Genomic DNA, 54,836 nt, shown 5'->3' with positions numbered 1-54,836 from the left:
GGCCCGCCCCCGGCCCCGGGGGGGGGCCGCTCCTCCGCTTTTCCGGATGTCGGCTGATCGGAAGCCCCAACAGCCCAATTCGTTGCTCCCTTCCGGCGAATATTCATCCTGGATCGGGTGAGGTCCAATTCCGCCCGAATTGATTCCTGTCTTGCCCGCGCGGTTTCGCGGAAGTTTGCAGTTCGGATGTGTACGGTGTGCTTCGAGTTCCGGACAGTGAGGGACGACGGGAGGGCATGGGCGTGGTGGTGGTGACCGAGGTGCTGGCCGACGAACTGCCTGCCGAGGCGGTCGAGGAGGCCAAGGCGCGCGCGGCGACCCTGCTGCTCGCGTTCCGGCACGGCAACCAGCTCGCGTTCGACCACGCGCTGGACCGGCTGCTGGACGAGCACGTCGAGCGCGAGGTGGCCACGCTGCTCACCTGGATCGCCGCCGAGGCGGTCCGCAAGGCCTACGCGCCCGAGGTGGGCGACCGGGTGCTGCGGACGATGGCCCGGCGGGCCCCGCGCGACACCGGCGCGGTACTCGTCGACGAGGACGGCGCGGACGCGGCCCGGCTGATCGAGGCGGTCGCGGCCGGCGAGGTGGCGCAGGTCCGGGACCTGGTCGCCGCCACCCCCGACACCACCTTCCTGCTCGGCGGGCTGCTCCAGGGCGTGGCGATGATGCTGCCGCTGCTGCCGGAGGGGGAGCTGGCCGAGATCACCGCCGAGCTGCGCCGCCGGCACGGCGGGGCGCCCGCGGGCGTGCCGGAGGCCCGGGCCGGGGTCTGACCAGCTCCGGGCCTCCGGGCCTTCGGGCCCGCTGGGGGGCGGGTCCGCGCGCCGGTTAGGGCATCGCGTGCAGGTGCGAGCCGACGGTGGAGGCGATGCCGCCGCCGGCCTTGGCGTCCCAGTTGGTCGACCAGGTCATGGCCCCGCCGATCCCGGGCCACTTGGTGTCGGGCTTGAAGCTGCCGCAGTTGGTGCCGGCGGCCAGGCAGTCCAGCGCGTTGTTGACCACGGCCGGGCTGACGTAGCCGCCGCCGGCCGCGCTGGTGGAGGCCGGCACGCCGAGTCCGACCTGGTCGGGCCGCAGCCCGCCCTTGAGCTGGATGCAGGCCAGGCCGGTCAGGAAGTTGACGGTGCCCTGGGAGTAGACCTGCCCGTCGCAGCCCAGCATCGCGCCGGAGTTGTAGTACTGCATATTGACGATGGTGAGGATGTCCTTCACGTTCAGCGCCAGCTTGAAGTACTCCGCGCCGGTCGACTGCATGTCGATGGTCTGCGGCGCCATGGTGAGCGTGAAGCCCGAGCCGGCCCTGGCCGCCAGGGTGTGCAGTGCCTGGCCCATCCAGGTGGAGCTGACGCCGTTCTCCAGGTCGATGTCGACGCCGTCGAAGCCGTAGGTCTGCATCAGCGACCAGGCGCTGTTGGCGAAGTTGGTGGCGGAGGCCGAGCTGTTGACGGACACCGTGCCCTTCTCGCCGCCGACCGACAGGATCACCTTCTTGCCGGCCGCCTTCTTGGCCGCGATGTCGGCCTTGAACTGCGCCTCGGTGTAGCCGCCGAGCCGCGAGGAGAGCGTCGGGTCCAGGGCGAAGCCCAGGCCCCCGGGCGTGCCGGTGGCCTCGGCGAAGGAGACCGCGACGATGTCGTAGGCGGCCGGCACGTCACTGATCCGCTGCACGGTGGCGCCGTTGTCGAAGTTCTGCCAGTAGCCGGTGAGCAGGTGCCTGGCCGGCGGCCGGGGCGTGGTGGCGGTGGGGGAGGGCGTGGTGGTGTCGGTGGGCGACGGGCCGACGGTGCCGGTCGGGGTGGGGCTGGTCGCGGTGGGGGAGGGCTTGGGGTCGCCCGGGCCGAGCAGGGACACGTCGTCGGCGAGGAAGGCCGGTTGCCCGTACCAGCCGTGCAGGTAGACGGTGACGCTGGTGGTGGCGGCCCCGGTGGTGAAGGTGGCGCCGAGTTTGGACCAGCCGGTGCCGCCGGGGGTCCAGGTGCTCGGATCGGTGCCGCCGGTGCCGCGGGCGCCGAGGTAGACGTACGAGCCCTGGACCCAGCTGCTCAGCGTGTACGTCGAGGAGGGTCTGACCGTGACGGTCTGGGTGCACTCGCCGGTGGCGCTGCCGCTCGGGGTGGAGCGCAGTGCGCCGGAGCCGGAGTGGACGGTGGTGGTCTCCGGTGTGCCGGCCGCGCAGGTCCAGCCGTTGAGGCGGTCGGCGTCCTCGAAGCCGCCGTTGGTGACGAGTTCGACGTCGGTGGGGGCGGCGTGGGCGCCGGCGCCGCCGGCGAGGACCAGGCCGCCGAGGCCGAGGGCGAGGGCGGTGGCGCCGGCGAGCAGCGGGTGGACGGCGCGCGGGCGCCGGTGTGAGGCAGGTGGCATGGCTCCATCTCCGGTGGGGGAGGCCGGCGGTCCTCGTGGGGGAGGGCCGTCCGGGTGTCGACGGATCTGTGTGCGGGAGCTACCGACAACACAAGTCCCTGTCGGGGGAGGAGACTTGCCTTCACAAGGTGGAGTAGACCAATTCCGCTGTCAAGAGGGCCGTCGGCCGGGCGGCCCCGGCGGGTCAGGCGGCCTGCGCCGCCGTGGCGGCCCCGTGGGCGAGCCGGGCGGTCAGGTCGGCGATCCGGGCGGAGGCCAGGCCGTCCCCGTACGGGCTGGGGGTGTCCGCGAGCCGGGCGAGCCGTTCCGGGGTGTCGGCGAGCCAGGTGCGGGCGAGTCCGCCGAGTTCGGCACCGGGCGCCACCAGCGCGGCGAAGCCGGTCTCGACGGCCTCGGGCCGTTCGGTGGAGCGGCGCACGACCAGCAGCGGGCGGCCGAGTACGGTGCACTCCTCCTGCACCCCGCCGGAGTCGGAGACCAGCAGTGCGGCGTGCCGGGCGAGGCCCAGGAAGTCGGCGTAGCCGACCGGTCCGGTCACCGTGAGCCGGGCGAGCAGGCCGTCCAGGGCGAAGCGCTCGACGGCGGCCCGGGTGCGCGGGTGCATCGGGAACAGCACCGGCGTGCCGGCCCGGGCGATCCGGTCGAGTTCGGCGAGGACGTCGCCGAGCGCCTCGGCGGTGTCGGTGTTCTCCGGCCGGTGCACGGTGGCGAGGACGTAGCCGTCCGCGGCGAGGCCGTGCCGGGCGAGCAGGCCGGCCCGCACTCCGGCGCCGGGCAGCGAGCGGCGGACCACCTCGACGACGGTGTTGCCGGTGAGCGCGATCCGCTGCTCGTCGAGGGACTCGGCGCGCAGGTTGGCGGCGTTGTCGGGGGTGGCGGCGCACAGCAGGTCGGAGACGTGGTCGACCATCACCCGGTTGTGCTCCTCGGGCATCGCCCGGTCGAAGCTGCGCAGTCCGGCCTCGACGTGGACGAGCGGGATCTCCCGGGCGTTGGCGGCGAGGGCGCCGGCCAGGGTGGCGTTGGTGTCGCCCTGGACGACGACGGCGGCCGGGCGGTCCTCGGCGAACGCGGCGTCGAGCTGGCCGAGGGACTGGGCGATCTGGCCGGCCCGGGGGCGCCCGCCGACGCCGGTGAGCAGTTCGGGGCGGGGCAGGCCGAGGTCGCGCAGGAACCGGCCGGACATCGCCTCGTCCCAGTGCTGGCCGGTGTGGACCAGCCGGGTGGCGGGGCCGAGTTCGTGGATCAGCGGGGCGAGCTTGACCAGCTCGGGGCGGGTGCCGAGGACGACGGCGACGCTGCCGGGGGCGAGCGTGCGGGCGGCGGACCGGGCGCCGGACCGGGGGGCGGGGCACAGGCTCATGGCGGGACGGCTCCGGGGTCTGGGGGCTGGGCGGCTGGGCAGCCGGGCGGCGGCGGAGGAGGGGAGGGGAGGACGGTGGCGACGCGGCCGGGTCAGGACTCCAGGGCGGTGGGGGCGCCGACGGCGACCTTCTCGGCGTTGCGCCGGGTCTTGGCCCAGCCGTTGCGGCCGAGCAGTATCCGGACGGCGGCCCGGGTGGCGACCACGAACAGGTGGTAGGCGTAGAGCCAGACCAGGACACCCCAGAGCAGGCCGGTGAGCCGGCTCCGGTCGGGGTGGACGAGCCGGCGGTAGGTCGGGCCCCAGAGGACCATCGGCAGGGTGGCGAGCACGAAGGCGACCGCCATCCAGGGGCCGTAGGTCAGCTGGAAGTCGGCGGTCTCCTCGGGGAAGAGCGCCAGCCCGGCGCCGGTGATGGCGAGCGACAGCGGGGTGAGGACGACCAGCAGGACGCAGACCACCGGCTGGAGGAAGGTGTACAGCACCTCGGCCTTGCCGGCGGGCCGGTAGTGCGGCGAGCGCAGCACCCGGCCGGTGTAGCGCAGGCACTGCATGTTGCCCTGGGCCCAGCGGGTGCGCTGGGTGAGGAAGCGGCGCCAGGAGACCAGGGCCTCCTGGGAGACGCTGGTCTCGGTGACATGGGTGAGCCGCCAGCCGGCCAGCCGCAGGTCGAGGCCGGACTCGTAGTCCTCCAGCAGGGCGCGCTCGGGCCAGGGGCGGCCGTCGCGGCCCTCCTCGGCGGTGAGCGAGTCGAGGGCGGTGAGCCGGACGAACTGGCCGTTGCCGCCGAGGCCGACGCTGCCGGTGCGGCGGCGCAGCAGCTGCATGCCGGCGTTGTTGGCCCGGAACTCGACGTCCTGCATCCGGATCAGGGCGCGGGCGAGGGCGTTGGCGAGCCGGCCCCGGCCGGCCAGCGGGCGCGGGTCCTCGGCGTTGCGCATCCGGACGCCGATCTGCACGGCGCCGGTGTCGGGGCGGCCCATCGCGTGCTCGTTGCCGACCTGTTCGAGGGTGCCGGGGTCGAGCTGCCCGTCGGCGTCGACGACGCCGAGGACGACCCTGGAGCGGTCGGTGCCGGGCGGCAGCGAGGCGGAGATCTCCCGGTACGCGGCGTTGAGGGCGGCGCCCTTGCCGATCCGGGCGTGCGGGCGGCGGCGCTGGACGAGGTGGACCAGGGCGTCGTGCCCGGCGGCGGCCAGCACCAGGTCGCGGGTGGCGTCCTCGCTGTCGTCGTCGATCACCCAGAGGTGGGCGGCGGGGGCGACGGCGCGCAGTCCGGCCAGGGTCTGGGCGATCACCGCCTCCTCGTCCCGGCAGGGGACCATCAGGTGCCACTGGAAGGCGGCGGGGTCTCCGGGGAGGGCCGGGCGGTTGCGCCGGAAGGCGTTCCGGGAGCCGGCCCAGTAGGCCAGGAAGCGGCCGAAGACCAGGACCATGTAGACCACGAGGGCCAGCGAGATCAGCCCGGCGAGCTGGACGAAACCGTCCCGCCGCAGCTCGAAGAACTGGCGCAGGGCGTCGGGCATGGCGCGATGCTCCTCATGATCAAAGGTGTTTTGTCTCCCTGGGCTGCGAATCAATGCTTCATTGCGGTCTGATGTCGCCAAAGCGATAGTAAACGCGGATATCGGTCAACTCGGGCAAAGTGGTGGTTCTCACCCCGTGGGGGAAGCCGCCCCGCGCTCCGTAGACTGTGGACGTGAGCGACAAGGCCGACCCGAACCCGTACACCCTCCGCCCCGCCGACGGCAGCCCCGCCGACGCCCTGCGCGCCGTCGAGGTGGAACTCTCCGAGCGCTGGCCGGAGAACAAGCTGGAGCCCTCGCTCGACCGGATCGAGGCGCTGATGGACATCCTGGGCCAGCCCCAGCGGTCCTTCCCCTCCATCCACATCACCGGCACCAACGGCAAGACCTCCACCGCCCGGATGATCGAGCAGCTGTTCAACGCCTTCGAGCTCCGCACCGGCCGCTACACCAGCCCGCACGTGGAGAGCGTCACCGAGCGGATCAGCCTGGACGGCGCCCCGATCAGCCCCGAGCGGTTCGTCGAGGTCTACCGCGACATCGAGCCCTACGTGCGGATGGTCGACGAGCGCGAGCCGGTCGCGATGTCCTTCTTCGAGGTGCTCACCGGCATGGCCTACGCGGCCTTCGCCGACGCGCCGGTGGACGTCGCCGTGGTCGAGGTCGGCATGGGCGGCTCCTGGGACGCCACCAACGTCATCGACGCCGGGGTCGCCGTGATCACCCCGATCGGCCTCGACCACACCGACAAGCTTGGGGAGACCACCGGCGAGATCGCCGTCGAGAAGTCCGGGATCATCAAGGCCGACGCCATCGCGGTCGTCGCCCAGCAGCAGCTCGACGCCGCCCAGACCATCCTGCGGCGCGCGGTCGAGGTGGACGCCACGGTCGCCCGCGAGGGCATGGAGTTCGGCGTCGTCCGCCGCGAACTCGCGATCGGCGGCCAGCTGGTGACGCTGCGCGGGATCGGCGGCGAGGAGTACGAGGACGTCTTCCTGCCGCTGCACGGCGAGCACCAGGCCCAGAACGCGGCCCTCGCGCTGGCCGCCGTCGAGGCGTTCTTCGGCGTCGGCGGCGCCCGCGGCGGGAAGCTCGACACCGACAAGGTCCGCCAGGCGTTCTCCGGCATCAGCTCCCCGGGCCGGCTGGAGGTCGTCCGGCGCAGCCCCACCATCCTGCTCGACGCCGCCCACAACCCGCACGGCGCCCACGCCGCCGCCGCCGCCATCGGCGAGTCCTTCGGCTTCACCCGGCTGGTCGGCGTGATCGGCACCAGCGGCGACAAGGACGTGGCCGGCCTGCTGGAGGCCTTCGAGCCGCTCCTCGCCGAGGTCGTGATCACCCAGAACTCCACCCACCGCGCGATGGACGTGGACGCCCTGGCCGCCCTCGCGGTCGAGATCTTCGGCGAGGACCGGGTCCAGGTCGAGCCCCGGCTGGACGACGCCATCACCGCCGCCGTCACCCTGGCCGAGGAGGAGGGCGACCTCGGCGGCGCCGGAGTGCTGGTCACCGGATCGGTCATCACGGTGGGCGAGGCCCGCCTGCTGCTCAGGAGGAAGTGACGATGAGGACGCTCTGCTCCTCGACGCTGATCGGCGAGGCCCTCGTGGTGCTCTTCGCGGCCCTGGTCGCGATGCAGCTCACGGACGTCTCGCACGGCGCCCTGTGGACGGTCAGCGGTATCGCCATGGTGCTGTGCGTCCTGCTCTGCGGCATGATCACCCGCCCCGGCGCGGTGGCCGTCGGGTGGGCGCTGCAGCTCGGGCTGATCGCCAGCGGCTTCGTGGTGCCGACCATGTTCGTGCTCGGCGCGATCTTCGCCGGCCTCTGGTGGTGCTCGGTGCGCTACGGCCGGAGGATCGACGAGATCAAGGCCGCCCGGACCGCCGCCGCAGCGGCCTGAGACGGCTCCGGACCGGCTCCGGACCGGCTCCGGACCGGGGCCGAACCGGGTCCGAACCCGGGCCCGGACCCGGTCCGAACCCGGGCCCGGACCGGGTCCGGGGCGTTCGCTCACGCAAGGTAACCTCTGCGGTAGTCGCACGGCGCACGCGGAATCGCGCGTGCGTGCCGATCCGTGTGCGCGCCGATTCCCGCGTGCGCGCCGAACCCGATTTCCCAGGAGACGCCCCGTGTCCCAGCGCACTCTCGTCCTGCTCAAGCCCGACGCCGTCAAGCGCGGCCTGGTCGGCGAGATCATCAGCCGGATCGAGCGCAAGGCCGGCTGGCGGCTCGCCGCCGCCGAGCTGCGCACCTTCGACCGGGCGACGCTGGAGCACCACTACGCGGAGCACGTCGGCCGCCCGTTCTACGAGCCGCTGCTGGAGTTCATGACCTCCGGCCCGTCGATCGCCCTGATCGTCGAGGGCGAGGAGGTCGTCGCCGGCATCCGCATGCTGGCCGGCGCCACCAACCCGCTGGAGGCCGGGGCCGGCACCATCCGCGGCGACTACGCGACCATCACCCGCGAGAACCTGATCCACGCCTCCGACTCGGTCGAGTCCGCCGAGCGCGAGATCAAGATCTTCTTCCCCGCCCACGCCTGACCGCGCGGGCACCGGGACCTTCGGGACGCCCCGGCCGGGACCATTGGCCCGGCCGGGGCATTCTTATCGGGAAATAGGGAACCAGGCCCTCCGACACGGCGTCCCAATGCCCTGAGAAGCGATCAGGCCCCGGACAATGGACGGCGTGCCCCAGGTCGACGCCCGTGCCGAACGGCGTGACTACGATGGACGCGACTCAAGGGCCCGGTAAGGCAGCTCAGCTGGTCGCCGCCCGTCTGCGGGCGCCCACACCCTCCACCCCACATGACTCCGAGCCCGGGAAGGCACCCACACCCCATGGCGAGCAACCTGTCGTTCATCGGCCGCGACCTGGCGATCGACCTCGGAACTGCCAACACGCTGGTGTACGTCAGGGGCAAGGGGATCGTTCTCAACGAGCCGTCCGTGGTCGCGGTCAACACCAACACCGGGGGCATCCTCGCCGTCGGCTCCGAGGCCAAGAAGATGATCGGGCGCACCCCCGGCAACATCGTGGCCATCCGCCCCCTCAAGGACGGCGTGATCGCCGACTTCGAGATCACCGAGCGGATGCTGCGCTACTTCATCCTCAAGGTGCACCGCCGCCGCTTCCTCGCCCGCCCCCGGGTCGTCGTCTGCGTCCCCTCCGGCATCACCGGCGTCGAGCGCCGCGCGGTCATCGAAGCCTCCCTCCAGGCCGGCTGCCGCCAGGTGCACATCATCGAGGAGCCGATGGCCGCCGCGATCGGCGCCGGCCTCCCGGTCCACGAGCCCACCGGCAACATGGTCGTCGACATCGGCGGCGGCACCACCGAGGTCGCCGTCATCTCGCTCGGCGGCATCGTCACCGCGCAGTCCATCCGGGTCGCCGGCGACGAGCTGGACAACGCCATCGTCCAGCACATCAAGAAGGAGTACTCGCTGCTCCTCGGCGAGCGCAGCGCCGAGCAGATCAAGATGAGCATCGGCTCCGCCTTCGGCCTCGAGGGCGAGAAGGACGAGCACGCCGAGATCCGCGGCCGAGACCTCGTCAGCGGCCTGCCCAAGACCGTCGTCATCTCCGCCGCCGAGGTCCGCGAGGCCATCGACGAGCCGGTCAACTCGATCATCGACGCCGTCAAGACCACCCTCGACCAGTGCCCGCCCGAGCTGGCCGGCGACGTCATGGACCGGGGCATCGTGCTCACCGGCGGCGGCGCCCTGCTCCGCGGCCTGGACGAGCGGCTGCGCCGGGAGACCGGCATGCCGATCCACATCGCCGAGAACCCGCTGGACTCCGTCGCGCTCGGCTCCGGCAAGTGCGTCGAGGAGTTCGAGGCGCTCCAGCAGGTACTCGACGCCGCGCCGCGCCGTTAGCAGAACAGACGGCGGAACAGACAGCGGAACAGACGGCAGGACAGAAACACCAGCCGAACCGACGGGTCCCCGCCCGGGTCCACAGCCCGGGCCGGCGGACCAGGGGCACGAAGGGGCAGTACCAGCACCGTGAGGGACACACGAGAGAGCCGGCTGCTGCTCATCCTGCTGGTGGCCATCGCGTTCGCACTGATCACCGTCGACATCAAGGGCGGTGAGAGCTCCCCGCTCGGCGGCGCCCGGCGCGCCGCCGCCACCGTCCTCGGCCCGGTCGAACGCGGTGCCGCCAGCGCGGTCGACCCGGTCGCCGACACCGTCCGCGCCTTCCGCGACGCGGCCTCCAACAGCGGCCGCACCGACCAGCTCGCCCGCGAGAACACCGAACTGCGGCAGAAACTGGCCTCCTCCGACATGGCGGGCGGGCGCACCAAGCAGCTCGACGACCTGCTGCGCACCGCCGGCGCCGGCGGCTACACCGTCAAGGCCGCCCAGACCATCGCGATCGGCCCGGCCCAGGGCTTCTCCTGGACCATCACCATCGACGCGGGCAGCGACGACGGCCTCACCCGCGACATGACCGTCGTCAACGGCCAGGGCCTGGTCGGCCGGATCACCACCGTCGCCCCCACCACCGCCACCGTGCTGCTCGCCTCCGACCCCGGCTTCACCGCCGGCACCCGGCTGGAGGGCACCGGCGAGATCGGCTTCGCCGCCGGCGGCGGCACCAGCGCCATGAAGGTCTCCCTGCTCAACGGCAAGGCCCAGGTCAAGGAGGGCGACCGGCTGGTCACCTTCGGCTCGCAGAGCGGCCGCCCGTTCGTCCCCGGCGTCCCGGTCGGCCGCGTCGTCGAGGTCGAGGCCACCCCCGGACAGCTCACCAAGACCGTCCTGGTCGAGCCCTTCGTCCAGTTCACCCGGCTGGACCTGATCGGCGTCGTCGTCGTCCCGCCCCGCACCGACCCGCGCGACGCCGTCCTGCCGCCCGCGCCGCCCGCCCAGGGCCAGGCCCCGGCCGGCCCGGCCGCGCCGGCCGCCGCCGTCCCGCCCGCCAAGCCCACTGGGGGGAACTGAGCCATGCGCCTCGCCCGCATCCCCGTCTCCGCGATCCTCATCCTGCTCGGACTGCTGCTCCAGGTCAGCGTCTTCGGCCGGCTGCAACTGCCCGGCGCCACCCCGGACATACTGCTGCTCGTCGTCGTCGGCCTCGCCCTGGTCTACGGACCCACCGGCGGCTGCCTGGTCGGCTTCGCGGCCGGCCTGCTGGCCGACCTCGCCCCGCCCTCGGACCACGCCATCGGCCGCTACGCACTGGTGCTCTGCCTGATGGGCTACGCCGCCGGGCTGCTGCGCCCCGAGCACGGCCGCCAGCGCTCGGTCTCCAGCGCGCTGCTCGTCGTCGCCGGCGCCGCGATCGCCTCCACCCTGCTCTACGCGATGGTCGGCGCCCTCGTCGGCGACACCGTCGCCCGGCACGTCGGACTCGGCCAGCTCGTCGTCACCGCCCTGCTCTACGACCTGCTGCTCGCACCCTTCGTGGTGCCCGCCGTGATGCTGGTCGCCCGCCGCTTCGGCAAGGATCCGCTGTCGGTCGCCGAGGACGACGAGGGCGGACCCGGCCTCGGCAGCCTGACCCGCTACCGCACCACCCGCGAGCCCACGGCCGGTCCGGCCTACCGCAAGAAGCGCCTGCTCGGCGCGGGAAAGCGCCCGTAGCCCGGCCCCGACCAGCCTGCCCGCACTGTTCAGTTTTGGAGCGCACGAGACGTGAGCAACATCCCCGAGACCGGCCGTACCCGGCGGGTGACGATCCGTCTGGTGGTGCTGCAGATCCTGGTGGTCTCGCTGCTCGCCACCCTCGGCGGACGGCTCTGGTACCTGCAGATCCGCAACGCCAGCGTCTACACCGCCAAGGCGACCGGCAACCACATCCGCGAGGTCGTCGAACCGGCCGTCCGCGGCGAGATCCTGGACGCCTCCGGCCGCATCCTCGCCGGGAACGAGACCAAGCTGGTCGTCTCGGTCAGCCGCACCTCGCTGCTCCAGCAGAAGGACGCCGGCAAGGCGGTGCTGACCCGGCTCGCCGAGGTGCTCGGGATGCCCGCCAAGGACGTCCAGGAGAAGGTCCGGCTCTGCGACGCCAAGACGCCGCAGCCCTGCTGGAACGGTTCTCCCTACCAGCCGATCCCGGTCACCAAGGAGGCGACCACCCAGCAGGCGATGCAGATAATGGAACGCCGCGAGGACTTCCCCGGGATCACCGCCCAGCCCACCGCCGTGCGCCACTACACCGGCGCCGAGGGGGCCAACCTCGCCCAGGTGCTCGGCTACCTCTCGCCGGTCACCGACGACGAGGTCTCCAAGACCGCCGACAAGGCCGGCCTCGACCGCTACCTGCCGGCGGACCAGATCGGCCGGGCCGGACTGGAGTCCGTCTACGACCGCGACCTGCGCGGCACCGCCGGCGTCACCAAGCTGGAGGTGGACAACCTCGGCCGGGTCATCGGCACCGCCGACCAGGCCGCCCCGCAGACCGGCAACAACCTGGTGACCAGCATCGACGCCAGGGTGCAGAAGGTCGTCGAGGACAACCTGGCGCAGGCGATGAGCGAGGCCCGCAAGACCTTCGACAAGGTCACCAACCGCAACTACGAGGCCGACTCCGGCGCCGCCGTCGTGATGGACGTGCACACCGGGCGGATCGTCGCGATGGCCAGCGCCCCCACCTACGACCCCAACCTGTGGCAGGGCGGCATCAGCGGCAAGGACTACCAGGCGCTGACCAGCAAGGAAACCAACTTCCCGCTGCTGAACCGGGCCATACAGGGTCAGTCCGCCCCCGGCTCGACCTTCAAGGTCATCTCCACCACCGCCGCCGTCCAGGCCGGCTACTCGCTCGACGGCCGCTACGACTGCCCGAAGAGCATGACCATCGGCGGCCGCGAGTTCAAGAACTTCGAGAGCGAGAGCTTCGGGGCGATCTCCCTGGAGCGCGCCCTGGAGGTCTCCTGCGACACCGTCTTCTACGGCCTGGCGTACGACCAGTGGATGAAGGACGGCGGCATCAAGCCGAAGAAGGACCCTGGCGACTGGTTCTTCAAGACCGCCCACCAGTTCGGCCTCGGCGCCAAGACCGGCATCGACCTGCCCAGCGAGGTGCCCGGCCGGGTCCCCGACCGGCAGTGGAAGCAGTCCTTCTACGACAACAACAAGGACGCCTGGTGCAAGCAGGCGGAGAAGGGCGGCAACACCTTCTCCGACCAGATCGCCCGGGAGAACTGCGTCGACGGCTACCAGATGCGCGCCGGTGACGCCGTCAACTTCGCGATCGGCCAGGGCGACACCCTGGTCACCCCGGTCCAGATGGCCCGGATCTACTCGGCGCTCGCCAACGGCGGCACCTTCTACCGGCCCACCGTCGCCAAGGCCGTGATAAGCCCGGGCGGGGATCTCGTCCGCGAGATCGCCCCGCACGAGGACGGCCGGCTGCCCGGCGACCAGAAGCTGCTCGGCTACATCGACCAGGCCACCGCGGGCGTCGTCACCGGCGGTACCGCCGCCTGGAAGTTCACCGGCGCGGGCTGGCCCCAGGGCAAGATCGAGCTGCACGCCAAGACCGGCACCGCCGAGGTCGAGGGCAAGCAGACCACCTCGTGGCTGACCACCTACAGCCGCGACTACGCGGTCGTGATGACGATAAGCCAGGGCGGCACCGGCTCCGGTGGGTCCGGCGATGCCATCCGCCGGATCTACCAGTCCCTGTACGGCGTCGACGACAAGGGCAACATCGACCAGGGCAAGGCGCTGCTGCCGAAGCCGCAGGCCGAACTGCCGAAGTTCAACCCGGACGGCACCGCGATCATCAAGCCGGCGTCCTTCGACGCCTCGGCCGGCTCGGCTGCTCCGGCCGGTTCTGTCGTCCCTGCCGTGTCTGCGGTCTCCGCCGGGTCTGCCGTGTCTGCCGACTCTGCCGTCTCCGCCGTCCCGGTCGGCGACCCCGGGGTGACCGGTGGCTCGCCGCGGGTCTTCCTGGACCCGGACCGGTCCGGCGGCACCCCGGTGCCGGTCGCGGCCGCCGTGGCCGCCGTCGAACCCACCCGCTCCACCACCGGAAGGGGCCGGGCATGACCTCCTACGGTTCGTACCGCCAGCTTCGGCTCGCCCCGCAGCGCGGCGGGGTGCCCAAGTCGCTGGCCAAGGACTCCCCGCTGTGGCGGATCGACTGGATACTGCTGCTGGCCGCGGCCGTCCTGTCGCTGGGCAGCTCGCTGCTGGTCTGGTCGGCCACCCGGGGGCGCGACTCCCTCACCCACGGCGACCCGCAGTACTTCCTGTTCCGGCACCTGACCAACGTCATGGTCGGGGCCGTGCTGTGCGCGGTGGTGATAGCGATAGGGAGCCGTCGGTTCCGTACCGTGGTGCCCTTCCTGTACGCCGGTGTGATCCTGCTCCTGATGGCCACCCTGAGCCCGCTCGGCTCGACCATCAACGGCCAGCACTCCTGGATCCAGCTGGGCGGCGGCTTCTCCGTGCAGCCGGCCGAGTTCGCCAAGCTGGCGATCGTGCTCGCCATGGCGCTGGTGATGTCCGACCAGGTGGACGCCGGGGAGCGGGAGTTCCCGGCGAACAAGGCGGTGTTCCGGGCGCTGGTCTGGGCGACCCTGCCGATGGCGATCGTGATGCTGATGCCGGACGCCGGCTCGGTGATGGTGATGGCCGTCATCGTGCTGGGCATCCTGCTCGCCTCCGGCGCGGCCAACCGCTGGGTGTTCGGGCTGATCCTGGCGGGCGTCGGCGGCTGCGTCGCGATCTGGAAGCTCGGAGTGCTGAGCAAGTACCAGATCGACCGGTTCGCGGCCTTCGCCAACCCGGCGCTCGACCCGTCCGGTGTCGGCTACAACACCGCGCAGGCCCGGATCGCGATCGGCTCCGGCGGACTGACCGGCAAGGGGCTGTTCCACGGCACCCAGACCACCGGGCAGTTCGTGCCGGAGCAGCAGACCGACTTCGTCTTCACGGTCGCCGGCGAGGAGCTGGGCTTCCTCGGCGCGACGGCGATCATCGTGCTGCTGGGCGTGGTGCTCTGGCGGGGCTGCCGGATCGCCCGCCACGCCACCGACCTGTACGGCACGATCGTGGCGGCCGGGGTGGTCGCCTGGTTCGCCTTCCAGGGCTTCGAGAACATAGGGATGTGCCTGGGCATCATGCCGGTGGCCGGCATCCCGCTGCCGTTCGTCTCCTACGGAGGATCGTCGATGTTCTCCACCTGGGTGGCGATCGGACTGCTCCAGGCGGTGCAGAGCCAACGGCCGATAGCGGCCTGAGTGGGCTGAGCGTGTACGGCGAGGGCCGGTCGGGGAATCCCCCGACCGGCCCTCGCCGCAGGTCCGGGCCTCAGGGCAGCAGCAGGTCGGCGGCGCCGAGCACCGCCCGGGTCTGGTGGGCGACCTGGGTCTCGACCGGGACCCAGCGGGCGCCGAGCCGCTGCAGGCCCTCCAGGCTCGCCGCCGCCACCCCCCGGGCCCGCGCCCGGGCCGCGTCCGCCGCCGGGCCGCCGCTGTCCGCGAGCAGCCGCAGCAGCATCGCGGCGATCCGCAGCGGCAGCCGCTCGGCGACGATCCGGGCGGTGGTCACCCGGGACACCGACAGCGGCGCCGCCGACCAGTTAGCCAGCCAGTCGTCCACCACCGGCGGGCAGACCGCCAGATTGAACTCGACCGAGCGCAGCAGCGGCCCGTACGCCACCCCCGCGTGCGTCGGCACCTGCGGCAGCAGGGCGGTCAGCTCCGCCACCCGGGACCGCAGCCGGTCCGCGCAGGCCGCCACGGCGGCGGCGACGTCCGGGGCCGGACGGTGGTCGCCGACCGCGTCGACGGCCCACATCGGGACCTCCAGTACGGCCGTCGTCCCGCCGTGGCGCCCCGCGTACGCCCAGGTGGACAGCTCGGGACGGTCCGGCAGGGGCTGCCGGCTCCGGCCCGGCGGCGGCATCAGATAGGTGCCGGGGGCCGGGCTGGCCCAGCCGAGCGCGTCGTAGGAGTCCACGTCCAGCGGGATGCCGCCGCGGGCCGCCGATCGGGCGAAGCGCCCGGCCAGGGCCGGCAGCGGACGGGTGAGCTGGACGAACGCGCCGCCGAAGTCCACGCCGTGCAGCGAGCACTGGAGCACCGGGCGCAGCTCGTCGATCAGCCCGGTCAGCACCCGGCTCTCCGGCATCGGGGCGAGCGGCCCGTCCGGGTGCGGCAGCAGCTCGGGCTGCTCGTGGAAGGCGGGCCGGAAGAAGTGCTCGTAGTGCCGGGCCGCGGTGAGCGGCCCGTTCAGCCAGCCCTCGTTCAGCGCGGCGCCGTCCGGGTCCAGGCAGAGCAGGACGTGCCAGCCGACCCCGGGGCGGGGCGGCTGTGCCAGCGCGTGCTCGGCCAGCCGGACGGCGGCGGCCAGGCCGACCGGCTCGTTCGGGTGCGGGCCGCCGACCACGAGGACGGTGTGCTCGCCGTCGTCCACCGAGAGCAGCATCAGCGGGCGTCCGGCGCGGGAGCGGCCCACCTCGCTCACCCGGCAGCGGCCGGGGTGGCGGCGGGCCAGCCCGCGGGCCGCGGCGATCGCCCGGGCCACGGTCGGGTAGCTCTCGGTGTCGTTGCACGGGCTGTCGATCCGGCGCGTCCGCCGGCCCGTGTCGGTCATGGCTCTCCTGTCCTCGGGGGCGGGCGGGTCGGCGCGGTCGGGGGCCTGGGCCGGGAGTCCGGCGCGGGGTCGCGCCGGGCGGCCCGGCACGGCCGGTGCGCGCACGGCCAACTCCCTTGTCCCGGGGGCGCACAGGACCCTCCGGTGGAGCCTTGCCAGTACCGCACGCGGCCTCCGAGCGTGTCAACAGTCGCCGGGGCCCCGTGGTGGGGCCGCGTTCACGTGCCGGAACCTGTCCGTACACCCGTCGGCACGGGCGGTCGCGAGGCCCGCGGCCGGTCCCGGAGCGAGGGCGCCCGGGCCGGGGAACACGGCGGTTCGGCTACTCTTGAGGGTCACCCCTCCCAGCCGTCGCCGTGCTGAGCGCGCGGCGGTTCCGAACGTCGTAAGGGTTCCTGGTACTCATGACTGTCGAATCGGTCTTCCCACGCCTGGAGGCTCTCCTCCCGCACGTCCAGAAGCCGATCCAGTACGTCGGCGGCGAGCTCAACTCGACCGTCAAGGACTGGGACGCCTGCGACGTCCGCTGGGCGCTCATGTACCCCGACGCCTACGAGGTGGGTCTGCCCAACCAGGGCGTCATGATCCTCTACGAGGTGCTCAACGAGCAGGAGGGCGTCCTCGCCGAGCGCACCTACAGTGTGTGGCCGGACCTCGAGGCGCTGATGCGCGAGCACGGTGTGCCCCAGTTCACCGTGGACGCCCACCGGCCGGTGAAGGAGTTCGACGTGTTCGGGCTCTCCTTCTCCACCGAGCTCGGCTACACCAACATGCTGACCGCGCTCGAACTGGCCGGCATCCCGCTGGAGGCCCGGAACCGCACCGAGGACCACCCGGTCGTGCTGGCCGGCGGCCACGCCGCGTTCAACCCCGAGCCGATCGCGGACTTCATCGACTGCGCGGTGATCGGTGACGGCGAGCAGGCCGTGCTCGACATCACCAGGATCGTCCGGGAGTGGAAGGCCGAGGGCCGCCCGGGCGGCCGCGACGAGCTGCTGCTGCGGCTGGCCCGCACCGGCGGCGTGTACGTGCCGAGGTTCTACGACGTCGAGTACCTCCCGGACGGCCGGATCGGCCGGGTCGTGCCGAACGCCCCCGGCGTGCCGTGGCGGGTCTCCAAGCACACCGTGATGGACCTCGACGAGTGGCCCTACCCCAAGCAGCCGCTCGTCCCGCTCGCGGAGACCGTGCACGAGCGGATGTCCGTGGAGATCTTCCGCGGCTGCACCCGCGGCTGCCGCTTCTGCCAGGCCGGCATGATCACGCGCCCCGTGCGGGAGCGAAGCATCACCGGCATCGGCGAGATGGTCGAGCGCGGACTCAAGGCCACCGGCTTCGAGGAGGTCGGCCTGCTGTCGCTGTCCTCCGCCGACCACACCGAGATCGGTGAGATCGCCAAGGGCCTGGCCGACCGCTACGCGGAGGACAAGGTCGGCCTCTCCCTGCCGTCCACCCGTGTCGACGCCTTCAACATCGACCTCGCCAACGAGCTGAGCCGCAACGGCCGCCGCTCCGGCCTCACCTTCGCCCCCGAGGGCGGCAGCGAGCGCATGCGCAAGGTGATCAACAAGATGGTGTCGGAGGAGGACCTCATCCGCACCGTCGCCACCGCGTACGGCAACGGCTGGCGCCAGGTGAAGCTGTACTTCATGTGCGGCCTGCCCACCGAGACCGACGAGGACGTGCTCCAGATCGGCGAGATGGCGAAGAACGTCATCCAGAAGGGCCGCGAGGTCACCGGCCAGAACGACATCCGCTGCACCGTCTCCATCGGCGGCTTCGTGCCCAAGCCGCACACCCCGTTCCAGTGGGCCCCGCAGCTGTCCGCCGAGGCCACCGACGCCCGCCTGGCCAAGCTGCGCGACTCGATCCGCGGTGACCGCAAGTACGGCAAGAACATCGGCTACCGCTACCACGACGGCAAGCCCGGCATCGTCGAGGGCCTGCTCTCCCGCGGCGACCGCCGGGTCGGCGCGATCATCCGCGCGGTCTACGAGGACGGCGGCCGCTTCGACGGCTGGCGCGAGCACTTCTCCTACGACCGCTGGATGGCCTCCGCCGAGAAGGGCCTGGCCGGCACCGGCGTCGACGTCGACTGGTACACCACCCGCGAGCGCGGCTACGAGGAGGTCCTGCCCTGGGACCACCTGGACAGCGGCCTCGACAAGGACTGGCTGTGGGAGGACTGGCAGGACGCCCTGGAGGAGGTCGAGGTCGACGACTGCCGCTGGACGCCGTGCTTCGACTGCGGCGTGTGTCCCCAGATGGATACGGCCATACAAATCGGCCCCACGGGCAAGAAGATGCTCCCGCTGACGGTCGTCGGCGGCCCTGGCCAGCAGAAGTAGGCAGCGACGTGAGTGACACGGTGAGCGAGCTGTGTGACTTACTTCACAGCCTCCCGGAGGGTGAGCGGGAGCTCGTCCTGGGCGCACTTGGTCTGACGCGCGCCCCGGACGGGCCCACCCCGACCCCCGGCAAGGCCCGGCAAGGCGGCCGGAGGACCCCTCTGCCCGCCGCCCGGAGTGCCCCGGGCATCGAGACCTCGATCGAGTGGATCTGAGGCACTGGAGCGACGCACAGAGCCCTCCCCGAATCTCTCGGGGAGGGCTCATGCGCTTGCTGGGGGTGTTGCCCGCCTTCGGGTGACGGCTGACTGTCGTCAGCTAATCCCTATGAGTGACAGGTGGGCGGTGGCCGACTCGGACAGGCTGTCCAGGAGGGCCTTGCCCTTCTCGGCCGTGCCGAGCGACGGGCGGCCGATGATGCCGTTCCGGGTGTAGCCGGCCATGCCCAGGGTCAGGAGATGCGGACGCTCCGGGGCGTCGTGGTCGTCGCCCGCGACGCCGTCCCGGACGAGTTCGGGGGCGCCGTGGAGCAGCAGGGAGACCTCCAGCTCGCCGCCGTGCATGTCCTCGGCGCTGCTGCTCTCCAGGCCGGCGGCTTCGCGGGCCCGGTGCCAGTCCTCGCGGACCGGGAACAGGGCGAGGCGCGGGCCCTCGGTGTTGGCCTCCTGGACCACGTTGGAGAGCACGTAGTTCCCGCCGTGCCCGTTCACGATCAGGAGGCCGGGAACGCCGGACGCCCGGAGGGACTTCCAGATGTCGTTGATCACGGCGTAGAGCGTGGCGGCGCTGATGCTGACGGTGCCGGGCATGTGTGCGTGCTCGTGGGAGCAGGACAGCGTGATCGGCGGCAGGAGGAACAGGTCGTGGTCGGTGGCGATCCGCTGGGCGATCAGGCTGGCGACGACGGTGTCCGTGGTCAGGGGCAGGTGGTCGCCGTGCTGCTCGAAGCTGCCGACCGGCAGTACGGCGATCCTGGCGCCGCGTCGGCGTTCGTCTGCGGAGGTGGCGGCCGTGATCAGTGCGTCCATGAGCCCAGCCTCTCCCATCGGGCCGTCAGCGGTCGAGAGGGCTCCCGTTGCTCATCAGGGTCAAGCGGCCGATGAACGTGGCGACTTCAGGTACGGCGCTCCAACGCTGGAGGGCCCGGCCTGCGGCGGACAGTTCGGACATCGCGCGGGCCGACTCGGTGTCGACGGCGATCGACAGCGCGCGGTCGGCTGCGGCGGCCGCCTGCTCGGGTTCACCGGAGACCGCGTAGGCGCGCGCCAGCCGGGAGAGGTAGACACCCTGGTCGTTGCGGTAGATCGGCGGGAGGATTCGGAGCTCCGCCTCGAACATGCCCACGGCCGTGTGCGGGTCGCCGAGCTCGATCAGGCAGTTCGCCCGCTGCATCTCGATGTAGGTCGGTGTGCAGTAGGCGAGATCAAGAGCGTCGTCGGCATGCGAGTCGTCCGGTGAGGCGGCGACCTCGTGGGCCTCGTCGAACTTCTCCTGGGCGAAGCGCGGGTTGCCCAGGAGCACGTGGCCTTGGGCCTCCTGTTGCGCAGCGAGTGCCCGGATCCGGTGTGTCGCCCCGACCGACCGTTGGGCAGCACGGGCAAGGCTGACGGCCTTCTGGCCGTTGCGTTGGGCGGTGGCCTGGTTGCTCTTCCGGAAGAGCACGTAGGCGGCCATCACATCGTCGTCGGCCTCCTGCGCCCACTCCATGGCGCGGTCCGACCAGTACAGGGCCCGGTCAAAGTTCCCGAGGTCCTGGTTCAGCCAGCCCAGGAACTCCGCGGTGCGGGCGCCGATGGTGAGGAGTTCGTCCCGGGCGCGGCCCTCGGCGTCCTGCTGGAGACGGTCGAGCAGTTGGACGTGGCGCGTGACCGCGTCGAGCGCGTGGCGGGAGCCGAGCAGGTTCGCGGACTTGTAGTGACCGGGCATCGCGCAACGCAGATGGCTGACGAAGAGTTCGGGGTCGATCGGAGCGCTGAGGCCCCGCGCGCCGGGGGACGACTCCGGCGGGCGCCGCCGGGGCTGCGGGACAAGTCCCGCCCGCTCCCACGGCCGGTCGGACAGGCCGAGCAGGCGCCCCGGGATGTGGAGTCCGTCGGCGATCCGCTCGATGAGATCGATCTTCTCGATCTTGCGTTTCCCGGAAATGACCTCGCCGACCCGGCTCGGTGTCATGTCGCAGGCGCGAGCGATGAGTGACGGGTAGATCCCCGCCAGCTTGAGCAGCCGGAAGACGGAGGCGAAGTCGCGTCTTCGACAGGCGGCGATCATCTCGGGGTGGGAGAGCAGACCTGCGGGCAGCCGGTCCGGTACGCGAGCCTCGGTCACCACTGCCCCCGCTGTCGATCATCAGCCACCGCAAGCAAGTTGATTGCCTGTGAGTTTACCCACACTGGGTAATCAGCTTGGGTACGAAGTCTGCACTCCCGCTCGGCAGCCTGGGGTCAAGGGTCGGAACGTCCAGGTTCGGGCCGTCCATTGGGACATCGGGAGGCGGTGTACGTGATCAGCTCGGGAAACCCCCAAGACGGCCCCGAACCCTACAGGCCGGCCGACGGCATAACCGCGTTCGAGACGACGCTCACGCGGCACAGGCGATCCGCGCAGGTCGCCAGGAGCCACTTGCGTGAGTTCCTGCAGAGCGTTCCGGGCGGCAGGGCCCTCGCGGGGGACGGTCAGCTGGTGCTCGGCGAGCTGGTGGCCAACGCGGTGGTGCACGCGCGGGTGTCGCCTGGACGTGAGATCGCCGTCCGGTTCGAGGTGGTGTGCGACCACCTGCGGATCGAGGTCCACGACGCGAGCAGCGAGAAGCCCGCGATCCGGCGCACCGCTGACCCGGAGGACATGTCGGGGCGCGGGCTGTACCTGGTCGAGGCCCTGTCCCTCGAATGGGGTTACGGGCCCCGGCCCGAAGGCATCGGAAAGATCGTCTGGGCTCTGGTGAGCCCGAAGGGCGGTGCGGAATGAGCCGGCGTTCCGGGGTTTCGTCGCGGTGCTTCTACTGCGGCGCGGGGCTGGGGAAGGCGTTGATCCGAAGCATCGTGGTGAACGGCCGGACGGTCAGTGTCCACCGGTGGCACCCGCGTCGTGCGGGGGAGGTGGCGGGGAGATGACCACACCTGAAGAGCATGGTGGATCGGGGCTGGAAGCGGGATCCCTGTACCCGTTCCCGGTGATCGCGGAAGTCCGGGGCATCGCCGCGCCCGCGTGCTTCAGCAAGCTGACGGACGCGATGGCCGCGCTGCTGCGGACGCTCGCTGTGCTTCCACTGAGCCCGGACCAGCACGGCTACTTCGCCGAGCTGTTCGGACCGTCGGAGGCGCAGGCGGTCGGGCAGCGGCTCGCGACGCAGGGAGAGGTGCGGGCCCTGGCCTTCCTCGACCTGACCCCGACCCTGGTCCGCCTGTACCCCGCTGGCCCCGGGGCGGCTCGGTGATCCGGCACGTGCGGGCCTGGCGGGAGCGGGACACGACGTGGTGGCTGCTGGATGGCCAGTTCTCCTGGCCCATTCGGGCAGTCTCGCCCGGGCGCCGAGCCGCGCATCGCGACGTCATGGCGTGGTGCGACGAGCCCGACTTCACAGACAGCCAGCGAGCGCAGTTGATGCGGCGAATCCGGCGGGAGGAGACGGGCCGCGACGATCCGCTGATCGGCCTGACCGAGGCGGAACTCTTCCGGCGGATCTTCGCCTGCGACGAGCCGGGACGGGACCGCACATGACCTGATCAAGAACAACCGAACACGTGCCGGACCACCCCGGAACCTTGGCGGGAGAGGGGTGGTCCGGTGGGTCGGAACCCGATGCCGATGGTATCGGGCTCCTCGGCATGTCAGTGCACGGATGGCCCGGTTCGGTTCTTGACCAGGGGAGTTGAAGAACAGTTGGACGGGGACGACGACTTCGGTGCGGAGTTGGCGGCGAGCCTCGACCCTGACTCGTGGGTGTGGCTGCCGGGCGTGGACTACGCGGCCGGCTGGCGGGTGGCGAGGCAGACCGCGGACGAGCTGAACTCGCTCTTGGTTGCGTGTGGCGTGGACCGTGGGCAGCTGCGGGCCATCGCCGACACCGACGCTCAGGGCGGTGCGCTGGTCCGCTTGGAAGGCGTTCTGGACGGGTGGATGAGCCTCAAGGAACTGCTCTGCCTCGCGGCCGACGTCCGTGGCGAGGCAACGTGAAAGCGCCAGCGTGGGCATGGTGCTCGCGCTGGCGCTTCCTGCTGGCTTGTTCGCCACCCGGGGTGATCCGGTCGTCATCTGCCCTGCTACTAGCCTCGGGCTTTCACGGAGGCTGCTGTCCGATGGATGATCAGAAAAGAGAAAAGTGCTCCTGACCTGCAACGATGGGACTTGTCTAGGGTCCAGTCAGCTGCGTGGAAAGAAGCACTTCTCAGGTGAACACTACCGGGTCGTACCCGCGTGTCCGTGTCGAGGGCAACGGTCGTGGGGTCGTCTCCCAGGCCGGCGCCGTGCTGCTGGTCGAGACCGCTCGCAAGGCAGGGCTGGACGCGGCGATATCGACGGCATTGGCGCCGTGGTGCAAGGCTCGGGCGGTCCATGATCCGGGCAAGGTCGTGCTGGACGTCGCGCTCGCGGTGGCCCTCGGCGGGGACTGTCTGGCCGATGTCGCGATGCTGCGGGCCGAGCCCGCCGTGTTCGGTCCGGTGGCCTCCGACCCGACCGTCTCGCGCCTGGTCGACACCCTCGCAGGGGCAGGGTCCCGCGCACTGGGGGCGATCCGGCGGGCACGGGCCGAAGTCCGCGAGCGGGTCTGGCGGTTGGCCGGCGACGCGGCCCCGGACACAGGCGGCGAGGTGATCGTGGACATCGACGGCGTGCTGGTCCTCGCGCACTCCGAGAAGCAGGACGCGGCCAAGACCTGGAAGAGGACGTTCGGCCATCACCCGCTGTTCGCGTTCGTCGACCACGGCCCAAGCGGCTCCGGAGAGCCGGTCGCCGGTCTGCTGCGGCCGGGGAACGCGGGCAGCAACACGGCCGCCGACCACATCGAAGCGGCCCGCCTGGCACTGGCCCAGCTGCCGAAGAAGTACCGGCGCGGACGCCGAACCCTGATCCGCACCGACTCCGCCGGCGGCACCCACGACTTCCTCGACTGGCTCACCGCACGCGGCCGATGGCTGTCCTACTCGGTCGGGATGACCATCACCGATGCCATCCACCAGGCCGTGCTGAAGATACCGGCCTCGGCCTGGACCCCGGCCGTCGAACCCGGCGGCGAGGTCCGCGACGGCGCCTGGGTCGCCGAACTCGCCGGCGACGTCCTCACCGGCTGGCCGAAGGGGATGCGGCTGATCGTCCGCAAGGAACGGCCGCACCCCGGCGCGCAGTTGCGCTTCACCGACGCCGACGGCATGCGCCTGACCTGCTTCGCCACCAACACCACCCACGCCCCGATCGCGCACCTGGAGCTGCGGCACCGCCGGCGCGCCCGCGCCGAGGACCGTATCCGTGCCGCCCGCGACACCGGCCTGCGCAACCTGCCCCTCCACCAGGTCGCTCAGAACCAGGTCTGGCTGGAGATCGTCCAGCTCGCGCTCGACCTGCTTGCCTGGATGCCCATGCTCGCGCTGACCGGGACCGCTCGTCGGTGGGAGCCCAAGCGCCTGCGGCTGCGGCTGTTCTCCGCCGCCGCCCAGCTCGTCACCACCGGCCGCCGCCACTACCTCCGCCTGGCCCGCCACTGGCCCTGGACCGACACGATCACCAGCGCGTTCGCCCGCCTGCACGCCCTGCCGGACCCCGGCTGACCAGCGACAACGTCCCATCCCGACGAGCAGTGGACCACTTCCGGAGTCGTGGAACCCGGCGCCCACCCGACGCGCCAGTCGGGCCCTCACCATACCCATCGGCCGAAACACCCAGCTCAGCCAAGCAGAAACGGCCCGCCAGCAGAGCTGACGAGCCGTCATGCAAGATCGAGGCTAGCCCCAGCTGTTAGCCCACCGACAACCACCACCTGTTGCCTGATCCGGCATGTGTGTGGCGCCAATAGCTATGGGGTTACCGCGCGGAGCGGTCAGCGGGGTGGCTTGAGACCGGGCTGCTTGTTCCGGGCCGGCCGAGGCTGCATTCTGCCGAGGAGTAGTGAAACCACGACGCTTGCAGCTGACAGAGCCGCCGGAAGGAGCTCGACTGGGGCCTTGAGTACGATCACCACAACGAACCGTGCGGCTGGCCAGAACCCGGGTGCCGGAGTTGACACGCGACCCTTGGAGAAGGAAAGACTCACGTTGGTACCTCCATGGAGTACTAGGCCCACCGTGCCGCTTCGGTTAGCCGCCATGCGCGGCACGGTGGGTTGCTTCGTCTGCTCAGCGAACGTAGCAGCGGACGACTCCGAGGCAGTCTGGCTTCGAGGAGCCGCCGAAAAGTCTCGGATAGCTGGCGTGAGAAGTCATCGCACTGCGTGACCTCCTCACAGTTCCTCATGGTTTCTCAGGGTTCCTCACGGTCCCGGTCGGACTACAGGCTCGCTCAGCTTCACTACATGGCCGACTACTCTACGTAGTGACGGAAGTTGGCTGGTTCTGTTGCATGGACCACTCATGGAGGATGGGCGCGGGTAGCTGGAGCTTTCCCGCGTTGGAGACGAGCGGGTCGTTGATGCCAGTGACATCTGCTTTGTAAGCCTTGACGTGCCACAGTTGCGGCTGGCCTGGTTTGCTCCTGCCCCAGTCTCGACACAGCCGGTTGCCTCTTGATGCCCCTGATTGACCGCCACGTACCACTCGATCTGGCACGACTGCGGCATGGCGATCAGCTATCGACGACCTGCGGGTACACCGGCACAGGTCTCAAGCGGATCGGACAGGCGGTGTGACTAGTTCCGCCAGACACGCCTTGGGCGGCCTGACCGCACCCATCCGCTCGCCGGTCGTGCCCAACCCCCGCCGTCGGGAGTACGGCCGCCGAGGCCGCAGCGACGCCCACTCGCTGGCCATCAGTTCTCGGGGGTGGCGCCACCAGAGCCCAAGCGACATCCTGCATCCACACGGGTGTATCCCATCAGAGCCCCAGTTGGATAACGTTGGCAGCCACTGTCAGCCCAGAGCGAGACGCGGATGCCGGGGATTGGGGGCCGACGCATGGCATATAGGCGCCCGGTATACGCATACCTGGATTTGGCATGGCGGAGGCTCTACGGAGGCCATGGGCAGTCCGAAATACCAGACATCATCAACCTCGACGACATATTCTCGTCTTGGTATGACTTTCGCCGCCTCGTCATCTCGGGCCTTGAGAGTGGATTCGTAGGTCCGGACTATGTCGAGATCATCGATCTCCCGAAGAATTTTGTCGCCGTTCGCCCCATCGCCCGTCTTTCTGTTCAAGATCGGCTCGTCTATGATGCTCTCGTCTTCTCCATCGCTCACCTGATTGAGAATCAACTCCACCCGAGCGTCTTTAGTGCCAGGTGGGGAAATCAAGGGAAAGAATTTTGGAGCCCTGTCAATTCGTGGGTAGCCATGCAGAAGCACGGCGCGCAGATGATGGGAAAGTCACCCTTCCAGCTCGCGCGAACTGACGTCGTGTCCTTCTATGAGCACATTGACATCAGCACGCTGGAGATCGACCTGCAGTCGATCGGGGCAAGCCCGTGGATAACGGAACGACTAGTTCGATACTTGACGATGTTCCAGTCATCCAGCCATGCATGGGGAATTCCGCAGGGGCCGGACGCATCGGGAATTCTTGCCAATATCTATCTACTTCCAATCGACGAATACGTCCACCGGGCGGGAATGCACTATCTCCGTTACTCGGACGACATGATGGTTTTCGACACAGAAAGCGAGTCTCTGAGAAACGTAATACTGGAGATCAACTCAATCCTCCGCTCTCGCAGACTCACGATGTCTTCTACCAAGACCGCAATTTACGACCACAGTGACGCATTTAGCCAGCTTGAAGACCTGGAAAAGGATGCGGTGAACTACGGCCTCGACGTCGGCGAAGAGGGTGCCGGGGAGAGACTTTTCAAGATCTTCACGGAAGCGGTCACGGGGACACCAAAGGATCGCGACATCAAGTTCTCCCTTTTTCGAATGGGGAATCTAGGCGACGATCGTGCTCTCCCGTGGGTCATGGGGAACCTGAAGGGGAACCATCACCTTGCCAGCCAACTTCTGAGATACCTGGAAAAATTTCCAGCGCAGATCAAAGGAATCGAGAGCACGTTTCATTCAATCCTTCAAGAGGTATCTGGGAATCGATACGATCACCTTGAACAGCGCATATTTCAGGCTGCAACTCGGCAGCAGATTCGCTCGGCGAACCTCCGAGACGTGGCATGGGGCGTACTGGAGGATAAAAACAAGACAAGCCTCCCACGAGAGTTTGCGGCTCGCTATATCGGGCGGGTAAGCTCCGTCGCCGATGGCCAGCTCCTCCGGCGGAGATTTGAGGATGAGCCCGACGCAAATGTGCGACGCGCATTGCTCGTAGCCATGTATGAGTCTCGCTCATTCTCTCGAAGACTCCTCCAGAGCCTCGCGACATCCAGTTCCCAGCTGTCGTGGGTGAGCCGCTACCTACTCAAGGATCCACTGGTTCCGTTGCCTCGCTAGGAGACATATGGTCCGCCTCGTCACTTACCTGCTTCTTGCGATCACAACCGGAGCAGCCAGCTTCTTCATTGGGAATTCGACCGTGGTCAGCATGACCACCGGATTTGCAATCGGGATGCTTATCCCCGCCATGGACGAGATCGGCAAAAACTGGAATCATCTTCGACACATTTGGTATTCACTGCGGTATCGCAACCAATCAATCCGAGTGTCAACCTCCTACTTGTTTCGGATTTTTATCGATGGGAAATACCTTCTAATTCGCGGCAAGCGATACCCCACTCAATTTCAGCCAGTGGGTGGTGTGCACAAGGTCTCGCATCAGGGAAGCTCATCGCTCGCCGCAATGGGTGTCACGGGTGACGACCTGATTCCCATCGACCCTGAGAGTGACGGCGACATCAGAGTCAGGGTCCCCGGGCGCAATATAGTTTCCTTCTTCAACTGGTTCGACTCTCGCGAAGGTCGTGAAGACTCGCCATGGAGAGAGTTCCAAGAAGAGCTCATTGCCAGCAATGTTTTGCCTGCGGCGGATTTCCCGCACATCATGCATAACTACATCCGCCGTGATGTGGATAAGATCCGATACAGTGCCTATGCCGATTCACTTGAGGTGCTAGTTGCTGATATCTACGAGCTCATCCCAAATCGCGCGCAGGAAGATGCACTGCGCCAGCTGATGTCTCAAGGTCATCCCGATATTCAGTGGGTAGCGGCGCAGCAAATTCGTAGGCGCGGTGCGGTTCCAGGGCAGCCGCAATCCGTGGAAATTGCTGCTCATGCGCAGCGAGTCTTGTAACCCCACCGGGGCGCCCGCTGTCGCTATATACCGCTTGATCGTGGCGGCCGCTCTGGAGATCGATTGTGATTCGTTGCTGGCGCGGCACGCGGGCGGTGGAGCGGTTTTGGCCGGTGTCCTGTCTGGTCTGGGGTCGAGCATGATCGGGGGGCCGTAAGCTGCTGCGGCTCGGTCAGGGCTTTTGGGCCTGACCGCAGTTTGGCCGAGTGGCCCCCCGGTCTTGCTCGACGCGGGTCCCGGGCCTGAGAGGTGGGTAAAACCGCGGAGCCGCCCGGCATCAGCCGTCGCGCGGCAGCCGGCGGGGCGGGGGCGCTTCTCTGTGGGCGGGCCAGGCGCCCGGCCCGGAACGGCCGCAAGGCCGCATGCCCGGCCGGGGCGGCTGGGGCCGCCCCCTTGAGTAAGTAGAGAAGGTTTGCGACAGGGTCAGCGGGCGGCCTTGGCGGGCTGGGCCTCGATGGCGTAGGTGAGGGCGGCGGTTTCGGCGCCGAGGCGGGTCTCTTCGAGGATGAGGGGGCGGCCGGTGGCCTGGTCGTAGGTGGTGCGGTGGGTGACCAGGAGGACGGCGGCTTCGGAGAGCTTCAGGGCCTCGCGCTCGTCGGGCTGGGGGATGCGGGCGGTGACCCTTTCGCGCCAGGCGATGTCGTGGCCGGCGGCGGCGAGTGTTGCGTACGCCTCGGCCGGGGTCGCGGCGGGCTGCTGGGCGAGAGGGGTGGCCTCGATGCGTTCCATGGGGAGCAGCAGGCGGTGAAGGGCGCGACCGCCGCCGGTGGGGTCGGTCAGCAGGCGGTCGCAGCCGAGCATGAGTTCGTCCTGGTCCATCTCCAGCAGTGGTGCGGTGATCGCGTCGGTGCGGGTCCGGTAGGCGGTGGGCTCCTCGGCGTGGCCGAACCAGGCGTCGGTGGGCGTCGAGTAGGTGTTGCCCTGGGTGGTGACCGTCCGGTTCAGGGTGCCGGTCGGGCCGTGGACGGTGGGGCGGACGAAGGTGCCGCGGCCTTGCTTCACGTCCAGCTGGCCCTCGCTGCGGAGCGCGGCGACGGCGAGCCTGACGGTCGGTCGGGAGACTCCGTACTTCTCGGCGAGGTCGGTCTCCGTGGGCAACTGCGTGCCGGGTGGCCACTCCCCGGCGGCGATGGACTGTCGCATCGCCGCCGCTACCTGCTTGTGCAGTGCCTCGTTGCGGATGATCGCCATGGTGTTGACCCCTTGTGCGGGCGCCGGGGGTAGGGGCCCGCCTCGTGTCGCGTCGATTTCGAGAGTTCGGCTGTGGTCATTTGCCCAGCTCGGGTCGCATGTCTAGGTCTGTCGTCAGTCAGTAGCCGTTAAACGTAAGCATGAATCGCTTGCGTCAGGGCGTCAAGGAAGGGCGTCATCTCGACATTAAAGGTAAGTACGTTTGACGACTTACGTCATGCGGCCTTTGATGTCGGAGGAGTGTGCGCTCATGCAGTCCATTCCCGTTGATGGAACCCGGCTCGGCACGATGACCTGCATCGTTGCCCCCGAGGTGCGGATCGCGAACCGCGAGACCGGGGAGGTGCGGAAGGACCGGGAGGGGCAGACCGTCTACACGGTCGGGGTCGCGGTCCGGCAGGACGGCCGGCGGGCCTCGATCGTCGAGATCAGCGTGTCCGGTGAACCGGTCGGTGTGACCGAAGGCGTGCGGGTGCAGGTCACCGGGCTGACCGCCTTCTCGTGGGCGATGGGGGACCGGCACGGCCTGTCCTTCCGTGCGGCCGACGCCATCACCCCCGTCCCCGCGTCGGCTCCGGTGGCCTCCCGGAAGGGCGGCGACGCCTGATGAGCGGTGCGACGCGGGTGAAGCTGCGCGGTCTGCTGCGCGAACTCGGGGATCTGGCCGAAGAGGTCGACCCGTTCGGCCAGGACGACGACGGTGCCCTGCTCTTCGACCACATCGCCGTCCTCGCCACCAAGGCCATCGGCCAGGCGCGCGACCTGGAGACCGAGGCCCACAACACGGTCGTGGAGAACAGGGGACGGCGGTGATCGTGCTCCAGCTCCTCTGGGTGACGCTGCTGGCGGTGGTGCTGATCCTGCTCAGCGCGGCTCCGGGCATGCGGCGCAACCACCCCTACGTGTGGTGGCGCCTGCTCGGCTATCCGGTCGCGGTCGTGCGGATCCGGGTGACGTGGCGTCGCCTGACCACGAACCTCGGCCTCGCGGTGGCCAAGCGCGCGGGGCGGGCGCTGATCGGGGACATGGTCGTTCGCGGCGACCCGCTGCGGCCGGTCCCGCCCCGCCTGGGCATCCCGAAGTTGAAGCGGGGCGGTCTCGACGTCGCGGTGCGGCTCCACCCGGGACAGGTGCCGGAGCACTTCGTCTCCGCCGTGGAAGCCCTCACGCACACCTGGCGGGTCCACGCGGTCCGGGTCGTGTCGGACGAGCGCGGGTTCGTGACCCTGTCCGCGCTCGCCTGGGACCCGCTCCGCGCACCCGTCGTGCCGTACCAGCTGAAGCAGCGTGTGCTGCGGGCGGTGGTCGGCCTGTTGGAGGACGGCCGGGCCTGGGTGGTCGACTTCCGGCGGGCACCGCACTGGCTGATCGTCGGCGCGACCCGTTCCGGCAAGTCCACCCTGATCGCCTCGCTGGTGAAGGAACTCGCCCCGCAGCGAGTCGCCCTCTTCGGCATCGACCTCAAGGGCGGCATGGAACTGTCGCTCTTCGAGGACCGGCTGTCGGCGCTGGCGTCCACCCGGGCGGAGGCTTCGCGGCTCCTGGCTGAGCTGGTGGCCGAGACCGAGGCCCGGATGCGGTTGTGCCGCTCGGTCGGGGCGCGCTCGGTCTGGGATCTGCCGGCCAAGCTCCGCAAGATGCCCGTCGTCCTGATCGTGGACGAGGTCGCGGAGCTGGACCTGGTCGCGACCAGGGACGACAAGGCGGAGGTCGGGGAGATCTCCACCAACCTGCTCCGGCTCGCCCAGCTCGGCGCGGCCCTCGGGGTCCACCTGGTCATCGCCGGACAGCGGGTCGGTTCGGACCTCGGCCCCGGCGTCACCGCCCTGCGCGCCCAGCTGGCCGGACGCGTCTGCCACCGGGTGAGCGATCCGGGGACGGCGGAGATGGCGCTCGGCGACCTCAGCAAGGACGCCCTCGAAGCCGCGCAGCGGATCACCCTCGCCGAACAGGGCGTCGCCATCACCGCCGACACCGACGGCCGATGGACCAGGGCCCGCTCCATCCACGTCACTCCCGACCAGGCCCGCCGCGCGGCCAGGAAGTACGCCCGGCTCGCGCCGACCTGGCCGGGCCTCCAGCGGGCGGACGAGCCGAGCGAAGGGGTCCACGTCTGATGGACATGACCGCCGTGCTGATCGCCTTCCTCGTCGTCGTCACCTACCTCCTGGTCCGTTCCGGCGAGCTGCGCCTCTGGCACGTCCTGCTCGTCGGCGTCCTCGGCATCCACCTCGACCGCGTCGGCTGGGCCGACCCCGTCGTCCGCGCCGTCACCTGGATCGTCCAGGGTCTCGCCCACACCGCCTGAAAGGCGTGATCACCGTGCCAGCCCACCCAACCTTCACCGGCGGCCCTGCCCTCGACCGCCGGACCGGCTCCATCCACCACCACGCCAGCCCCGGCCGGACCGTCGCAGCACTGGCCCGGCCGGGGCCCGGCGAACCCTGGCCCTGGAGACACCCGCCATGACCCGCAGCAACCCGTACAACGACCCCACCGCACGCCGCGCCTTCCTCGACCGGGAGGCGCGGCTGCGCCAACTGTCCGACGTAGAAAGGGACTTCGTCCGGCTCGGTGAGCTGCCCGATCTGAACCGCTGGTTGGAGCAGCTCCGCGCCACCGGCGGCTGCGCGGAACCGGTACACCTCATGGGGCACAGCACAACCCTCGACGCCGGGACCGGAGAGGTGCTGCGGCACTACTCGACCGAGGCCGACCCCGGTGGCCGGCTCTCGGTCCGCTGCCGGAACCGTCGGGCCTCGCGATGCGCCACCTGCTCACGCGAGCACAGCGGCGACACCTTCCACCTGGTCCGCTCCGGCCTCATCGGGGGCAAGGGCGTCCCCGACACGGTTCGGTCGCACCCACGGCTGTTCGTCACCCTGACCGCCCCGTCGTTCGGCCCGGTCCACCGCGCGGGGGAGTGCCACCGGGCCCGGCGCCGATGCTGCGAACACCGTGGTCGGCACGGCTGCGGTCGGCTCCACCCGAACACGGACCCGCTCGTCGGACAGCCGCTCTGTGCCGACTGCTACGACTACCCCAGGCATGTCCTGTGGAACGCCATGGCCCCCGCGCTCTGGAAGGCCTTCCGCGACAACCTCTACCACCACCTCGCCACCCGGGCGGGCGTCGGCCGGTCGGAGGTGCGCGCCCTGGTGCGGGTCTCCGCCGCGAAGGTCGCCGAGTACCAGAAGCGCGGTTCCGTCCACTTCCACGCGGTCGTCCGACTCGACGGCCCGGACGGTCCCGCTGCTCCGCCTCCTTCCTGGGCGACGGGGCCTCTCCTCCTGGAGACCGTCCGCTCGGCGGCTGCCGCCGTCGCGCTCCCGTATCCCGATACGGCGGCGCACAGCGGGGGACGGCTCCGCTTCGGCACCCAGCTCGACGCCCACCCCCTGGTAAAGGGGGACGGCGGGCGACTCACGGACGAGGCCGTGGCCGCCTACGTGGCCAAGTACACGAGCAAGGGCGTGGAAGCCGCCGGAGCGGTCGACCGCCGAATGGAGTCCCTGGCCGAGATCCGGGCCCTGTCCGTCACCCCACACGTCCGGGCCCTCATCGCCACCGCCTGGCGCCTCGGCGGCCTGCCCGAACTGCAACACCTCCGCCTACGGGCCTGGGCCCACATGCTCGGCTACCGGGGCCACTGCCTCACCAAGACGAGGGTCTTCTCCATTACATACGGGCAGCTCCGGGCCGCCCGCGCCGAGCACGCCCGCGGCCTGTACGCCGACTGGGGCAGCGCGACCGTGGTCGAGAGCGCATGGCGCTTCGCCGGAACCGGGCACACCCCGGCCGAAGCGCTCATCGCTGCCGGCATCGCCGAAGACCTCGCCACAACCCGGGAGGTCGCGCACGAAGACGCGGAAGGTTCAGGCCGGTCCGATGGGACATGGTGACCGGCGCGGTGCCCGTACCGCGAGGCTCCGTCGAGCGGGCCGGGACTCCGGGGCAGACGAAGGTACCGGTCATCAGGAGCGAGATCGTCATCGTCGACGACGACGGGAACGAGGAGCCGTACGACCCTGCCAAGCACTGACGACGCCAGCCCCCGGCCTCGACGACCGGGGGCAGCCGCATGACCAGCCGCTCGTGTCAGAGCTTGCTGGCGAAGTGGTCCTCCTTGACGATCAGCCGGTCCCGGTAGTCCTTGGGGATCATGAGGCGCAGCTTGATGGCGGGAGCCCGTTGACCCTTGACCTTGATTCGGGTGACCTCGCACCGGACGCCCACTCTCAGGAGGTCTGCGGCCATGGCCTCGGTTCCGCCTTCCTCCCACTGCTGCCGGAACGTCTTCCCGTTGGCCACGTTCACCCACCGGTCCTCGGTGCTCTCGGGGTCGATCTCTCCGAGTTCGGTGATCAGCCTGTCCAGCGTCTCCTCCGCCTGCTCACGCGTGAACCGGGTCTTGGAGTACCGGCCGCCGGGCTCCAGCTCCTTCATGTAGTAGGCGATGGACTCCTGGAGCTGCGCCACCTGGGCGCGTGCCTCCGCACCCCGCGCGTACTCGCGCACCTGCACGGGCTCGTCCCCGAGGACCGACAGCACGTCGACGACGAGCTTGGCGTTGATCGCGTCGGGGTTGGTGGCGCCCAAGCCCCCACCCTTGCAGCCCTGGCACCGCAGGTACTCGTACATCCGGTCCTTGACGCGGTTCCGCTGTTCGAGCATGTTCGTCTTGCAGTCGACGCAGATGAAGACCCCGAGGAACTTCGTGGCGCCACCGGGCCGACGCTGCGGCTGGCTCTTGCTGCGCTTGTCGAGATCCGCCTGGAGCTCGTTGAACTCCTCCTCGACGAAGACGGCCTCCGCGACCCGGATGGGCTTCCCGGCCTTGTCCAGGAGGAGCTTGGACCGGCGGGCACCGCCCTTCTTCTCCTCCTCGACCCGGTAGCCCATCAGGGCAGGGTTGCGGAGCTGGCGCAGGAGGGTCGTGGCCGTGAGGCCGTCGCTGACGAGGCCCGCGCGCTTCAGTAGCTTGACCATGCGGGTGGCGGAGATGCCTCGACGGGCCATGCGTCGGCACCAGTGCAGGGCCTTCTGCGCGTCGGGGTCGACAACGAGGACCACACTGCCGTTCTCGTCCTCGGCCGTGGTGTACCCGAAGGCAGGCTTGCCGACCAGCCAGGAGGACTGGGTCTTGGCGTAGTCCCAGAGGCTCGCGACCCGGGTGCTCGTGTTGGTGGCCTCGATCTCCGCGATCCCGCCGATGAGCGTGACCAGGATCTTGCCGACGACGGTGGTCAGGTCGATCGAGTCGTTCTTGGAGATCAGGTTCTTCCCGTACTTCAGCGCCCAGTCGATCATGGTGTTCAGGTCGGACAGCCGGCGGATGAACCGGTCGAGCTTCCAGAACAGGAGCACGTCGAACTCCGGAGCCCGGTTGTTCAGCCAGTCGCCCAGCTGCTTGCGCTTCCACGGCGGCACCTTCGTAGCGGACACGTTGAGGTCGCTGGCGACGCCGACCACGCGGCAGCCCCGGTTCAGGGCCTCGCGACGGAGGTCGAGCTCCTGGCGGACGGGAGAGGTGGTGTCCTCCGTCAGCACGGACAGCCGGACCGAGATCAGGGCCCGGGGCGCGTCCGTCGGAAGGGCGGCCTCGGCTCTCTTCAGCTCCCCGAGCAGGAGCAGATCAGCGGTGGTCCACTCGGCCTCGACCGTGTACGCCCTCTGCTGCGCCGCACGTGCCGTACGGGTGCGCTTCGCCATGACGGTGACCCCTTCGACGGTTTTGGAACCGCCTCCATTTAGCCCCAGATGGACACCAGCATCCAGATCGGCCCCACGGGCAAGAAGATGCTCCCGCTCACGGTGGTGAACAAGTAGTTCTTTCGCCTCGAAGCCCCCTCGGATATCTCCGAGGGGGCTTCGATCACTTCTAAAGGCTTGCGGCTCGGGTGGTGTCTATGGGAGGATATGTGTATACGTGAAGGGTGGTGTGTCATATGTCTAAGACGGTCATCGATATCGATGACGAGGCTCTGGCTCTGGCTGCCGAGGTGCTCGGAACGACCACCAAGAAGGACACGGTGAACGCGGCCCTGATCGAGATAGGGGCGCGGCGCCGCAGGGAGCTCGCACTGAAGGAACTCGTGCGGCTGGCTGGGGACGGCGCGTTCGACCGGACGCTGGAGCCGGACTTCAAGGACGAGGCGTGGCGGGGAAAGCAGGGTGGGGCCGAATGGGAGAGCAGGAAGATTTCCTGATCGATTCGTCTGCTGCGGCGCGACTGGTGACGCGGCCTGCGGCACTGGCGCTGTGGAGCGAGGCGCTGACCGGCGGGCGGGTCGGCATGTGCTCGGCGGTCGAGGCGGAGCTGCTCTACTCCGCCCGTTCGGCTGCTGAGATGCGGGCAATGTCGGTACAGCTCGACCGCCTGTACACCTGGTGGGTCACGCCGGACGATGTATGGCGCCGTGTCAGGGAACTCCGGTTCGCGCTGGCTGAGTCGGGAGCCCACCGCTCCGCAGGTGTGGTGGACCTGCTCCTGGCCGCAACCGCGCTGCACCACGGGCTGACCGTGCTGCACTACGACCGGGACTTCGAGACCGTCGCCAAGCACACCGGGCTGAAGACCCGGTGGCTGGCGGAGCCGGGATCGCTCGACTGAGGGCGGGGTCCAAGTGGGCAGGTGCGGAGCGAGGGGTGGGTGGGGGCGCGTACCCTTTGAGGTGCAAGAGTCCGGACAGTGGCGGGAAACCGCCGCCGCCGCGGACGCGGACCACTGACGAAGGACTGAGCGACCCTGGCACGCCGTACGCCCGATGGTCCGCCGCCCGCGCCGACGGTGCAGCGGATCCGTCTCCGCTACACCAAGCGCGGCCGGCTCCGCTTCACCAGCCACCGCGACTTCCAGCGCGCCTTCGAGCGGGCCCTGCGCCGCTCAGTGGTGCCGATGGCCTACTCGGCCGGCTTCACCCCGCACCCCAAGGTCTCCTACGCCAATGCCGCGCCGACCGGTGTGGCCAGTGAGGCGGAGTACCTCGAGATCGGCCTCGCGGCCCACCGGGACCCGGAGGAGCTGCGCGTCCAACTGGACGAGTCGCTGCCCGAGGGGCTGGACGTGATCGACGCGGTCGAGGTGCGGACGCCCAACTTCGTGGAGCGCCTGGAGGCCTCCGAGTGGCAGGTGCGGCTCGACGGCGTCGAGCCGCAGGAGGCGGCCCGCGCGGTCGCCCTGTTCCTCGCCGAGGAGCGGGTCGAGGTCGAACGCCTCACCAAGAACGGTCTGCGGGTCTTCGACGCGCGCGGGGCGGTGGCGGCTCTCGAGCTCCTCCCGCCGCAGGTCGACGGCGGTGCGGACGCGGAGGGCGAAGAGACCCGCGATGTTCGGACCGGGCATCCCTGTGCGATACTGCGCCTGGTAGTACGACACGCCACACCCGCCGTACGACCCGACGACGTGTTGTCCGGTCTCCGTGTGACGGCCGACCTGGCGCCGCCGGTCCCCGCAGAGGTGACCAGGCTGGCGCAGGGGCCGCTCGACGAGGGGACCGGCACGGTGACCGACCCGTTGGCGCTCGACCGCGCCGCGGCCCAGGCCGGCCCTCTGGCGGCCGGCGAGCCGCGCGCAACCGCGTCCGCCTAGCGGGCGGAGGCCGGATCCAGTTCCCCACTGGGCCCGCTGGTCCTCCAGGCCCCCGCTGCTCCCCAGGGGAGCGAGCGTCGTCGAAGCACAGGCCGGCCTCTTGCGGCCCGCCGACCCCGATGGTCGGTGGGCCCGAGGACCCCGTCCGGGAGCCACCCGGGGTTGGGGGACGGCGCAGCTTTGGGAAAACCTCAGAAGACTGGTCAGACCAGAAGACTTTCGACACCCCGCCGAGGGCGGGGCGCCGAGCGAGACTACGAGCCCCTGTGCGGCCTCGCGTCCGCGCGGCGGCACCGTGAGAGGGTCCGGGCCGAGCATCCTCGTGATGCCGGCCGGCCACCGGTGTCGTGCCGTGCGCGGATGAAGAGCCCGGGGGCCTGACGGGAGATCCACCCGCATGCTCGATAACACCGATCCGCAGCAGTCTGCGGCAACGGAACCGAACGACACCGCCGCGGCCGGCGGCGACAGCGCGTCCGCCGCGCCGCCGCGTCGGCGCCGTCGCGCCGTGTCCCGCCCGGCGGGAGCGCCGCAGGGCGCTGCCGCCGAGGCCGCCGAGACGGTCGTCCCGGCCGAGGCCGAGGGCACCCGTCCGGTCGAGGCGCCGGTCGCCGAGGACACCGCCGCCGAGTCGGCGGAGAAGCCGGTCCGGGCCCGCCGCACCCGTAAGCGGGCCGAGGCGCCCGCCGGAGCGCCCGAAGCCTCCGCGATCGTGGTCACCGCGCCGGAGGCCGAGCCGGCCCCGGCCCCGGCCGCCGCCGCGAAGGCGGAGAAGGCTCCGAGGGCCGAGAAGGCCGACAAGGCCGCGACGGAGCCGGCGGAGAAGCCCGTGCGGGCCCGTCGGACCCGGAAGAAGGCCGAGCCCGAGGCCGCCCCCGTGGCCGAGGCGCCCGCCCCCGTGGTCGAGGCGCCCGCCGCCGCGGCGGAGCCGGTGGCCGTGGAGGCCCCCGCCGTCGTGGAGGAGCCGGCCGCCCCGGCTCGCCGCCCCCGCCGTCGCCGGGTGGTCGAGGAGGCCGCCCCCGTGGTGGTCGAGGAGCCGGTGGCCGAGGAGCCCGCCGAGGAGCCCGCCGAGGAGCCGGTGGCCGAGGAGGCCCCGGTCGAGGAGCCGGTCGCCCCGGCGCCGGTCGTCGAGGCCGCCGAGCCGCCGCAGCGGGTGCGCCGTCGCGCGGTCCGCCCGTCCACCGCGATCTTCCAGGCCCCGGTCTTCCAGGAGCCCGCCCCCTTCGTCGCCCCGGCCACTCCGGCCACTCCTGCCACTCCGCCGGCGGCCCAGGCGGCACCGGCGGCTCCGGCCGCCCAGGCCCCCGCCGCCGCGCGGCCGGCCGCCGTCGAGGCGGAGTCCGCCGCAGCCGCGCCGCGCCGCGAGGAGGAGGAGTTCGAGTACAGCGGTGTCGGCCGCCGTCGCCGCACCTCGGTGCGGGTGCAGACCCCGGGCCGGGGAAGGCGCGCCGCCGCCGTGGAGCGGCAGGTTGAGCCCCCCGCCGCGAAGGCCCCCGCCGCGAAGGCGCCCGCCGTCAAGGCCCCGGCCGCCGTCAAGGCCCCCGTCGTGGTCGAGGCGCCCGCCGCCGTGGAGGCCCCGACCGTCGCCGCCCCCGCCACCGGCCCGGAGGCCGAGGACGAGTGGGAGGACGGCCGCCCGTCGCGCCGTCGCCGCCGGGGCGGTCGCCGCCGCCGTCGCGGTGAGGCCGAGGAGGGCGAGGTCGAGGCCCCCGAGGCCGAGCAGTCCGCCGTCGAGGAGCCGGCCGTCGTGGTCGTCGACGACGAGGACGACGAGGACGACGACGACCTGGCCGCCGGCCTGTCCTCCTCGCGCCGTCGCCGCCGCCGTCGCCGCCGCAGCGGTGAGGCCGGCGCCGTGGAGGTCGCCGAGACCACCGAGGACGGCGTCCGCACCGTGGTGAAGGTGCGCGAGCCGCGCCGCCGCTCCACCGAGCCGTCGTTCGACCCGGACGAGGTGCAGTCCATCAAGGGCTCCACCCGCCTGGAGGCCAAGAAGCAGCGCCGCCGCGAGGGCCGCGAGCTGGGCCGCCGCCGGGTGCCGATCATCACCGAGGCCGAGTTCCTGGCCCGCCGCGAGTCGGTCGAGCGCGTCATGGTGGTGCGTCAGAACGGCCAGCGCACCCAGATCGGCGTCCTCGAGGACGGCGTGCTCGTCGAGCACTACGTCAACAAGGAGCAGGCCACCTCGTACGTCGGCAACGTCTACCTGGGCAAGGTCCAGAACGTGCTGCCGTCGATGGAGGCCGCGTTCGTCGACATCGGCAAGGGCCGCAACGCGGTCCTGTACGCCGGTGAGGTCAACTTCGGCGCGCTGGGCGGCCACGGCGGCCCGCGCCGGATCGAGTCGGTGCTCAAGTCCGGCCAGTCCGTGCTGGTCCAGGTCTCCAAGGACCCGATCGGCCACAAGGGCGCCCGTCTGACCAGCCAGATCTCGCTGCCCGGCCGCTACCTGGTCTACGTGCCCGAGGGCTCGATGACCGGCATCTCCCGCAAGCTGCCGGAGAACGAGCGCGCCCGTCTGAAGCAGATCCTCAAGAAGATCGTCCCGGACGACGCGGGCGTCATCGTGCGCACCGCCGCCGAGGGCGCCTCCGAGGACGAGCTGACCCGCGACGTCCAGCGCCTCCAGCAGCAGTGGGAGGACATCCGGAAGAAGGCCGCCTCCGGCAACGCCCCGGCGCTGCTCTACGGCGAGCCGGACATGACCGTCCGGGTCGTCCGCGACATCTTCAACGAGGACTTCACCAAGGTCATCGTCTCCGGCAACGAGGCGTGGAGCACGATCCACGACTACGTCTCCAACGTGGCCCCGGACCTCGGCGGGCGGCTCCAGCGCTGGACCTCCGAGGTGGACGTCTTCGCCACCTACCGGATCGACGAGCAGCTGATGAAGGCGCTGGACCGCAAGGTCTGGCTGCCCAGCGGCGGCTCGCTGGTGATCGACCGCACCGAGGCGATGATCGTCGTCGACGTCAACACCGGGAAGTTCGTCGGCCAGGGCGGCAACCTGGAGGAGACGGTCACCCGGAACAACATCGAGGCGGCCGAGGAGATCGTGCGCCAGCTGCGGCTGCGCGACCTCGGCGGCATCATCGTGATCGACTTCATCGACATGGTCCTGGAGTCCAACCGCGACCTGGTGCTGCGCCGTCTGCTGGAGTGCCTGGGCCGGGACCGGACCAAGCACCAGGTGGCGGAGGTCACCTCGCTGGGCCTGGTCCAGATGACCCGCAAGCGGGTCGGCCAGGGCCTGCTGGAGTCCTTCTCCGAGCCCTGCGTGCACTGCAACGGCCGCGGCGTGATCGTCCACATGGAGCAGCCGAGCGCCCACTCCCACGCCCACACCGGTGGCGGCACGGCCGTCGTCGAGGCGGGTGCGGGCAGCGGCAAGCGCCGGCGCCGGGGCAAGGGCGGCGCCGGGGCCGAGGAGTCGCAGGCCGTCGAGGCGGCCGAGGCCGTTTCGGTCGAGGAGGCCTTCGAGGTCGCCGAGGACTTCGAGTTCGTCGAGTCCGCGCCGGTCCGCGAGGAGATCGAGGGCCAGCTGGCGATCGAGGTGCCGGGCGAGGCCGAGGCAGTGGCCGAGCCGGTCGCCGCCGCGCCGGTCGTCGTCGAGGTCACGGTGGAGGCTCCGGCCGCCGCCCCCACCGGACGGCCCCGCCGTCGGGCGGTCCGCAAGGCGACGGCTCCGGCCGGTGCGCCGGGCGGGGCGGAGATCGTGGTGCTGCAGGCCAAGGCCGAGGCGGCCCTGCAGTCGGCCCTGGCGGCCGTCTCCCCGGCGGCGCAGGCCCCGGTCGAGGAGGTCACGGCCGAGAAGCCGCAGGCCGAGCCGGCCGCGGTCGAGGAGGCTCCGGTCGAGGCAGTGACCGAGGCAGTGACCGCAGTGGCCGAGCCGACCGCCGTCGAGGCCCCGGAGGCCGCCGAGGCCGCTGCCGGGACCGAGACCGGTCCGGACGCGACCGAGGAGCCCGCCGAGGAGGCGCCGGCTCCGAAGAAGCGGGCGCCCCGCAAGGCCGCGGCCAAGAAGACCACCGCCGCCGTCAAGAAGACGGCGACGGCGGCGAAGAAGACCACCGCCCGCAAGACCGCCACCAAGCGGACGAGCGCGGCGGCCAAGAAGGCGGCGGCCGCCGAGGGTGATACGGCGGCCGAGTAGTGCCCGGTCCCGGGCGGACACCCTCCGCCCGGGACCCGTACGGGCCGGTTTGCTCCAGCGGCGACCGGCCCGTATTCTTGACCACTGGCGTGTCTACGCCTTGCTCCCGAGCACATCACCTCCCGGTCCTCGCAAGAGGACGACTCCCCGCGAGGGGGGACGGGGGAGGCCCCTGTGTCCGTACCCAGGTGGCTGGCATCGAGAGTTCCGACCGAGTTGGGAAAGTAGGTACCGCATGTACGCGATCGTTCGCGCAGGCGGCCGCCAGCACAAGGTTGCCGTCGGCGACGTGCTGGAGATCGACCGTATCGAGGCCAAGCCGGGTGACTCGGTGGAGCTCTCCACCATTCTGGTGGTCGACGGCGAGGCCGTCACCTCCGACCCGTGGGTGCTGGCCGGCGTGAAGGCTCACGCCGAGGTGGTCGACCAGACCAAGGGTGACAAGATCATCATCCTGCGCTACAAGAACAAGACGGGCTACCGTCGCCGTCAGGGTCACCGCCAGAAGCACACCGCGGTGCGCATCACCAGCATCGACTCGGTCAGCAAGTAAAGGGGATAGCGAAAAATGGCACACAAGAAGGGCGCAAGCTCTACTCGTAACGGCCGTGACTCGAACGCCCAGCGCCTCGGCGTGAAGCGCTTCGGCGGCCAGGTCGTCTCCGCCGGCGAGATCATCGTCCGCCAGCGCGGCACCCACTTCCACCCGGGTGCCGGTGTCGGCCGCGGTGGCGACGACACCCTGTTCGCGCTGACCGCCGGTGCTGTGCAGTTCGGCACCCGCCGCGGCCGCAAGGTCGTCAACATCGTGGCCGTCGAGGCCTGAGTCACACCAGACTCACAGTGAAGGGTGGGCCGGAATGTTCCGGCCCACCCTTCATGCTTTACAGGTAGAACACTGACTTCTTCGCACTGGAGGCACACCCATGACCACCTTCGTGGACCGCGTCGAACTTCATGTCGCCGCGGGCAACGGGGGCCACGGCTGCGCCTCCGTGCACCGCGAGAAGTTCAAGCCGCTCGGCGGCCCGGACGGCGGTAACGGCGGGGACGGCGGCAGTGTCGTCCTCACCGTCGACGCGCAGGTCACCACCCTGCTCGAATACCACCACTCGCCCAAGCGCAAGGCCACCAACGGCAAGCCCGGCGCCGGCGCCCACCGCACCGGTGCCCTCGGCCAGGACCTCGTCCTCTTCGTGCCGGACGGCACCGTCGTCCTGGACCGGGAGGGCAACGTACTCGCCGACCTGGTCGGCCACGGCACCAGCTTCGTCGCCGCCCAGGGCGGCCGGGGCGGCCTCGGCAACGCCGCGCTCTCCTCCGCCCGCCGCAAGGCGCCCGGCTTCGCGCTGCTCGGCGAGCCCGGCGAGGCCCGTGACATCGTCATGGAGCTCAAGTCCGTCGCCGACGTGGCCCTGGTCGGCTACCCGAGCGCCGGCAAGTCCTCGCTGATCTCCGTGCTCTCCGCCGCGAAGCCGAAGATCGCCGACTACCCGTTCACCACCCTGATCCCCAACCTCGGCGTGGTCACCGCAGGCGACACCGTCTACACCATCGCCGACGTCCCCGGGCTCATCCCCGGCGCCAGCCAGGGCCGCGGCCTCGGCCTGGAGTTCCTGCGCCACGTGGAGCGCTGCTCCGTCCTCGTCCACGTGCTGGACTGCGCCACCCTGGAGCCCGGCCGCGACCCGCTGACCGACCTGGAGACCATCGAGGCCGAGCTCGCCGAGTACGGCGGCCTCGATGACCGCCCGCGGCTGGTCGCCCTCAACAAGATCGACGTGCCGGACGGCCAGGACATCGCCGACCTGACCCGCGCCTCCTTGGAGGAGCGCGGCTACCGGGTCTTCGAGGTGTCGGCCGCCTCCCGCAAGGGCCTGCGCGAGTTCAGCTTCGCGATGGCGCAGATCGTCGGCGAGGCCCGCGCGGCCAAGCCGCTGGAGGAGTCCACCCGGATCGTGCTGCGGCCCACGGCCGTCGACGACGAGGGCTTCACCATCACCGAGGAGGACGGCACCTTCCGCATCCGCGGCGTCAAGCCGGAGCGCTGGGTCCGCCAGACCGACTTCTCCAACGACGAGGCCGTCGGCTACCTCGCCGACCGGCTGGCCCGCCTCGGCGTCGAGGACAAGCTGTGGAAGGTCGGCGCCCACGAGGGTGACACCGTCATCATCGGCCCGGACGAGAACGCCGTCGTCTTCGACTGGGAGCCGACCATGGCCGCCGGCGCCGAGATGCTCGGCCGTCGCGGCGAGGACCACCGCCTGGAGACCCAGCGCCCGGCCGTCGACCGCCGTCGCGAGAAGCAGAAGGGCCGGGACTCCGCCGAGGCCGAGTACCTCGCCTTCGAGGCGCTCTCCAGCGGCCGTCAGGACTCCATCGAGGGCGACGACGAGGAGCACTGAGTCCCCGTCCCGACCCGCCGCGAGCCCCTGCCGCCCCGTCAACGGGCGGCGGGGGCTCGCGTGTTGTCCGGCTGTTCCCGCCGCGCGCGGCGAAGGTGCCTCCCGGCCCGGGGCCGGGGAGCCGCGCGCCGTCCGGCGGCTGGAACGCGGTGCGGGCGGCCCGGCCCGATCGCGTAGATTGCGGGGGATACGGCCGGGCCGGGCTGGGCCCGCCGCCAGCGCACCACACCCGCCAGCGCACCACACCCGCCAGCGCACCACACCCGCCAGCGCACCACACCGGAAGGGCGAGACCCGAGATGAGCGAGGACGAACTGCGGGCGGAGGTGCTGACCGCCCGGCGCATCGTCGTCAAGGTCGGCTCCTCCTCACTCACCACCGCCGCCGGCGGCATCGACGCCGACCGGGTGGACGCCCTCGTCGACGCACTCGCCAAGGTCCGCAACCGCCCGGACGCCCCCGAGGTGGTGCTCGTCTCCTCCGGCGCCATCGCCGCCGGCCTCGCCCCGCTCGGCCTGGAGCGGCGGCCCAAGGACCTCGCCCGCCAGCAGGCCGCCGCCAGCGTCGGCCAGGGGCTGCTGATCGCCCGCTACACCGCCTCCTTCGCCCGCTACGGGCTGCGCGTCGGCCAGGTCCTGCTCACCGCCGAGGACGCCAGCCGGCGCGCCCACTACCGCAACGCCTACCGCACCCTGGACCAGCTGCTGGCGATGGGCGCGATGCCGGTCGTCAACGAGAACGACACCGTAGCCACCGCCGAAATCAAGTTCGGCGACAACGACCGGCTGGCCGCGCTCGTCGCCCACCTCGTCCGCGCCGACCTGCTCGTGCTGCTCTCCGACGTCGACGGCCTCTACGACGGCGACCCCAGCCGCCCCGGCAGCAGCCGGATCGCCCGGGTCGCCGGCCCGCACGACCTCGACGGCGTCGAGATCGGCAGCGCCGGCAAGGCGGGCGTCGGCACCGGCGGCATGGTCACCAAGGTCGAGGCCGCCCGGATCGCCACCGGCGCCGGCATCCCGGTCGTCCTCACCGCGGCCAGCCACGCCGCCGACGCGCTCGCCGGCCGCCCCACCGGCACCCTGTTCCTGCGCACCGGCAGCCGCTCCTCCGACCGGATGCTCTGGCTCGCCCACGCCAGCAGCCCGCGCGGCACCCTGCACCTCGACGCCGGGGCCGTCGAGGCCGTGGTCTCCGGCGGCGCCTCACTGCTGCCCGCCGGGGTCACCAGGGTCGACGGCGAGTTCGCCGCGGGCGATCCGGTGGACCTTCTTGCCGAAAACGGCCACATCGTGGCGCGCGGACTGGTCAACTTTGATGCGAGGGAGTTGCCCCGCCTGCTCGGCCGGTCCACCCGGGACCTGGCCCAGGAGTTCGGCGCCGCCTACGAGCGGGAGGTCGTCCACCGCGACGACCTGGTCGTCCTGCGCGGCTGACCCGCCGTCGGACCGCCGGGGAAAGGGGTGGCTCCGCGCGGGGAGCACGCCCGGCCACGGGCGAGGAGGGGCGCGGTCGGATCCGCGTCGGCCGGGGCCGGCGGGCACGACGACACGACATCGCCGAACAGGAGGCCGCCGGTGGAACGCAGGCGCGAGGCAGCGCTGACCGGAGGAACCGCGGGCCGACGGCTGACCAGCATCGACGGCGGCGGGGACGAGGGCCCCGGCGGACCGGCCGGTCCGCCGGAGGGTCCCGGCACGGTGCGCCGGCTCCCGACGGAGCGGAGCACCTCGGCCGAACCGCCCGCCGCGCCCGACCAGGCCAGGCTCTGGCACGTGGTGCTCAGCGTGGCCGGGCCGGTCACCCCGCTGACCGAGCTGCGGGCCGGGCTGGAGCGGCTGGCGCACGACCACTCGTTCTTCCTGACCGCCCGCTACGCCGCCGACCACGCCGAGATCCGCTACTGGGAGCAGGCCCGGGACCTGCACGACGCGGCGGCGATCGCGTTGCGGCTGTGGGGCGAGCACAAGGCGACGGCCAAGCTGCCGCCGTGGGAGATCGTCGGTCTCGAGGTGGTCGACCGGGCGACGTACCACAAGCGGGTCGCCGAGGGCTTCGCCGGCCCGCCCCCGCAGCTGGGCGGCGTCCACCCCTACTGAGGGCCGGGCTGCCCGGTCGGGCTGCCGGTCGGGTTGTCGGCCGGTTGGTCGGCCGGTCGGCCGGTCGGCCGGTCGGTGCTCGGCGCCCCGGCGGCGAGGCCGGGGCCGGGGAGCGGCAGGGGCCCGGAAACGTCGTCTCACCGGGCGAAACGGGGCGGGGGAGCGGCGACGGCCTCCACTACCCTGGGCGCATGAGCAGCGCCCCCGCCTCCGCCGACAGCCCCGTCCTCGCCGTAGCGCGCCGAGCCAGGGAGGCCGCCGCCGCGCTCGCCCCGCTGCCGCGCGCCGCGAAGGACGCCGCGCTGCGGGCGATCGCCGACGCCCTGGTCGCCCGCGCCGCCGAGATCACCGCCGCCAACGCCGAGGACGTCGACCGGGCCCGCGCGGCCGGCACCCCCGAGTCGGTGGTCGACCGGCTCACCCTCACCGAGGAGCGGATCGCCGCCATCGCCTCCGACGTCCGCGACGTGGCCGGCCTGCCCGACCCGGTCGGCGAGGTCGTCCGCGGCTACACCCTGCCGAACGGCCTGGACGTCCGTCAGGTCCGGGTGCCGCTCGGCGTGGTCGGCATCATCTACGAGGCCCGGCCCAACGTCACCGCCGACGCCGCCGCGCTCTGCCTGAAGTCCGGCAACGCCGTGCTGCTGCGCGGCTCGGCCTCCGCCTACCGCTCCAACACCGCCCTGGTCGCCGTGCTGCGCGACGCCGTCGCCGGGGCCGGGCTGCCGGCCGACGCGATCCAGCTCGTCCCCGGCGAGAGCCGGGAGTCCGTGCGGGAGCTGATGCGCGCCCGCGGCCTGGTCGACGTGCTCATCCCGCGCGGCGGCGCCTCGCTGATCCGCACCGTCGTCGAGGGCTCCACCGTCCCCGTCATCGAGACCGGCACCGGCAACTGCCACGTCTACGTGGACGCCGAGGCCGACCTCGCGATGGCCGTCGGCATCCTGCTCAACTCCAAGGCCCAGCGGGTCAGCGTCTGCAACGCCGCCGAGACCCTGCTCGTCCACCAGGACATCGCCGATGCCTTCCTGCCGCTCGCGCTCGCCGCGCTCGCCGCGGCCGGGGTCACCGTGCACGGCGACGAGGCGGTGCTCAAGGCCGCGGACGGCACCGGCGCCACCGTGCTGCCCGCCACCGACGAGGACTGGGAGGCCGAGTACCTGTCGTACGACATCGCGGCCGCCGTCGTCCCCTCGCTGGACGCCGCCGTCGCGCACATCCGCCGCTGGACCTCCGGCCACACCGAGGCCATCGTCACCACCTCGCAGACCGCCGCCCGCCGCTTCACCAAGCTCGTCGACTCGACCACGGTCGCCGTCAACGCCTCGACCCGGTTCACCGACGGCAGTGAGTTCGGCTTCGGCGCCGAGATCGGCATCTCCACCCAGAAGCTGCACGCCCGGGGCCCGATGGGCCTGCCCGAGCTGACCAGCACCAAGTACATCGTCACTGGTGACGGCCACGTCCGGGGCGAGGCGACGCAGACCGTGGGCGGCGCCGCCGAGGCCGGCTGAACCGCCCCCGCCCGGGGCCCGGCGACCCCGCCGTCACACGGGCGACGGACCAACTGGCCCGAGCCCCAGACAAATCGCCCGCCCGGTAATACGCTGAATCCGTGGCTGACGATGTGGGGGGCTTGCCGTACCCCGACGGTGCCGACCACGGTGGTGCGGACGACGAGTTCGCCACCGTGGTCTTCGACGAGGCGTTCGTCCGGTCCGCCGCCGTGCACGAGCCGACGGCCAAGGAGCGGCAGCTCGCCGCCGCCGAGGCCCGGCTCGAGCCGGACGCGGCCGTACCCGGCTGGGGCTTCGAACCCCCGGCCGTCGACGGACTGCCACTGGAGCTGCGCCCGTACCCGAGCCGGCTCGACGACGACCACCTCTATCCCGATCCGTGGTCCGGCCCCGGCCGGGCCACCGGACGGCGTTCGCGGCGCTGGCGCCCGGGCGGATTCGACCCGATCGGCGCCGGCCGCGGCCGGTACGTCGCCCAGCAGCGCTGGCACCGGCCGGTGGCCTGGGTGCTCGCCGTGATCATGGGCGTGAGCCTGGTCGCGGTGGCGGTCGCGGCGATCTACCAGGGCGTGGGCGGGGCCGGCGGTACCCCCCGGCGGCCCGAGTCCGGCAGCAGCAGTGCCGGGGTCGACCCGGTGCCGCCGCCGGCCGAGCCGTCGCTGGTGGTCACCGGCCCGGCGGGCTGAGCCACTGCCCGGCGGGCAGGTCGGTCCGGCGCGCCCCGGGGCGGCTGCCACCGGTCACGGAGAGCTTCCGGTGATCTGCCGCAGGACCCTCGTGGCGGGGCCGGGATGCGCCTTACCCTGGTGTCATGGGTGACCCGCGCGAGCCTCCTGAGGGTGCGCCCGACGGTGGTTCCGAGAACGAGGACGAGTACCGGTCCGTCGTGTTCGACGAATCGTTCGTCCGGGCTGCCCGGATCCAGGAGCTGTCCGCGCGCGAGCGGCTCTCCGGCTCCTTCGCCCGCGCCACCCGGCCCAAGGTCCGGCTGGGGCCGCTGGGCAGCGTGCCCCGGCAGGCGCTGGCCCTGCTGCTGGTGATCCTGCTGGCGTTCGGCGCCGCCGTGTACTTCGGCGTCACCTCGCCGACCCGGCCCACCGCCCGCCCCCAGGGCACCCAGCTGACCGTGAGCCTGGTGGCGCTGAGCCCGGCCTCGTCGGTCCGTCCGGTGGCCGACCCGGCGAACCCGTTCGTGGCCCTGCCTCCGGGTTACAGCGACGGCGCGGTCGGGCTGGGGACGCCCGCCGGGGCGGCCAGCGGCCACTTCTCCCGGATCGAGGTGACCAAGGCCCTCGACACCGTGCAGCGCTATCTGGTGGCCTCCTCGCTGTCGCCCGCCGTGCTGGTGCAGGGGGCGACCGCGGAGGTGCGGTCCTTCGTCACACCCGGTGAGCAGGCCCAGTTCGACGCGAGCCTGCTCCAGCCGACCGACGACCGGCACCACGCGCTGACCGGCTGGCTGGTCCGCTTCGACCCGGCGCAGGTCGCGCTGGCCGCCGACACCGTGAAGGTGGCCGGGGCGATGCGGATCGACGAGGCGGACAGCGGCACTCTGCGGATCACCACCGACCACACCTTCGTCTACGCGCTGAAGGCCGCCGGTGCGCCCGCCGGTGCGCCGGTCACCCTGGAGACCGTGCGGCGGCAGCTGACCTTCGAGTTCGACCGGGTCGACCTGGCGGCGGCGCAGCTGCGGTTGGTCGACTCGGTGCTGCAGGCGGGGCCGGCGCCGTGCGACGGCTCGCTGGCCGGGGTGGTGCAGCCGGTGCTGGCCGGGACGGATCCCGCCGCGCCGCCCAGTGGGCCGTCGGCGGTGGATCCGGGCAACCATGCCCGGCCGGCCTGGCAGGTGTGCGGGGTGCTGGCGGGCGGCTGAGTCCCTCGGCGGGGTCTGGCCAGCGGGGTCTGGCAGGCAGGATCTGGTCGGCAGGGTCTGGCCGGAGGGGTCTGGTCGGCAGGGTCTGGCCGGTGGGCGCGGCCCGGAACGGGGGCGGCCCCCGGTCGGGGTGACCGGGGGCCGCCGGAGGCTCGCCGCGGGGGCGGGGCCGGGCTCAGTTCGTGCCGGACCCGCCGTTGCTGCTGCCGCTTCCGTCGGTGCTGCCGGTGCCGTTGGTGTTGCCGTTGCCGTTGCCGTTGCCGTTGCCGTTGCCGTTGGCGCGGGCTCCGGTGAAGGTGTCGCGGAGCTTGCCGCCGACCGTCACCGCGCCGCCCGCGACATCGCGGATCAGGCCCATCAGCGGATCCTTGCTCTCCTTCACCGAGGTCGTGTAGTGGTCGGCCGCCGCCCGCCACTGGTCGCCGACCGAGGTGTTCGGGTCGTCGGTGCGGCGCGGGTAGGCGCCGGCCAGGATGGAGCGGTAGTCCTCGCTCTCGGCCCACTTCTTCAGCTGGGCGACCCGGACCACCGCGAACGGGTGGCTCTGCGGCAGCACCTGCAGCAGCTTGAGCACGCCGTCGCGCAGGTCGCCGGCCTTCTCGTACTCCTCGGCCTGCTCCAGGAAGGCGTCGACGTTCATCTCGGCCAGGTTGTGGCCGCCGGCCAGCTTCATCAGCGCCCGCATCGAGGCCTGGAGGTCCTGCCCGGCGAGCAGGCCGGCCCGGTCGCTGGAGAGCTCGGCCTTGCGGAACCACTCCTTGAGCGCGGTGACGATCGCCATGATCGCCAGACTGCCGAGCGGCACCCAGGCGATCCGGGCGGCGATGTTGGTGAGGATCATCAGCATCGTCCGGTAGACCGCGTGGCCGGACATGGCGTGACCGACCTCGTGGCCGATCACCGAGCGGAGCTCCTCCTCGTCCAGCAGCTCGACCAGGCCGCTGGTGACCACGATGACCGGCGTGTCGATGCCGATGCAGAACGCGTTGACCGTCGGGTCCTGACTGACGTAGAGGTCCGGCACCTTGTCGAGGTCGAGCACGTAGGCGGCGTCGCGCACCATGCTGTAGAGCTCGGGGAACTGCCGCTCGGAGGTCTTCACGGCGGTGGCCAGGAACATCAGCCGGATCGAGCGCTCGGAGACCAGGCCGGCGAGCTTCTTCAGCACGTCGTCGAAGCCGGTGAGCTTGCGCAGCGCGACGAGCGCGGAACGGTCCGCCGGGTGCTCCCAGGCCCGGGTGGAGATCTCCGGAAAGCGCTGACGGCGCCGGCTCGGGGTCTTCGCGATCGGGTCGGTCATGGTGTGAGTACCTCCTGTCGACGGTGGCCCCGGCACCCGGCCGGCCCCCGCTGGTCCTTCGCCTGTAACGACTGTCTGTCCAACGTCCGTGGTTGCGTACTCGTCCCCGCGGCCACCCTACGTGCCGCCGGGCGCCCGTTCGGGGCCGGCTCCGGCCCTCCGGGAGCGGGTCCCGGCCCGTCCGGGCGGCCGTCGGTGCGGCGCGGACGGTGTCCGCAGGGGCGGTGGGCGGCCCCGGCGTGAGGGCGGTTTACCCTGAATGCCCGGGGAAAGCCGGGCCACCTCCGGCCGCGGCACCGAGCAGTCCGAGGAGCCCGCCGATGTCCACCGCCGCCCTTGTCAGCCTGGCCGCCCCGATCTCCGGCGAGAACGGCCCCGGGATCTTCCTGCGGATCATCCTGATCGCCTCCTTCGTCGGTGTCGGCCTGCTCGCCTGGATCCTGCTGCGGGCCGGCCGCAACAGCTGACCGGGCCCGCGGCGGGGCGTGCCCGGCCGAGTGCTCACGGCGGTTCAGACGTGGTGGGCCGCCGAGCGGTTGCCTTGCAACCCCCCGTACGATGACGGGTGGGCCCTCACCGGCCCGCACGACACCCCTGTCCGTCATCCGAGCCGAGAAGGTCCCGCCGACCATGAGCACTGCCGCCGCACTCCCTGTCCTGAACCTTCTCGCCAACGAGAGCGAGGGGGGCAACCACGACAGCCTCAACCCGTACCTGACGGGTGGCGCCGCGTTCTTCGTCCTTCTGCTGCTGCTCTTCGTGACCACCCGCTTCAACCGGGACCGCTGACCCGGCCGACGGTGGCCCGGGGTGCGCAACCGCCCCCGGGACGCCCGGCACCCGGCCGTTCCCGCACCGTAACGGGCGTCGCGTAAGGTGTGGCGCCATGGGAGAGCAGACCGGGAGTCCCGGTGTACCGGCGCCGGTGAAGCGTCGTCTCGGCGTCATGGGTGGCACCTTCGACCCGATCCACCACGGGCACCTGGTCGCGGCCAGTGAGGTCGCCAGCGCGTTCCACCTGGACGAGGTGATCTTCGTCCCGACCGGGCAGCCCTGGCAGAAGACCGACCGCGAGGTCAGCCAGGCCGAGGACCGCTACCTGATGACGGTCATCGCGACCGCGGAGAACCCGCAGTTCTCGGTCAGCCGGATCGACATCGACCGCGAGGGACCGACCTACACCGTCGACACCCTGCGCGACCTGCGGGCGCTGCACCCGGACGCCGACCTCTTCTTCATCACCGGCGCCGACGCGCTCGCCCAGATCCTCTCCTGGCGCGACTCCGAGGAACTCTTCTCGCTCGCCCACTTCATCGGCTGCACCCGGCCGGGGCACACTCTGACGGACGCCGGGCTTCCGGTGGGCGGGGTCTCCCTGGTGGAGGTCCCGGCGCTGGCCATCTCCTCCACGGACTGCCGGGACCGGGTCGCCAAGGGCGAGCCGGTCTGGTACCTCGTCCCGGACGGCGTGGTCCGCTACATCGACAAGCGGGCGCTCTACGCGCCGCACCGGACCTGATCCCGGAGGGGCCGACGGATGAGCGAGCGCAGGGGACCGCAGGGGCAGCAGCCCGGGCAGCCGGACGACTGGCAGACCGGGCAGTACCAGCCGTACCAGCAGCAGGGCGGCTACGAGCAGCAGCAGTACGACCAGTACGAGCAGCCCGGGATCTATGACCCGTCGGGGCAGCACGGCCCTTCGGGTCAGTACGAACAGCACGAGCAGCACCAGCAGCAGCATCAGTACGACCAGTACGGGCAGCCGGCGCCGTCCGTGCCCTACGAGCAGGGCCAGTACGGCTACCAGGACCAGTACCAGCAGCAGGGCTACCAGCAGGGCTACGAACCGGGCTACGAGCAGGGTTACCAGCAGCCGCAGCAGCCGCAGCAGCCGCGGGAGCAGCCCGGCCAGTACGGGCAGCAGCCGGCCCAGGGGTACCAGCAGCAGGGCGGCTACGGCTACCAGGACCAGTACCAGCAGCAGGGGTACCAGCCCCAGCCGTACGAGCAGCCGCAGGCGCCCGCCCAGTCCCCGTCACTGGCACAGCCGCAGGCCCAGCCCCCGGCGCAGGCGTACGCGACCGCTCCGATGCCGGCCGTCGCCGAGCCGGAGCCGGCCGCGACCACGCCCGCCGCCCCGGCGGCCCCGCGGGCCCGGGTGCCGCGTCCCGCCGCCGGGCCGCCCGCCCCGGCCCGCCCCGAACCGCCGTCCGAGCAGGTCGGCGGCTCCCGCCAGACCCGGTCCAGGACCGCCGGCGGCGCCGAGGACGACTACGCCACCGGCGAGTTCACCTTCGTCGACGAGGAGGAGGCGGAGTCCGAGGACGTCATCGACTGGCTCAAGTTCGCCGAGTCCCGCAGCGAGGTGCGCGCCGAGCGCCGCCGCAGGCTCCGCAACCGGCTGGTCGGCCTCGTCGCGGTGGCCGCGGTCGCCGGTGCCGGCGCAGGAGGCTACCTCTGGTTCACCCGCGACAAGGGCGACGCCGCCACGGCCGCCGCCGGGCCGCGCCAGGTCAACGTCGTCCACCTGCGCGACCTCCAGGGCAAGGTCTCCAGCGCGCTGCTGGTCAACGACAGCGCCGGCAAGAAGGGCACCGTGCTGCTCCTGCCGGACACCCTGCGGCTGCCCGGCCCCGGCGACCCGCCGGTCACCACCGTCGGCCAGGCGATGGACTCCCTCGGCGCCTCCGGCACCCGGGACGGCCTGACCACCGTGCTCGGCGCCCCCGTCGCCGGCACCTGGCGGCTCGACACCCCCTACCTGGAACTGCTGGTCACCCAGCTCGGCGGCGTCCGGGTGGACACCGACGCCGAGGTCCACGAGGGCGGCCGGCCCGACGGCAAGGTGCTCGCCGCCGCCGGCAAGAACACCCTGCTCGGCGGGAAGGCCGCGGTCGGCTACGCCACCCTGCAGAACGCCGGCGAGAGCCGGGACGCCCAACTCGCCCGCTTCGGCCAGGTGATGGACGCGGTGGTGCGCACGATGCCGGTCGTGTTCAAGGACGCCAAGGACGATGTGCACCGGATGAACGCGGTGCTCGACCCCTCCCTGCCCGAGGACGCGCTCGCCGGAGTGCTCGCCCAGCTCGCCCAGCAGTCGAAGAGCGGGCAGTTCGGCACCGCCGCGCTGACCGTCAAGCCGGACGGCTCGCTGGACGAGGCCACCGCCGGCAAGCAGGTCAAGGACGTGCTCGGCGGCACCGTGAAGTCCGCGACCAGCGCCGACGCGCCCGCCCGGGTCTCCGTCCAGGACGCCTCCGGCAACGACCAGGCGGCGGCAGCCGCCCAGGTCCAGGTGGTCAACGCGGGCCTCACCTTCGTCCCCGGCGGGGCCAAGGCCGCGCCGCAGGCCGCCAGTGAGATCCGCTACACCGACGACGCCCGGCAGGCCGCCGCGAAGTCCCTCGCGACCAGCCTCAACCTGCCGGAGACGGCGGTGAAGAAGGTCGCCGACGCCCAGAACGCCGACCTGGTCGTGGTGGTCGGTAAGGACTACGCGCCGCCCAAGGCCCCGTAGCCCCGGCCGCCCGACGGGGCGCCCCGCGTCCGCGCGGCCCGCGCCCCGTCGGCCCTCGGCCCGGCGGTCAGTCGGCCCCTCGGCCCGGCGGTCCCGGAAAACGGTTCCGGGGCCGCCGGGGCGGCGTGAGATCCTGGAAGGCGATCCCCGCGCCCCGTGCGCCGGGCGACCCCAAGCAGCCGAGCCGGAAGTACATCGTGACCGTCACTGAGCACAGCCAGGAACTCATCAACGTCGCCGCCCAGGCGGCGGCCGACAAGCTGGCCCACAACATCGTCGCGTTCGACGTCAGCGAGGTGCTGTCGATCACCGACGCCTTCCTGATCGCCTCCGCGAGCAACGACCGCCAGGTCCGTGCCATCGCCGAGGAGATCGAGGACCAGCTGCGCGAGAAGCTGGACATCAAGCCGGTGCGCCGCGAGGGCGAGCGCGAGGGCCGCTGGGTCCTGCTCGACTACCTCGACATCGTCGTGCACGTCCAGCACTCGGAGGAGCGCTCCTTCTACTCGCTGGACCGCCTCTGGAAGGACTGCCCGGAGCTGCCGCTGCCGGAGGACGCCATCGCCTCCCGCAACCGCCCCGAGGCCCACGCCGACGCGGCCGGCAACGCCCAGGCACCGGTCGAGCAGGCCCCGGCGGACGACTTCGGCGCCGAGGACTACAGCTGAGCCGGGAGGCGCGGGGTCCGCGCATCGTCTTCTGGCGACACGGCCAGACCTCCTGGAACCTCGAGTCGCGCTTCCAGGGCACCACGGACATCGAGCTGACCGAGGAGGGCGTGCTGCAGGCGCAGCGGGCCGCCCGGTTGCTCTCCGGCCTGCGGCCGGACCTGCTGGTCTCCTCCGACCTCTCGCGGGCCCGCCGTACCGCCGACGAGCTGGCCAAGGTGACCGGCCTGGACGTGCAGCACCACGAGGGCCTGCGCGAGACCTATGCCGGTACCTGGCAGGGGCTGACCAACGCGGAGATCCGCGAGCGCTTCCCGGGGGAGTTCGCGGCCTGGTCGCAGGGCGAACCCGTCCGGCGCGGCGGCGGCGAACTCGCGACCGAGGTCGCGGACCGCGCGGTGCCGGTGGTGCTCGACGCGGTCGGCAAGCTGCCCGAGAACGGCACGCTGGTGGTGGTCAGCCACGGCGGGACCATCCGCACCGTGCTGGGGCGGATGCTCGGCCTGGAGCCGGAGCTGTGGGAGTGCTTCGGCGGGCTGTCGAACTGCTGCTGGTCCGTGCTGGGCCTCGGCGCGCGGGGCTGGCGGCTGCTGGAGCACAACGCCGGCACCCTGCCGCAGCCGGTTATCGGCGACGACACCTGAGCGGTCCGGACACCGTCCGGACGGTGTCCGGGTGGTGCCCGGGCGCGGTCCGGACGGTGTCCGGGCGATGTCCGTGACGTGCCGCGGCGGTGTCCGCGGCGGTGTCCGTGGTGAGGGTGTGGAGCGGGGCCGGGAAGGGCGGATTTCGCAGTTCCGGGTCCGACCGGTTAGAGTTTTCCTCGTTCGCACGGAGGGAACGCGGCCCGGAAGGGAAGCGGGAAATCCGGACGACGAGGGGCTGTAGCTCAGTTGGTAGAGCGCTTGCATGGCATGCAAGAGGTCCGGGGTTCAATTCCCCGTAGCTCCACTCCGCACCCGGAGTGCCCTCAGGAGT

The 54,836-nt window shown here is 71.5% G+C and carries 50 protein-coding genes and 1 tRNA gene; 42 read left to right on the top strand and 9 right to left on the bottom strand.

The features are described 5' to 3' along the window. The first annotated feature begins 197 nt into the window (after positions 1 to 197). Positions 198 to 773 carry a hypothetical protein gene (locus tag SM793_RS27435; protein ID WP_320440967.1) on the top strand — a complete coding sequence of 192 codons (576 nt, stop codon included), beginning with the start codon at positions 198 to 200 and terminating at the stop codon, positions 771 to 773. Between the two features lie 55 nt (positions 774 to 828). On the opposite strand, the gene SM793_RS27430 is transcribed toward SM793_RS27435, so the two are convergent. The 3 genes from SM793_RS27430 to SM793_RS27420 form a co-directional block, all read right to left on the bottom strand. Continuing rightward, positions 829 to 2,361: a chitinase gene (locus tag SM793_RS27430; protein WP_320440966.1), complete on the bottom strand. Its 1,533-nt coding sequence runs from the start codon at positions 2,359 to 2,361 to the stop codon at positions 829 to 831. A 184-nt stretch (positions 2,362 to 2,545) separates the two neighbouring features. Then, entirely contained in the window at positions 2,546 to 3,724 is a 1,179-nt protein-coding gene (gene wecB, locus SM793_RS27425) for a non-hydrolyzing UDP-N-acetylglucosamine 2-epimerase (RefSeq protein ID WP_320440965.1), read from the bottom strand. Positions 3,725 to 3,816: 92 nt separating this feature from the next. Continuing rightward, the gene (locus tag SM793_RS27420) at positions 3,817 to 5,250 is read right to left on the bottom strand and encodes a glycosyltransferase family 2 protein (RefSeq protein WP_320440964.1); all 1,434 of its coding nucleotides are present in this window, start codon (positions 5,248 to 5,250) and stop codon (positions 3,817 to 3,819) included. Positions 5,251 to 5,423: 173 nt separating this feature from the next. Here SM793_RS27420 and folC point away from each other — a divergent pair, with 173 nt between their 5' ends. The 8 genes from folC (at position 5,424) to rodA (ending at position 14,455) form a co-directional block, all read left to right on the top strand. After that, positions 5,424 to 6,815, top strand: coding sequence for a bifunctional tetrahydrofolate synthase/dihydrofolate synthase (gene folC / locus SM793_RS27415; protein WP_413816043.1), 1,392 nt, complete (start codon positions 5,424 to 5,426; stop codon positions 6,813 to 6,815). Between the two features lie 2 nt (positions 6,816 to 6,817). Next, complete coding sequence (locus tag SM793_RS27410) at positions 6,818 to 7,156, top strand: DUF4233 domain-containing protein (protein ID WP_320440963.1); 339 nt, start codon at positions 6,818 to 6,820, stop codon at positions 7,154 to 7,156. Between the two features lie 229 nt (positions 7,157 to 7,385). Then, positions 7,386 to 7,799 (top strand): nucleoside-diphosphate kinase, encoded by a 414-nt coding sequence (ndk, locus tag SM793_RS27405; protein WP_320440962.1) that lies wholly within the window; start codon positions 7,386 to 7,388, stop codon positions 7,797 to 7,799. 309 nt (positions 7,800 to 8,108) lie between these two features. Next, complete coding sequence (locus tag SM793_RS27400) at positions 8,109 to 9,134, top strand: rod shape-determining protein (protein WP_030309693.1); 1,026 nt, start codon at positions 8,109 to 8,111, stop codon at positions 9,132 to 9,134. Between the two features lie 129 nt (positions 9,135 to 9,263). After that, positions 9,264 to 10,205: a rod shape-determining protein MreC gene (gene mreC, locus SM793_RS27395; RefSeq protein ID WP_320440961.1), complete on the top strand. Its 942-nt coding sequence runs from the start codon at positions 9,264 to 9,266 to the stop codon at positions 10,203 to 10,205. Between the two features lie 3 nt (positions 10,206 to 10,208). After that, positions 10,209 to 10,847, top strand: coding sequence for a rod shape-determining protein MreD (mreD, locus tag SM793_RS27390; RefSeq protein WP_320440960.1), 639 nt, complete (start codon positions 10,209 to 10,211; stop codon positions 10,845 to 10,847). Between the two features lie 51 nt (positions 10,848 to 10,898). Beyond that, entirely contained in the window at positions 10,899 to 13,259 is a 2,361-nt protein-coding gene (mrdA, locus tag SM793_RS27385; protein WP_320440959.1) for a penicillin-binding protein 2, read from the top strand. After that, on the top strand, positions 13,256 to 14,455 hold the full coding sequence (gene rodA / locus SM793_RS27380; protein WP_320440958.1) for a rod shape-determining protein RodA: 1,200 nt from the start codon (positions 13,256 to 13,258) through the stop codon (positions 14,453 to 14,455). Before mrdA ends, rodA begins: the two co-directional genes overlap by 4 nt. 70 nt (positions 14,456 to 14,525) lie before the next feature. On the opposite strand, the gene SM793_RS27375 is transcribed toward rodA, so the two are convergent. Beyond that, on the bottom strand, positions 14,526 to 15,812 hold the full coding sequence (locus tag SM793_RS27375) for a M14 family zinc carboxypeptidase (protein WP_320440957.1): 1,287 nt from the start codon (positions 15,810 to 15,812) through the stop codon (positions 14,526 to 14,528). 404 nt (positions 15,813 to 16,216) lie between these two features. On the opposite strand from SM793_RS27375, the gene SM793_RS27370 reads away from it, so the two are divergent. After that, the gene (locus SM793_RS27370; RefSeq protein ID WP_320440956.1) at positions 16,217 to 18,160 is read left to right on the top strand and encodes a TIGR03960 family B12-binding radical SAM protein; all 1,944 of its coding nucleotides are present in this window, start codon (positions 16,217 to 16,219) and stop codon (positions 18,158 to 18,160) included. Positions 18,161 to 18,474: 314 nt separating this feature from the next. On the opposite strand, the gene SM793_RS27365 is transcribed toward SM793_RS27370, so the two are convergent. Beyond that, the gene (locus SM793_RS27365) at positions 18,475 to 19,188 is read right to left on the bottom strand and encodes a creatininase family protein (protein WP_320440955.1); all 714 of its coding nucleotides are present in this window, start codon (positions 19,186 to 19,188) and stop codon (positions 18,475 to 18,477) included. A 25-nt stretch (positions 19,189 to 19,213) separates the two neighbouring features. Beyond that, a complete protein-coding gene (locus SM793_RS27360; RefSeq protein ID WP_320440954.1) occupies positions 19,214 to 20,485 on the bottom strand; it encodes a hypothetical protein in 1,272 nt (423 codons plus the stop codon). A gap of 168 nt (positions 20,486 to 20,653) precedes the next feature. Here SM793_RS27360 and SM793_RS27355 point away from each other — a divergent pair, with 168 nt between their 5' ends. The 7 genes from SM793_RS27355 to SM793_RS27325 all read left to right on the top strand — a co-directional run bounded on the left by SM793_RS27355 (position 20,654) and on the right by SM793_RS27325 (position 27,541). Next, a complete protein-coding gene (locus tag SM793_RS27355) occupies positions 20,654 to 21,124 on the top strand; it encodes an ATP-binding protein (RefSeq protein WP_413816042.1) in 471 nt (156 codons plus the stop codon). A 142-nt stretch (positions 21,125 to 21,266) separates the two neighbouring features. Further along, positions 21,267 to 21,593 carry a hypothetical protein gene (locus SM793_RS27350; protein WP_320440953.1) on the top strand — a complete coding sequence of 109 codons (327 nt, stop codon included), beginning with the start codon at positions 21,267 to 21,269 and terminating at the stop codon, positions 21,591 to 21,593. Beyond that, entirely contained in the window at positions 21,590 to 21,877 is a 288-nt protein-coding gene (locus tag SM793_RS27345) for a hypothetical protein (RefSeq protein ID WP_320440952.1), read from the top strand. The genes SM793_RS27350 and SM793_RS27345 overlap by 4 nt, the downstream gene beginning before the upstream one ends. A gap of 162 nt (positions 21,878 to 22,039) precedes the next feature. Then, positions 22,040 to 22,333: a hypothetical protein gene (locus tag SM793_RS27340; protein ID WP_320440951.1), complete on the top strand. Its 294-nt coding sequence runs from the start codon at positions 22,040 to 22,042 to the stop codon at positions 22,331 to 22,333. Positions 22,334 to 22,548: 215 nt separating this feature from the next. Next, positions 22,549 to 23,922 (top strand): IS1380 family transposase, encoded by a 1,374-nt coding sequence (locus SM793_RS27335; RefSeq protein WP_320440950.1) that lies wholly within the window; start codon positions 22,549 to 22,551, stop codon positions 23,920 to 23,922. A gap of 1,338 nt (positions 23,923 to 25,260) precedes the next feature. After that, positions 25,261 to 26,742 carry an RNA-directed DNA polymerase gene (locus tag SM793_RS27330; RefSeq protein WP_320440949.1) on the top strand — a complete coding sequence of 494 codons (1,482 nt, stop codon included), beginning with the start codon at positions 25,261 to 25,263 and terminating at the stop codon, positions 26,740 to 26,742. Positions 26,743 to 26,749: 7 nt separating this feature from the next. Beyond that, positions 26,750 to 27,541: a hypothetical protein gene (locus SM793_RS27325; RefSeq protein WP_320440948.1), complete on the top strand. Its 792-nt coding sequence runs from the start codon at positions 26,750 to 26,752 to the stop codon at positions 27,539 to 27,541. A gap of 423 nt (positions 27,542 to 27,964) precedes the next feature. Here SM793_RS27325 and SM793_RS27320 read toward each other — a convergent pair whose 3' ends face one another. Then, positions 27,965 to 28,732, bottom strand: coding sequence for a GntR family transcriptional regulator (locus tag SM793_RS27320; RefSeq protein WP_320440947.1), 768 nt, complete (start codon positions 28,730 to 28,732; stop codon positions 27,965 to 27,967). Between the two features lie 250 nt (positions 28,733 to 28,982). Between SM793_RS27320 and SM793_RS27315 the strand changes: the two genes are divergently transcribed. The 6 genes from SM793_RS27315 to SM793_RS27290 all read left to right on the top strand — a co-directional run bounded on the left by SM793_RS27315 (position 28,983) and on the right by SM793_RS27290 (position 32,774). After that, positions 28,983 to 29,339: a hypothetical protein gene (locus SM793_RS27315; RefSeq protein WP_320440946.1), complete on the top strand. Its 357-nt coding sequence runs from the start codon at positions 28,983 to 28,985 to the stop codon at positions 29,337 to 29,339. Next, positions 29,339 to 29,545 (top strand): hypothetical protein, encoded by a 207-nt coding sequence (locus tag SM793_RS27310; protein WP_320440945.1) that lies wholly within the window; start codon positions 29,339 to 29,341, stop codon positions 29,543 to 29,545. Before SM793_RS27315 ends, SM793_RS27310 begins: the two co-directional genes overlap by 1 nt. After that, complete coding sequence (locus SM793_RS27305; RefSeq protein ID WP_320440944.1) at positions 29,542 to 30,849, top strand: FtsK/SpoIIIE domain-containing protein; 1,308 nt, start codon at positions 29,542 to 29,544, stop codon at positions 30,847 to 30,849. The genes SM793_RS27310 and SM793_RS27305 overlap by 4 nt, the downstream gene beginning before the upstream one ends. Beyond that, positions 30,849 to 31,040 (top strand): hypothetical protein, encoded by a 192-nt coding sequence (locus SM793_RS27300; RefSeq protein WP_320440943.1) that lies wholly within the window; start codon positions 30,849 to 30,851, stop codon positions 31,038 to 31,040. The genes SM793_RS27305 and SM793_RS27300 overlap by 1 nt, the downstream gene beginning before the upstream one ends. 157 nt (positions 31,041 to 31,197) lie before the next feature. After that, positions 31,198 to 32,634: a replication initiator gene (locus SM793_RS27295; RefSeq protein ID WP_320440942.1), complete on the top strand. Its 1,437-nt coding sequence runs from the start codon at positions 31,198 to 31,200 to the stop codon at positions 32,632 to 32,634. Positions 32,635 to 32,642: 8 nt separating this feature from the next. Further along, complete coding sequence (locus tag SM793_RS27290) at positions 32,643 to 32,774, top strand: hypothetical protein (protein ID WP_320440941.1); 132 nt, start codon at positions 32,643 to 32,645, stop codon at positions 32,772 to 32,774. Between the two features lie 56 nt (positions 32,775 to 32,830). Here the strand turns inward: SM793_RS27290 and SM793_RS27285 are convergent, their stop codons facing one another. Further along, a complete protein-coding gene (locus SM793_RS27285; RefSeq protein ID WP_320440940.1) occupies positions 32,831 to 34,444 on the bottom strand; it encodes a recombinase family protein in 1,614 nt (537 codons plus the stop codon). A gap of 236 nt (positions 34,445 to 34,680) precedes the next feature. Between SM793_RS27285 and SM793_RS27280 the strand changes: the two genes are divergently transcribed. The 12 genes from SM793_RS27280 (at position 34,681) to SM793_RS27225 (ending at position 48,373) form a co-directional block, all read left to right on the top strand. After that, positions 34,681 to 34,941, top strand: coding sequence for a type II toxin-antitoxin system VapB family antitoxin (locus SM793_RS27280; protein WP_320440939.1), 261 nt, complete (start codon positions 34,681 to 34,683; stop codon positions 34,939 to 34,941). Next, positions 34,917 to 35,345, top strand: a complete 429-nt coding sequence (locus SM793_RS27275; protein WP_320440938.1) for a PIN domain nuclease — start codon at positions 34,917 to 34,919, stop codon at positions 35,343 to 35,345. The genes SM793_RS27280 and SM793_RS27275 overlap by 25 nt, the downstream gene beginning before the upstream one ends. A gap of 177 nt (positions 35,346 to 35,522) precedes the next feature. Continuing rightward, positions 35,523 to 36,323, top strand: a complete 801-nt coding sequence (locus SM793_RS27270) for a TIGR03936 family radical SAM-associated protein (RefSeq protein WP_320440937.1) — start codon at positions 35,523 to 35,525, stop codon at positions 36,321 to 36,323. A 397-nt stretch (positions 36,324 to 36,720) separates the two neighbouring features. Continuing rightward, entirely contained in the window at positions 36,721 to 40,476 is a 3,756-nt protein-coding gene (locus tag SM793_RS27265) for an Rne/Rng family ribonuclease (RefSeq protein ID WP_320440936.1), read from the top strand. A gap of 235 nt (positions 40,477 to 40,711) precedes the next feature. Continuing rightward, the gene (gene rplU, locus SM793_RS27260; RefSeq protein WP_320440935.1) at positions 40,712 to 41,029 is read left to right on the top strand and encodes a 50S ribosomal protein L21; all 318 of its coding nucleotides are present in this window, start codon (positions 40,712 to 40,714) and stop codon (positions 41,027 to 41,029) included. Positions 41,030 to 41,044: 15 nt separating this feature from the next. After that, positions 41,045 to 41,302, top strand: a complete 258-nt coding sequence (gene rpmA, locus SM793_RS27255) for a 50S ribosomal protein L27 (RefSeq protein ID WP_030397425.1) — start codon at positions 41,045 to 41,047, stop codon at positions 41,300 to 41,302. Between the two features lie 100 nt (positions 41,303 to 41,402). Continuing rightward, positions 41,403 to 42,881 (top strand): GTPase ObgE, encoded by a 1,479-nt coding sequence (gene obgE, locus SM793_RS27250; RefSeq protein WP_320440934.1) that lies wholly within the window; start codon positions 41,403 to 41,405, stop codon positions 42,879 to 42,881. A gap of 299 nt (positions 42,882 to 43,180) precedes the next feature. Further along, a complete protein-coding gene (gene proB / locus SM793_RS27245; RefSeq protein ID WP_320440933.1) occupies positions 43,181 to 44,317 on the top strand; it encodes a glutamate 5-kinase in 1,137 nt (378 codons plus the stop codon). Positions 44,318 to 44,458: 141 nt separating this feature from the next. Beyond that, the gene (locus SM793_RS27240; RefSeq protein WP_320440932.1) at positions 44,459 to 44,980 is read left to right on the top strand and encodes a hypothetical protein; all 522 of its coding nucleotides are present in this window, start codon (positions 44,459 to 44,461) and stop codon (positions 44,978 to 44,980) included. A gap of 191 nt (positions 44,981 to 45,171) precedes the next feature. Continuing rightward, on the top strand, positions 45,172 to 46,494 hold the full coding sequence (locus SM793_RS27235) for a glutamate-5-semialdehyde dehydrogenase (protein ID WP_320440931.1): 1,323 nt from the start codon (positions 45,172 to 45,174) through the stop codon (positions 46,492 to 46,494). A gap of 101 nt (positions 46,495 to 46,595) precedes the next feature. Further along, positions 46,596 to 47,183, top strand: a complete 588-nt coding sequence (locus SM793_RS27230) for a hypothetical protein (protein ID WP_320440930.1) — start codon at positions 46,596 to 46,598, stop codon at positions 47,181 to 47,183. A gap of 125 nt (positions 47,184 to 47,308) precedes the next feature. Continuing rightward, on the top strand, positions 47,309 to 48,373 hold the full coding sequence (locus tag SM793_RS27225; protein ID WP_320440929.1) for a hypothetical protein: 1,065 nt from the start codon (positions 47,309 to 47,311) through the stop codon (positions 48,371 to 48,373). Positions 48,374 to 48,548: 175 nt separating this feature from the next. Here SM793_RS27225 and SM793_RS27220 read toward each other — a convergent pair whose 3' ends face one another. Next, the gene (locus SM793_RS27220; RefSeq protein WP_320440928.1) at positions 48,549 to 49,673 is read right to left on the bottom strand and encodes a M48 family metallopeptidase; all 1,125 of its coding nucleotides are present in this window, start codon (positions 49,671 to 49,673) and stop codon (positions 48,549 to 48,551) included. A gap of 320 nt (positions 49,674 to 49,993) precedes the next feature. Between SM793_RS27220 and SM793_RS27215 the strand changes: the two genes are divergently transcribed. From SM793_RS27215 to SM793_RS27185, 7 genes are all read left to right on the top strand, one after another. Then, on the top strand, positions 49,994 to 50,140 hold the full coding sequence (locus tag SM793_RS27215) for a hypothetical protein (RefSeq protein WP_320440927.1): 147 nt from the start codon (positions 49,994 to 49,996) through the stop codon (positions 50,138 to 50,140). Positions 50,141 to 50,303: 163 nt separating this feature from the next. Further along, positions 50,304 to 50,462 (top strand): hypothetical protein, encoded by a 159-nt coding sequence (locus SM793_RS27210; RefSeq protein ID WP_167349791.1) that lies wholly within the window; start codon positions 50,304 to 50,306, stop codon positions 50,460 to 50,462. Between the two features lie 97 nt (positions 50,463 to 50,559). Further along, complete coding sequence (gene nadD / locus SM793_RS27205; RefSeq protein WP_320440926.1) at positions 50,560 to 51,192, top strand: nicotinate-nucleotide adenylyltransferase; 633 nt, start codon at positions 50,560 to 50,562, stop codon at positions 51,190 to 51,192. Positions 51,193 to 51,210: 18 nt separating this feature from the next. After that, positions 51,211 to 53,190, top strand: a complete 1,980-nt coding sequence (locus SM793_RS27200; protein WP_320440925.1) for a LytR C-terminal domain-containing protein — start codon at positions 51,211 to 51,213, stop codon at positions 53,188 to 53,190. Positions 53,191 to 53,387: 197 nt separating this feature from the next. Further along, positions 53,388 to 53,858, top strand: a complete 471-nt coding sequence (rsfS, locus tag SM793_RS27195; protein WP_320440924.1) for a ribosome silencing factor — start codon at positions 53,388 to 53,390, stop codon at positions 53,856 to 53,858. Next, on the top strand, positions 53,855 to 54,502 hold the full coding sequence (locus tag SM793_RS27190) for a histidine phosphatase family protein (protein WP_320440968.1): 648 nt from the start codon (positions 53,855 to 53,857) through the stop codon (positions 54,500 to 54,502). The genes rsfS and SM793_RS27190 overlap by 4 nt, the downstream gene beginning before the upstream one ends. Positions 54,503 to 54,736: 234 nt before the next feature. Continuing rightward, positions 54,737 to 54,809 (top strand) — tRNA-Ala (locus tag SM793_RS27185). Positions 54,810 to 54,836: the final 27 nt, after the last annotated feature.

The sequence above is a fragment of the Kitasatospora purpeofusca genome, from assembly GCF_034043715.1.
GTDB classification, from domain to species: Bacteria; Actinomycetota; Actinomycetes; order Streptomycetales; family Streptomycetaceae; genus Kitasatospora; species Kitasatospora purpeofusca_A.
This window is presented reverse-complemented; position numbering and strand designations above follow the sequence as displayed.

Bases quoted from the DNA above. Each gene is read 5' to 3' on its own strand.
- SM793_RS27225 (WP_320440929.1), top strand. From the start codon at position 47,309: ATGGGTGACCCGCGCGAGCCTCCTGAGGGTGCGCCCGACGGTGGTTCC.
- SM793_RS27310 (WP_320440945.1), top strand. From the start codon at position 29,339: ATGAGCGGTGCGACGCGGGTGAAGCTGCGCGGTCTGCTGCGCGAACTC.
- rodA (WP_320440958.1), top strand. From the start codon at position 13,256: ATGACCTCCTACGGTTCGTACCGCCAGCTTCGGCTCGCCCCGCAGCGC.
- SM793_RS27315 (WP_320440946.1), top strand. From the start codon at position 28,983: ATGCAGTCCATTCCCGTTGATGGAACCCGGCTCGGCACGATGACCTGC.
- SM793_RS27295 (WP_320440942.1), top strand. From the start codon at position 31,198: ATGACCCGCAGCAACCCGTACAACGACCCCACCGCACGCCGCGCCTTC.
- SM793_RS27235 (WP_320440931.1), top strand. From the start codon at position 45,172: ATGAGCAGCGCCCCCGCCTCCGCCGACAGCCCCGTCCTCGCCGTAGCG.
- SM793_RS27370 (WP_320440956.1), top strand. From the start codon at position 16,217: ATGACTGTCGAATCGGTCTTCCCACGCCTGGAGGCTCTCCTCCCGCAC.
- SM793_RS27280 (WP_320440939.1), top strand. From the start codon at position 34,681: ATGTCTAAGACGGTCATCGATATCGATGACGAGGCTCTGGCTCTGGCT.
- SM793_RS27275 (WP_320440938.1), top strand. From the start codon at position 34,917: ATGGGAGAGCAGGAAGATTTCCTGATCGATTCGTCTGCTGCGGCGCGA.
- SM793_RS27220 (WP_320440928.1), bottom strand. From the start codon at position 49,673: ATGACCGACCCGATCGCGAAGACCCCGAGCCGGCGCCGTCAGCGCTTT.
- SM793_RS27350 (WP_320440953.1), top strand. From the start codon at position 21,267: ATGACCACACCTGAAGAGCATGGTGGATCGGGGCTGGAAGCGGGATCC.
- obgE (WP_320440934.1), top strand. From the start codon at position 41,403: ATGACCACCTTCGTGGACCGCGTCGAACTTCATGTCGCCGCGGGCAAC.
- SM793_RS27300 (WP_320440943.1), top strand. From the start codon at position 30,849: ATGGACATGACCGCCGTGCTGATCGCCTTCCTCGTCGTCGTCACCTAC.
- SM793_RS27215 (WP_320440927.1), top strand. From the start codon at position 49,994: ATGTCCACCGCCGCCCTTGTCAGCCTGGCCGCCCCGATCTCCGGCGAG.
- SM793_RS27265 (WP_320440936.1), top strand. From the start codon at position 36,721: ATGCTCGATAACACCGATCCGCAGCAGTCTGCGGCAACGGAACCGAAC.
- wecB (WP_320440965.1), bottom strand. From the start codon at position 3,724: ATGAGCCTGTGCCCCGCCCCCCGGTCCGGCGCCCGGTCCGCCGCCCGC.
- rpmA (WP_030397425.1), top strand. From the start codon at position 41,045: ATGGCACACAAGAAGGGCGCAAGCTCTACTCGTAACGGCCGTGACTCG.
- SM793_RS27375 (WP_320440957.1), bottom strand. From the start codon at position 15,812: ATGACCGACACGGGCCGGCGGACGCGCCGGATCGACAGCCCGTGCAAC.
- SM793_RS27285 (WP_320440940.1), bottom strand. From the start codon at position 34,444: ATGGCGAAGCGCACCCGTACGGCACGTGCGGCGCAGCAGAGGGCGTAC.
- SM793_RS27330 (WP_320440949.1), top strand. From the start codon at position 25,261: ATGGCATATAGGCGCCCGGTATACGCATACCTGGATTTGGCATGGCGG.
- SM793_RS27420 (WP_320440964.1), bottom strand. From the start codon at position 5,250: ATGCCCGACGCCCTGCGCCAGTTCTTCGAGCTGCGGCGGGACGGTTTC.
- SM793_RS27365 (WP_320440955.1), bottom strand. From the start codon at position 19,188: ATGGACGCACTGATCACGGCCGCCACCTCCGCAGACGAACGCCGACGC.
- SM793_RS27320 (WP_320440947.1), bottom strand. From the start codon at position 28,732: ATGGCGATCATCCGCAACGAGGCACTGCACAAGCAGGTAGCGGCGGCG.
- SM793_RS27200 (WP_320440925.1), top strand. From the start codon at position 51,211: ATGAGCGAGCGCAGGGGACCGCAGGGGCAGCAGCCCGGGCAGCCGGAC.
- SM793_RS27210 (WP_167349791.1), top strand. From the start codon at position 50,304: ATGAGCACTGCCGCCGCACTCCCTGTCCTGAACCTTCTCGCCAACGAG.
- proB (WP_320440933.1), top strand. From the start codon at position 43,181: ATGAGCGAGGACGAACTGCGGGCGGAGGTGCTGACCGCCCGGCGCATC.
- SM793_RS27410 (WP_320440963.1), top strand. From the start codon at position 6,818: ATGAGGACGCTCTGCTCCTCGACGCTGATCGGCGAGGCCCTCGTGGTG.
- mreD (WP_320440960.1), top strand. From the start codon at position 10,209: ATGCGCCTCGCCCGCATCCCCGTCTCCGCGATCCTCATCCTGCTCGGA.
- SM793_RS27430 (WP_320440966.1), bottom strand. From the start codon at position 2,361: ATGCCACCTGCCTCACACCGGCGCCCGCGCGCCGTCCACCCGCTGCTC.
- rplU (WP_320440935.1), top strand. From the start codon at position 40,712: ATGTACGCGATCGTTCGCGCAGGCGGCCGCCAGCACAAGGTTGCCGTC.
- SM793_RS27325 (WP_320440948.1), top strand. From the start codon at position 26,750: ATGGTCCGCCTCGTCACTTACCTGCTTCTTGCGATCACAACCGGAGCA.
- nadD (WP_320440926.1), top strand. From the start codon at position 50,560: ATGGGAGAGCAGACCGGGAGTCCCGGTGTACCGGCGCCGGTGAAGCGT.